The sequence below is a fragment of the Pseudomonas sp. LLC-1 genome (assembly GCF_002992185.1).
Taxonomy (GTDB): Bacteria; Pseudomonadota; Gammaproteobacteria; order Pseudomonadales; family Pseudomonadaceae; genus Aquipseudomonas; species Aquipseudomonas monteilii.
In genome coordinates this window covers 111,913-169,583 of record NZ_LUVY01000018.1, presented here as the reverse complement: position 1 = coordinate 169,583, position 57,671 = coordinate 111,913, and the positions used below count along the sequence as shown (strand labels likewise).

The following is a 57,671-nucleotide window of genomic DNA, read 5'->3' as shown; positions in this document are numbered from 1 at the left end:
CACATAGCTGGCATCGACCACCTTCCGGGACCGTTGCCCATGTACCGAACACACCGTTTCAGCCTGACACCGCTGGCCTTCGCCCTGGCCTTGGGCACACTGCACGCTCCCACTGGCGCTGCGAGCGAGCCTGGTGGCCAACAGCACGTGCTTGCCTTCGACCTGCCGGCCGGCGCGCTGGATGCCACACTGACCGCCATCGCCCGGCAGAGCGGGCGCAGCATTTCCTATGACGCCTCGCTCACTCGCGGCCTGACGGCACCTGCACTACGTGGCCGCTTCAGTACCGAGCACGCCTTGCATCAGGCCCTGCAAGGCACTGCATTGCAGTTGAACGTTACGCCCGGCGGCGCACTGAGCATCGAGCCGCGTGCAAGCGATGCTGTGCACCTTGGCGCCATCAATGTGTCTGGCCAGGTGTACGAGCAGGATGCCTGGGGGCCGGCCTACAGCAAGGTCGCCCGACGCAGCGCGACCATGAGCAAGACCGATACGCCGCTGCTGGAGCTACCCCAGTCGGTGTCGGTGATCACGCGCGAGGAGATGGTGTCGCGTCAGCACGACAGCCTGGCGGATGTACTCGGCTATACCGCCGGCGTGGTGACCCAGCCCAATGGCTACAGCCGCGTGGCTGATGACTACCGGCTGCGCGGTTTTGACATTGGCCCGCGCACCGGAAGCGTGTTGCGCGATGGCATGAAGATGCAAAGCACACAGTTCGAAGGCGGCCAGGAGCCCTATGGCCTGGAACGCGTCGAGGTGCTTAAGGGCGCCTCGTCTGTGCTGTATGGCCAACTGGCGCCCGGTGGCTTGATCAATACCATCAGCAAGCGGCCGACCCTCACCCCGCTGCACGAGCTCAACCTGGAATATGGAAATCACCAGCGCCGGCAGATGTCCACCGACCACAGCGGCGCGCTGGATGAGCAAGGGCGCTTCAGTTACCGGCTGACCGCGCTGGTGCGCGACAGTGGTACGCAGTTCGACGAGATCGATGACGACAAGCAGTACATCGCGCCCGCGCTGGCCTGGCAAATGGACGACGACACCCGCCTGACGCTGCTGGCCAGCCACCAGCGCACGCAAACCACGCTGACCCCGCCAATCCGCTACGACCTGACCACCTTCAGCAACACGCCGGGCTACAAAGTGCCCTATGGCCTGTTCCCCGGCGAGCCAGGCTTCGACGACTACGATGGCACCCTGCAAACGTTCGGTTATCTGCTGGAAAGCCGGCTGAACGATAGCCTGCAATTGCACCATGCCACCCGTTATTTCGAATCGCGCAGCGACTATGACTACATCACCCTGAACAACAGCCGGGTTACCGGCGCGAACCTGAACAACCTGACCCGCAGCTACAACGTCCGTGAGGACATTTCCACGGGCTGGACCAGCGACAGCAACCTGACCCTCCAGCTTGCCCACGGCAACTGGCAGCACACGCTGCTCGGCGGCATCGATTACTACCGCAAGACCTACGACAGCCACCGGCACAGCGGCAGCGCGCCGACCCTGGACCTGGCCAATCCGGTTTATGGCAACCTGCCGACGGTGAACACCGCCGTCGACAGCGGTTCGGATTTGCACAGCACGCAAATGGGTGTCTACCTGCAAGAGCAGGCCAAGTTCGATGAGCGCTGGGTGGTCATGCTGGGGCTGCGCCAGGACTGGGCCGAGAACGACACACGCAACTACCGCGACGGCTCGCGTAGCACCGTCACCGACCGCAAGACCACCGGCCGTGTCGGCCTGGTGTACCTGGCGGACAATGGCTGGGCGCCCTATGTCAGCTACAGCCAGTCATTCTTGCCGTCCGCAGGCACCGACAGCAAGGGTGACACCTTCGAGCCTACCGAAGGCGAGCAGTACGAAGTCGGTGTGCGCTATCAGCCCGCCGACCGTGAGTTGCTGATCAGCGCTGCGGTGTATCAACTGACCCAGCGCAATGTGTTGACCTCGATCGCCGGCTCCGACTTCGACGAGCAAACCGGCAAGGAACGCAGTACGGGCTTCGAACTGGAAGCCAAGGCGCAGCTGACACCCGACCTGGCAATGAACGCCACCTACGCCTATACCGACGCGCACATCATTTCCGACAACGACAAGGCACTCGAAGGCTCGCGCATCGAAGGCACGCCGTACCACAGTGCCGCCTTGTGGCTGGACTACCGGCTGAGCGGGCTAGGGTTGCCCGACGTCAGCGTGGGCGCTGGCGCCCGCTACAACGGCACGACGCACACCGTGCCGAGCGTGAGCGACCGGAAGATCCCGGCCTATACCCTGTTCGATGCCCGCGTCACCTACCGGGTGAACGACCAATGGCAGGTGAGTGCTCGCGCCCAGAACCTGGCCAATGAGCGTTACCTGTATTGCGCCAACTCATGCCGCTATGGCGATGAACGCAGCGTGGTCGGCTCACTGAGTTACAACTGGTAGCGGTGCTGCCGGCCAGACTCGCACGGGGTGGCGCGCCTGGCGCGCAATCAGAAGCCTTCCAGCACAATCTTGCCGCGCGCTTTTCCACTTTCGACCATGGCGTGGGCGCGCTTGAGGTGCTCGGCGTTGATCGTACCGTAGTGTTCGCCAAGGGTGGTTTTGAGCACACCACTGTCGACCAGTTGCGAAACGCGATCGAGCAGTTGGTGCTGCTTGATCATGTCCTCGGTCTTGTACAGGGAACGCGTGAACATGAGTTCCCAGTGCAGCGACAGTGACTTGCGCTTGAGCGGCATGACATCCAGCTGCGCCGGGTCGTCGATCAACGCAAGCTTGCCTTGTGGGCGAAGCACTTCCACCAGTTGCGGCAGGTAGGTGTCGGTATGGGTGAGGCTGATCACGTAATCGACCGGGCCCAGCTTGAGCGCCTCCAACTGAAGCGGAATCGACTCGGCGTGATCGATCACATGATGGGCGCCCAGCGCCTTTACCCACGCCTGGGTTTCGGGCCTTGACGCTGTGCCGATGACGGTCAGCCGAGTGAGTTTGCTGGCAAGCTGGACCAGGATGGAGCCAACCCCGCCACCGGCACCGACCACCAGAAGGCGCTGGCCTTCGCCACCGTTTTCTTCAACGCCCAGGCGGTCGAACAGCAGCTCCCAGGCGGTAATGGACGTAAGGGGCAGGGCGGCGGCACTGGCATTGTCCAGGCTGCGAGGCTTGTGCCCGACGATGCGTTCATCCACCACATGCAGCTCGCTGTAGCTACCCGGGCGGTCAATGGCGCCGGCGTAGAAAACTTCATCGCCCGGTCGGAACAATGTGACCTCAGGCCCGACCTCGCGGACAACGCCGACAGCGTCCCAGCCCAGCACCTGTGGCTGGTCACCGCCGCGGCTTGCACGGATTTTAGTATCAACCGGGTTGACGGCAATGGCCCTGACTTCGACAAGCAGGTCCCGGGCACCGGGTGTGGGGGCGGGCAGTTCCGCGTCGTACAGCGATTGTGGGGCGTGGATCGGCAAACCGGGTTGGGTGTAAACGACGGCCTTCATTGGCGCTACCTCCAGGGTGGTCGAAAAGTGCATTCAGGCTAAGCGTTTCGATTTGCTCGAAAAATAGCCTGAATGCAGTAAGACTTTCTCGTCTTCAATGAAAATGAACGGTGCGGCTTGGGCTCATCTTGGTCACTAGGCCCTGTAGCGGGGCGCGAGCTGGTTGCTGGACAGTTGACCGAACAAGGCCTGGCGGCTGGCTTCGTAGTGCTCGAACGCTTGCAGGTCGTGCACCGAAGGCAGGGAGATCAGCACACCCTTGTCGAAGTCCTGCAGGGCGCCGTCCACCAGGTCCTCGGCCGACATCACGATGGCAGGGTCGAGGTTTTCGAGCGGCAAACCGCCTGTCTGCCAAAGGTCGGTAGCGGTGGCCCCGGGCAGTACTGCCTGGACCTGAACGCCTTTGCCTGCCAGCTCTTTGGCAAGCGCTTGCGTAAACGCGGTGACATAGGCCTTGCTGCCGCCGTAGACGCCGTTGAGCAGCTCCGGCGCCAGGCTGACGATGGACGAGATATTGATGACCGCGCCTTGCTTGCGAGCGACAAAGCCTGGCACCGCCGCGTAGGTGAGGCGGGTGAGGGCGGTGATGTTGAGGCTGATCATTTCGGCCATGCGCTCGACGTCACTTTCCAGCAGGCCGGTATGGGTACCGATACCCGCGTTGTTCACCAGCAGGCTGATACTGGCGTCTTCGCGCAGCTTGCGTTCGACCTTGGCGAGGTCGGCTGCGTTGGCCAGGTCGGCCGGGAACACTTCCACGTTCTGCCGGGTTTCGCTGGTGAGCCGGGCGGCCAATTCGTTAAGGCGTTCGCGGTTGCGTGCTACCAGCACCAGGTCATAGCCACGTCGGGCCAGATGGTCGGCGTAGATCGAGCCGATGCCGGTGGAGGCGCCCGTGATGAGCGCGGTGCCTTTGAATTGCTGCGTCATGGTGATGCTCCGGTGTTTGGGTGTGGCGTCATCATGCAGAATGTATTTTATGGCTTAAATGACGTATATGATACGTTTTCAGGACATCGCAAAGAGGGCTTCAATCATGCACCGGGTCGGCTACCTGATACCCGAAGGCTTCCAGGTCATGTCCCTGGCAACACAAACCGTATTCGAATTCGCCAATATCGTGGCGGGCGAAGCGGTTTACAGGATCGAGAATTTTTCCATCGGGGGTGGCACGGTGCGTTCTTCCCTGGGGATGCATATCGACACGTTGCCATTGAGCGCGCCGGGCCTGGCCGACACCTGGATGGTCGCCGGTACGCTGACCCCGCTCATGCCCCCCAGTGAAGAGGTACTCGCCAGCGTGCGTGGATTCGTCGACGGTGCGCGTCGCACCGCAGGCCTTTGTACCGGCTGCTTCGTGCTGGCGCAGGCCGGTGTGCTGGATGGCCGGCGCGCCACCACCCACTGGGCTTATGCAAACAAGCTGCGTGAGTTGCACCCGAAGATCGACGTCGAGGAAGACCGGATTTTCATTGTCGATGGGCCGGTATGGACGTCCGCCGGCATGACCGCCGCCCTGGACATGGCACTGGGCATGGTCGAAAAAGACCTGGGCACCGAGCTGGCAAGGTCGGTGGCGCACAAGATGGTCATGCACCAACGCCGCTCTGGTGGGCAATCCCAGCATTCCGAACTGTTATCGCTTTCGCCCAAGTCGGACCGTATCCAGAGCGCGCTGGAGTACGCCCGCAAACATCTCAGCCGCCCGTTGAGTGTGGAGGAACTTGCCGAGGTGGTGCACCTGAGCCCGAGGCAATTCACCCGTGTATTCACCGCTGAGACCGGTGAGTCACCCGCCAAGGCCGTTGAGCGCCTGCGGCTGGAGGCAGCCCGTTTGATGATCGAGCAGAGCCGGCACAGCCTGGATGTCGTAGCCAGAGAGACCGGGTTCAGGGACCGCCGGCATCTGCGAGAGGTGTTCATGCGTGGGTTTGGTGTGCCTCCACAGGCTGTGCGCAGGGATGCGCGACGGCGATGATGCAAGCCACTTGACTGCCCGGCCGAATTTCCCGCACTCAACGGATAATTCACGCACCTCCCGGACAGCCCTTTGGTTTCCAGCGCCTGAATATGTCTCCATCCCCCCGCGACTGGAGACATAACAATGAAGGGCCAATACATCACCCTCGCTGCCGATTCCGGCGAGCACTTCCAGGCCTACCTGGCCACGTCGATCGATGGCCGTGGCCCGGGCGTGGTGCTGTGCCAGGAAATCTTCGGTGTTAACGCGGCCATGCGCGAGGTGGCTGACCACCTGGCGCAAGAAGGCTATACGGTGCTGGTGCCAGACCTGTATTGGCGACAGGAGCCAGGCGTGGACCTGGGCTATACCGAAGCGGATTTTCAGCGTGCCTTCGCCCTGTATCAGGCATTCGACGAGGCACTGGGTGTACGCGATATCGCCGCCAGCCTGCGGCATCTGCGCAGCATGGAGGCTTGCAGCGCGGATGGCCTCGGTGTGGTCGGCTATTGCCTCGGCGGCAAGCTGGCCTATCTGGCGGCGTGCCGCTTGCCCGAAGTGGCCTGCGCCGTGGGTTACTACGGTGTGGGTATCGAGAACGCGCTGCATGAACTGGAAGGCCTGACAGGCCGGCTGGTGCTGCATTTTGCCGAACAGGATCAGTTCTGCCAGGCCGATGCCCGCGACGCAATCATCCGCGCACTGCATCAGAAACCCGGCACCGAGGCCTATGTCTATCCTGGTGTCGACCATGCGTTCGCCCGCCCCGCAAGCGACCACTACCACAAACCCTCGGCCTTGCTCGCCCATGAACGCAGCATCGCAGCGCTGCGCCGTACCATCGGGCCGGACTACAACCTGTCGGCGCTGTGGGATGAACATGTCCGCCACGAATTCGATACCCGCGACGTGCCGGCGACCATGGCAACCATGGTTCCGCAGCCTTACGTCAACCATATCCCGACCATGACCGGTGGTGTCGGCTATCGCGAGCTTGCGCGGTTCTACCGTTACCACTTCGTGCATGGCAACCCGAAGGACATGGCACTGACGCCGATCTCGCGCACTGTCGGTGCGTCGCAGATCGTCGACGAGTTCATCATGAGCTTCACCCACGATCAGGAAATCGACTGGATGCTGCCGGGCGTGGCACCCACAGGGCGGTTTGTCGAGATCCCGATGCTAGGTGTAGTCAAGTTCCGCGGGCCGAAGCTCTACCACGAACATATCTACTGGGACCAGGCCAGCGTACTGGTGCAAATCGGCTTGCTCGACCCCAGCGGCCTACCGGTGGCCGGTGTGCAGACTGCGCACAAACTGCTCGACGAGACGCTGCCGTCCAACACCCTGATGCCGGGTTGGGCCAGTAGCGCCAACCTGCCGATCGAGGGTTGAGCCATGAACATGAACCTGGCAGGTAAGGTGGCGGTGATCAGTGGCGGTGCGACCCTGATCGGGGCGGCGGTGGCCGAGGTATTGGTGGCTGCGGGGGCACGGGTGGCACTGTTGGATATCGACCCGAAAGGTGCCGAGGTGGCGTCAAGTCTTGCTGAGGCAGGCCTGTTTGTGCCGCTGGACCTGACAGACGATGCGGCCATCGAGCAGGCGGTCGGCACAGTGAAGCAGTGCTGGGGCCGGGTCGACATGGTGATCAACCTGGCTTGCAGCTACCTCGACCAAGGGTTGGCTTCTGACCGGGCAGAGTGGCTGCGGGCCCTGGACATCAACCTGGTGTCGGCGGTGCAGCTGGTGCGTGCACTGCACGACGAGCTGAGGGCCAACAGCGGGGTGGTGGTCAACTTTGCCTCGATTTCCGCTGGCTGCGCGCAGACCGGGCGCTGGCTGTACCCGGTGTCCAAGGCGGCCATCAAGCAGTTGACCCGCTGCATGGCCATGGACCTGGCCGGCGACGGCATCCGTGTCAATTCGGTGTCGCCGGGCTGGACCTGGTCGCGGGTCATCGCCGAGGTCAGCGGCGGTGATCGCAACAAGGCCGACCAGGTGGCCGCCGACTATCACCTGCTGGGGCGCCTTGGTGACCCCGCCGAGGTGGCCCAGGTGGTGGCCTTCCTTTGCTCGCCAGCGGCCAGTTTCGTCACAGGCGCCGACTATGCGGTGGACGGTGGCTACTCGGTGATGGGGCCGGAGCGCAATGTTCCGGCCATTCCAAGGCTGGCCGAATAAGGCTGGCGAAAGCGTGTTTCCAGCGCGCACCAAGCGCGCTGTTTTCCACAAAAACAATCCTACAACGGGAGTTACTCCATGCGTCGCATCGCTATCGTCGGGGCCGGCCAGGCCGGCCTGCAACTGGGGCTCGGGCTGCTTGCCCAGGGCTACCAGGTAAGCATTACCACCAACCGCACCGCTGAACAGATCCGTACCGGCAAGGTGATGTCCAGCCAGTGCATGTTCAACACCGCCTTGCAGACCGAACGGGACCTGGGCCTCAACTTCTGGGAAGAACAATGCCCCGCCGTGGAAGGCATCGGCCTCAGCGTACCGCACCCTGAACAGCCGGGCAGCAAGGCGATTGACTGGAGTGCGCGCCTCGAACGCTACGCCCAGGCTGTGGACCAGCGCCTGAAGATGCCGGTGTGGATGGATGAGTTCGTCCGCCGTGGCGGCGAGTTGACCATCCAGGACGTCGGCGTCAAAGAGCTGGAAGCGTTGGCTGTCAGCCACGACCTGGTGCTGCTGGCGGCGGGCAAGGGCGAGATCGTCAACCTGTTCCCCAAGGATGCCGAGCGCACCTGCTTCAGCCAGCCGCAGCGGGCGTTGGCGCTGACCTATGTGAAAGGCATGACGCCGATGTCGCCCTATTCGCGGGTGGCCTTCAACCTGATCCCCGGCGTAGGCGAGTACTTCGTGTTCCCGGCGCTGACCTTGAGCGGGCCGTGCGAAATCATGGTGTTCGAAGGCGTGCCTGGCGGCCCGATGGACTGCTGGCAAGACGTGCAGAGCCCCGAGCAGCATTTGCAGCGCAGCCTGGAAATTGTTCGTCGCTATGTGCCTTGGGAGGCCGAGCGTTGCCGCAATGTAGAGCTGACCGATGCGGGTGGTGTGCTGGCCGGACGTTTTACGCCGATGGTGCGCAAGCCGGTGCTGGAGCTGCCGTCAGGCCTGCCGGTGTTCGGCATGGCCGATGCCCTGGTGGTCAACGACCCGATTACCGGCCAGGGCTCCAACAACGCTGCCAAGTGCAGCAAGGTCTACCTCGATGCCATCGTTGCCCACGGCGACCAGGCGTTCACCCCGCAATGGATGGTGCAGACCTTCGAGCGTTACTGGGACTACGCCCAGCATGTAGTCGGCTGGACCAACAGCATGCTGCTGCCGCCCCCCGAGCACCTGCTGAAACTGCTCGGCGCCGCCGGCAAGTCGCAGGCGCTGGCCTCGATCATCGCCAACAACTTCGACGACCCACGGCAATTTGCCCCCTGGTGGTTCGATGCCCAGGCCTGCCAGGCCTTCGTTGACAAGCTGTGCCAGCAGGCAGCCTGAGGAGCCATGAGCATGAATGCAATGCATTTGCCTGACAATCTGATCGCCGCCGACAGCAGCGAGCCACGGGCCCTGCGCAACCTGCTTGGGCAGTTCGCCACGGGGGTTACGGTGGTCACCACCCGGGGTAGCGACGGTCGCAAGGTGGGGATGACCGCCAATTCGTTTTCCTCGGTGTCGCTGGAGCCGCCGCTGGTGCTCTGGAGCCTGGCGCGCACGGCGCCGAGTGTGAGCGACTTCCTGGCCGCCAGCCATTTCGCCATCAATGTGCTGGGCAGCGACCAGCACGGTTTGTCCGGGCACTTTGCGCGGCCCTCGTCAGACAAGTTCGCTGGCATCGAGCATGTCGAGGCCACCGCCGGCGTGCCGCTGCTCGACGGTGCCATCGCCACCCTGGTGTGCCGCAACGTCACCCAGTACGAGGGCGGCGATCACCTGATCTTCCTCGGTGAAATCGAGCACTACCGATACAGCGGCGGAGAACCGCTGGTCTTCCATGCCGGGCAGTACCGGGTCGCCGTCGCGCACCCCGAACTCGGCCGTTGAGTCTCCTGCCACCAAAAACAACATTCGGAGCCTTGCATGAATAACATCCGTTACCTGGCCTGCGCCCTTGCGCTGGGCAGTGGTGCGGCCCAAGCGTATGACCTGCCGGTGGTCAACCTGGGCCTGACCAGCTTTCTCGACGGCGGCCTGCCGGCGGGGCCGGGCTGGTACCTGCAACAGTACTTCCAGAACTACAGCGCGAACCGGCTGGTAGACAAGAACGGCGACAAGCTGGGCTTGCCGAAGACCCAGCTGGACTATCAGGTGGCGGTGACGCAGGTCAGCTACCTGTCTGAGCTGCGCGTTGGCAACGCCAGCCTGGGCCTGAACACGGTGTTGCCTATCGTCACCCGGATGAAAGTCGATGACGGTTTGAACAACGCGGCCCTGAAGGACCAGGGCGGGGTGGGTGACTGGCTGATCGGGCCGTTCATCCAGTTCGACCCGATCATGGGGCCGGACGGCCCACGCTTTGTCCACCGCATCGAATTGCAGGTCAACCTGCCCACCGGCGAGTACAGCGACAAGAAGGACATCAACCCCGGCAACAATGCGGTTTCTTTCAACCCCTATTGGGCGGCGACCTATTGGTTCACCCCCGACTGGACCGCCTCGGTGCGTGCGCATTACCTCTACAACTTCAAGAACCACGACCCCAACTACGGCTTTGGCGATGCCGACGATATTCAGGCTGGCCAGGCGCTGCACGCCAACTTCGCTACCGAGTATGCGGTCACCCCGCAACTGCGCCTGGGCATCAACGGGTACTGGCTCAAGCAGATCAGTGACACCCGGGTAGATGGCCATGAAGTCTCTGGGCGCCGGGAAAAGGTCTGGGCAATCGGGCCGGGTGCGATGTACAGCTTTTCCAAGGACGATCACCTCGTGTTCAACGCCTATTTCGAGCAGGACGTGGAAAACCGCCCGGACGGCTCGCGGTTGCAGGTGCGCTATATCCACCACTTCTGATCGAGGCGGCGTGCGCGCCTTGACGTGATTTTGGCCTGCCCTTGTGGCAGGCTTTTTTGTGGTTTGTTGTGCATTACCTGTGCTTGCAACTGTCTTGCACAAAATCTGAAAGCTGGCGCGATCGGTGTGGGAGCGGGCTTGCCCCAATGCCAGTCAGTTAAGCCAATCGGGGCTGCTGCGCAGCCCATCGCCGGCAAGCCAGCTCCCACACCGACCGCATCGCACTCAAGCCATGCGCTGTACCTGTGGGAGCCTGGCTTGCCGGCGATGGGCCGCAAAGCGGCCCCAATAACCTCAACTGACTGGCATTAGGTCGTACACCCGCGAACACTGGCGGAGCCGGTGCCATCCTCTGCGCTGCTTGCTCCCACAGGGGCCCTGCTAACTCGATGAGTGATGTGTTCTGCCAGCTAGCAGAAGGATGTACAGGACCTGTCACAGAATGTACTGAGCCCGGGCATTCCAAGAAATGCCCAGGCTCATTGTGTCTACCTCTGTTGTGCCGTTATTTCAGGGTTAGCGCCGGCTGGCGCTTTGCAGGAACTTCTCGGCGTAAACCTGCACCCCGGCCGGGGCCTGCTCGGCGACCCAGCTCTTCACGGCTTCGACCATGGGGGGCGGGCCGCACAGGTACATGTCGAACGGCGTGGCAACCAGTCGCTCACGGTCGAAGTGCTCGTGAATGTAACCGCGCCTCCCGCTCCAGCTGGCGCCGGGCTGGCTGACCACGGGGGTGAACTCAAAGCCGGGAATGCGCTCGCGCAGGGCCTCCAGACGCGCGGTTTCGCACAGGTCGGCTTCCTGGTTGACGCCGTAGAACAGTTGGATCGGGTAGCCGCAGTCACCACGCTCGGCAATCTCGTCGAGCATGCCGAGGAACGCCGACAGGCCAGTGCCGCCCGCCACCATCACCAACGGCCGTTCCACCTGACGCAGGTAGAAACTGCCCAGCGGCGCCTCCAGCAGCATTTCCATGCCGGGCGTGCAGTGCTCGCGCAGGAAGTTGCTCATCACACCGTCTGGCAGCAGGCGAATCAGGAACTGCAGCTGGTTGCCAGGGTTTGGCCGGTTGGCGAATGAGTAGGCACGGCATTGATCGGTGCCGGGCACTTGCAAGCGGGCATACTGGCCGGGCAGGAAGTGCAGGGTGTCTGGCTGCTCGCTGGCATCCAGGTGCAGGATGGCGGTGCTGGCCGATACCAGCTCCACATCGGTTACGCGGCTGCGCAGCAGCAGGGGTTCTCCAGCATGGCAATGGCTGGAATCGTGGTCGAAGTAGAAGGTGGCATCGGACTGCACGCGGGTCTGGCAGGCCAGTACCTTGCGTTGGGCCAGGTCGTGGGCACTCAGGGCCTCGTCGTCGACGTAGTCCTGCTCATAGCGACCGGCCTCGCAGCGGCCCTGGCAGGTGCCGCAGACGCCTTCGCGGCAGTCCAGCGGCAGGCTGATGCCTTGGCGCAGTGCAGCGTCGAGCAGCAGTTCGCCGGGCTTGACGGCAATGAAGAAGGTCTTGCCGTCGGCGAAGCTGAGGGCAACGTTATGGGTCATGCTGGCGGCCCTCAGAGGTGGTAGAAGTCGAGCACGGAATCGATGGTGTCGTTGAGCAGCAGTACATGCTTGCGGCGAATGCGGAATGTCTCGCCGGCCTGTCGCAGGCGATAGGTGCAGTGGCCGAAGAAACTGCTCTGCTGGCCCTGACGGGTGTACAGGGTGTGCCAGGCCACGCGTGCTTCGAACTCGTTGTCGCCCAGCGTACGCAGCCGCAGGTTGCTGACCTGATGCAAGGTGCGAGGTAGCGGCGTGGAAGCTGCGGACTTGCCCGTGCGCAGGCGGAATACCCGGTCTTCCAGGCCGGAGCGGTCGGCGTAGTAGATGTAGGACAGGCCCTGGTCCGGGTCTTCTACATAGCGGTGCTCGCTGATCCACTGCGGCAGGTGGAATTCGCTGTCTGCATCGAACAGTTCCAGATAGGCGTCCCAGTCCTGGGCGTCGCAGAGTTCGGCCTTGCGGATCAGGAATTGTTCGATGGCGTAGTGCTGGGAGATGTTCATGCCTGAACCTCCTTGAGTTGCAGCGCACGGCGGGCCAGGCCTTCGAGCAGCAGGCGCTGCCAGGTGCCGTGCTGGTTGACGTAGAGCCCTTCGTGGGTGAATTCGCGGCCGGTCAGCACCGGTTGAATGCCCAGCGCCTCGCTGTTGGGCGTGGGGCCGTCTGCCCAGCGGTGATGGCCTCGTGAGATGTCGCTCCAGCGCTCCAGGCGGGCCTGGAAACCGCGCTGCTGCTCGCGGAACTCCACCAGGTCGTCTGGCGTGCCCATGCCCGAGACGTTGAAGAAGTCCTCGAACTGGCGAATACGGTTGCGCCTGTCGGCAGCGGACTCGCCCTTGACCCCAATGCACTGGCTGATGACCTCGGTCTTGTTCCAGGCCACCGGGCGGACGATGCGCAGCTGCGAGCTGATCTGGTCCATGAAGAACAGGCTCGGGTAGATATTGAGGTTGCGCAGGCGGTGCATCATCCATTCGGCACGAGTCTGCCCGTATTCCTCGACCAGTCGTGGCATGACGCTGGCGTAGCCGGGGCGTACGGCGGGGTTGGGCATGTCGCTGAACAGCAGGCTGTGGCCGTTGTGGAAGGTAAACCAGCCGTCGTCGGTCTCGGCATCACCGGCGCCCAGCTTGCTGTAGTCCAGGGTGCTGCCGCTGCCGCCTTTTTCCGCGTTGACCTGCTGGCGGTGCTGCACGGTAGACACGTAGTTGTAGTGCACGGTGGACACGTGATAACCGTCCAGGCCGTTCTCGTTCTGCAGCTTCCAGTTGCCGTCGTAGGTGTAGGTCGATTTGCCGGGTAGCACTTCGAGTTCGCCGGTGGGCGACTGGGCGACCATCATGTCGAAGAAGATCCGTGCATCACCCAGGAAGTCTTCCAGCGAGTCGTTGGCGTTGCTGTCGAGGCTGATGAAGACAAAGCCCTTGTAGCTCTGGATACGCGCCTTGCGCAGGCCTCGCGTGGCCTTGTCGAAACCTTCCGGGTATTCGCCGGGGGCCTTGACCTTGACCAGCCGGCCATCGCTTTTGTAGCACCAGGCGTGGAACGGGCAGGTGAAGGTGGACTGGTTGCCCGAGCCTTGGCGGGTGAGGGTGGCGCCGCGGTGCTGGCAGGCATTGATCAGCGCATGCAGCTCGCCGTTGCCGTCACGGGTGATGATCATCGGCTGGCGACCGGCGCGCAGGGTGATGAAGTCGTTGGGCTTGGCGATTTCACTTTCGTGGCAGGCGTAGATCCACTGCTTCTCGAAAATCAGCTCCATCTCCAGGTCGAACAGCTCTGGCTCGGTGAAGATATCGCGGGCGACGCGATAGACCCCCTCGACGGGGCGAAAGTCCAGGCAACCCTGGACGTAGGTTTGCCATTGGGTCAGGCTGCGGGCGCTCATCAGGCGTGTCCTCATTGTTGGGGTTGTGTGCACGATTGAAGCGCTGGCAGCACATTCGCTCTAGCCACTTAATGGGCGTTGATCAGCCATTTTTTCCGGCGTTGCAGTGCGTGGATGACACGGTTGCAAATAGCTGCAGAAAATGGATAGTGGCGAGGCCGCACTGCGCCGGACAATCGAGCCAGACCATTGTTTTGACGGGAGATGCCCATGCACAGCGTCGCTGCCACGCTGCACAATCGCTGTGCCGAACTGGGCCTGGCCCAGCAATGGATGAGCGAGATCTGTGGCCCGCACCAGTTGCGCTCCCGGCACCCGGAGCAGCTGTGCTTCAGCCACCTGGGTACGCGCCTGCCGGCGTTGGGCACGGTGCTTGGGCGTATCGCCTACGGCACGGAGGTGAACATCGATATCCGCTCCCTCGACGCCTACAGCATCAGCCTGCCACTGCGCGGCCGGCAGCGCCTGCGCAGCGGGCGGGCCCAGGTGCGATCCGACGCAGCATGCGGCCTGGTGGTGTCACCCCTCGAATCCCATTCGCTGGAGCTGGGAGGGGACTGCGAGAAACTTCAGGTGGTGATCCGCCGGCAGGCGCTTGAGGAAGTGGCCGAAGCCTTGTTGCAGCGGCCGCTGGCCGAGCCAATCCGTTTTCGTGCAGAAATGGATACCGGCTGCACGGCGGTGGCAGCCTGGTGGTTGAGCATCCGCCAAGTGCTGGAGCACTGGCCGCAGATGAGCGCGCTGTATGGGCAGCCGCGGTTGGCGCGTGATATGGAATGCCTGCTGATTCGCGGCCTGCTGCTGGCCCAGCCGAGCAACTATTCGGCGGAGCTGGAGCCGGGCGCAATGGAGCGCGTTCCAGAGTATCTGGTGCGTGCCCGCCAGTTTCTTCACCAGCATGCCCGTGAAACCTTGCGCCTGGATGATCTGGAGCAGGTCGCGGGGGTGTCGCGGGAAAAACTCTACGAGGCTTTTCGCCGCCATCATGGGCTGACACCCATGGCCTACCTGAAGCATCATCGGTTGGCAGCGGCGCGCAGTGCGCTGTTGAATGGCGGAGCCTCGGCCAGTGTCTCCAGTGTGGCGCTGGAGTGGGGCTTCAGTCATCTGGGTCGCTTTGCCAGCGATTATCGCAAGGCGTTCGGTGAGTCGCCATCCGCTACACTGGCGCGATTGCGCTGAGGCAACCGCGCCATCCCTCAGGATGCCCGAAACCGTCGGGTCGCCGAGGGCAGTTCCCCATAGCGACGTTTGTACTCCTGAGCGAACCGCCCCAAGTGGGCGAAACCCCATTTGAACGCCACATCGGTCACTGAAGCTTGCTCGTTGCGGGTCAGTTCCTCATGCACCTGCTCCAGGCGCAGCTCGCGCAGGTAGGCCATCGGGCTGGTATTGCGGAAGGTGCGAAAGCCCGCGAACAAGGTGCGCACACTGACGCCAGCCTGTTCGGCCAGCGACTCGACGCTGAGCGGCTCGTGCAGGTGCTCTCGGATAAAGGCCTCGGTGCGCTTGATGAAGTAGGGCGAGACAGTGCTTTCTGCCGGGCGGTCGAGGTTGTCCAGCGCACTGTGGGGCTGGCCATACAGCAGCGAATTGAGCAGTGCCGATTCAAATTGCTTGAGCACCAGCGGTTGGTGCAGCGGGTGCTCCGGGCTGCCGATGGCGGTGACCAGGGTGTTGAGCAGTTGCAGGAAATAGGCGGCGCCCGGGCGCGAGAAGTCCAGGCGCGGGTCGAAACGCGGCAGGCGCTGGCTGGCCTGGGGGATGTGCTGGCGGCAGTGGTAGGCCATGTCGGCCTGTTCGATGCGCAGTGTCAGTTGCGGCGCACCACCTTGCCAACGCATGCGCGCTGGCAGGCTGGGTGACAGCAGCGAGGCCACCAAGGGAGAGGATTCGAACTCCAGGCCTTCGCAGCGGATGGTTGCGCCGCCGTGGATGGGGATCTGGACCAGGTAGAAATCCTCAAGCCGCCCGGGGTCGATATTGACCTCCGTCGCATACTCCAGGCGCCCCAGCGACAGGCCCCCACGGACCACATGGTGCATGCTTGCCGCTACCGTCTCGCCGGTGCGTACGGCGGACAGTTCATGGGGTTTGAATATCCGCCCGACACTGCTGCGCACGTTGTCCAGGTCGTAATGCAGGAATAACTGGTTCTGTTCGGTGAACAGTTGCAACTCACTGAAGCATTCACCACTCGCAAGGCTTGTATCGTTGATGATCATTGTCACCTCTCGTTACACAGGCAATCATGGCTGCACCGTTCTGGCCCGAGGGGTCTGCAGTTACCGGAGGGTGGTTGCAGTATTCGGATAACGCCAAAGCGGCAGTGTGATTGTGGGTACCGATCACCGTCGGCTTGCCAGTTGTGTAGCAAGGAGCAGACCAACTTGTCGGTTGCTGTAACGAGCCAGAAATGCGGGCCGCTGAGATTCAGCGCGGCCCGCGAACGGTGCCGTGCTAGCTGGCGTTCAGTGGCTTGGCACTGGCGGCTTTTCTAACACTGACTGCGCCCCACAGCAGCCCGACGGTGGCAGCAATGAGCGACCCGGTAAGGATGCCGAGCTTGGCTGCACCCAGTGCGCTTGGGTCGACAAAGGCAAGGTTGGCAATAAAGATCGACATGGTGAAACCGATACCTGCCAGCAAGCCGATCAAGGTAATGCCACTCCAGGTGACACCCTTGGGCAGCTCACACCAACCCAGGCGCACCATTAGCCAGCTGATGCCGACGATGCCCAAGGGCTTGCCCAGGACAAGTGCCAGGGTGACAGCGAGCATGACGTGGTATGGCCCTTGGGAAGACAGGTCTACCCCAGACAGCCCGACCCCGGCATTGGCCAGCGCGAACAGGGGCATTATCACGAAAGCGACCCAGGGGTGCAGTGCACTCTGGACCCGCACCACAGGCGGTACCATTTCACGTTGGGCAAACCGCAGGCGTTTCAGTGGGTCAATCAGGTTGCTGCTGTCCTGCTCTGGCGCTTTTGCGCTGCCGAACAGGTCGTTGGAAAACCGTTTGACGGCATCCACAGGGCGCTCACCCATGGGCGCTGAGCGAACGGGTGTCATGAGCCCAAGCACCACACCCGCCAGTGTGGGGTGGGCGCCGGTCATCAGCACGCCGAGCCAGGTAATTGCGCCCGGAATCACGTAAGCGTAGGCCGAGCCAACGCCGATCTTCTGCAGCCCGACAACCAGCAGGATGCCGATGATGGCAACACCAAAGCCTGCGTAGTCCAGGCCGCCCGAATAGAAGATGGCAATGATCAGCACCGCGATGATGTCGTCGATGATCGCAAGTGCCAGCAAGAAGATACGCACGTTGGACGGGATCGATTTGCCAAGCAAGGCGAGCACGCCAACCGCGAAGGCGATGTCGGTCGCCGTGGGGACTGCCCAGCCGTTCTGTTCTTGTGGTGCATGAGCGAACGCCAGGTAGATCAGGGCAGGTACAACCACGCCGCCAACGGCTGCCGCCATGGGGAGGGTGGCTTGGCGCAGGCTTGCCAGCGCGCCTTCGTGGATTTCCCGGCGGATCTCCATGCCGACCACCAGGAAGAAGATGGTCATCAGGCCATCATTGATCCAGAAGTGCAGGGATTGCGAGAAGACCATCGAACCCACACCGAACGTGAGCGGTGTGTGCCAGAGCGCATCATAGCTATCAGCGAGTGAAGAGTTTGCCCAAGCGAGTGCAGCCAGGGCGGCGATGAGCAGTACGAAACCACTCACGGCCTCGACATGCAGGAAGCGCTCAAGCGTGGCGAACGCACGACAGGCCAGTTGTTGGGCAAGGGGGATTCGAATTTTTTGCATAGGCGCAAGTAACCCCGCAAGGCGGCCCGACCTGCGCTGTTCTTTAACCTGCGTTGCTGCGTTATGCAGCTAGCACCCGGGGTGAAGTCTACCATCCAAACGCGGTTTTGCGGTGATGGGTTGTGACGCTGCATTGCGCAGCTCAGGAGCAGGGTTACCGGCCTGATGTGCGGAGCAGAATCGCCGCGGTGCTGAGGATCACGCAGCACTGTGGGGCACGCTACATGTCTAGCGTACCTTCCTCGCGAGCCGCGGAGAGGGTGAGCAGTTTTTTTGCACGGGTGGGGCAATCGGCCAACTTTTCGCTGAGGTCCCAGATTTCCAGCATTTTGGCGTATTCGAAGGTATGCAGCGGATCTGCCTGTAGCCAACGCTCGAAGGCTGCATGGTCTTCGGCGCTGCACGCCTCATCATGTATGCGCAGGCACCAAGAGGCGGCCTCGGTGATGACAGTGTCATGTGACTGAGCAGGAGAGGGCGATTTCATCTTCAGCTACCTCAGGGACCGGACCGACACCATAAGGAAGCAATTGCCAAAAAAACGTTAAAAAAACATCAATCATTTCAACGCTATGGCGTTTAAACATAGCGGCGGCAGCCTTCACTCGTCCAGATTAGTCCTTGGGCCCTGGCTGGTTCGGATGGTGCTCGATGACCGCGCACTTTCCTTGAAACGTGCAAACAACGCATCGAATCAGGCAATAAGGCGGGGCCCCTTGCTTTCTATACTTGTCTCCAACGAAGGGCGGTTGCAGCAGCCAACCCGCGCAAGCATATCGCCCTGCGCAATCCAGCACCCGCGCCCTTGCCCGGCGCGCTGCCCTCCCGGAGGCAACACCATGCAAGACGTCCAGCTCAACAACCGCAACATCGTGATGGCTGGCCACCTTTACCTGCCGGCTGCGTTCGAAGAAGACAAGCAGTACCCTGCGATCGTCACCGTCCACCCAGGTGGCGGCGTGAAAGAGCAGGCTGCGGGCACTTATGCCCGGCTGCTGGCCGAGCAGGGCTTCGTCACCCTGGCCTTCGATGCGTCCTACCAGGGCGCCAGCGGCGGCGAGCCGCACTTCCTCGATGAGCCGATGAACCGTGTGGTCGATGTGTACAGCGCGGTTGATTACCTGACCACCCTGGGCTTTGTCGACGCCCAGCGTATCGGTGTGTTGGGGATCTGCGCCGGTGGCGGGTTTGCGGCCAAGGCCGCCTCGGTCGACCGCCGCATCAAGGCGCTGGCCACCGCCAGCGCGGTCAATGTAGGCACGGCCACCCGCAAAGGCTGGGAGGGCAAGGGCTCGATCAACGACCTGCTGCCGCTGCTCGATGCCCTGGCCGGGCAACGTACGGCCGAAGCGGCCGGCGCCGAGCCTGTGTACGCCCCCTATGTGCCGCAACTGGGCGACACCAGCGCGCCCCGTGACCTGCAAGAAGCCGCCGACTACTACCTTACGCCTCGCGCCCAGCACCCCAACGCGCAGAACAAGATGCTGATGAACGGCCTGGGCGCCTGGGTCGCCTTCGATGCCTTCGACCTGGTCGAGCAGTTGCTGACCCAGCCAACGCTGGTCATCGCCGGCAGCGAAGCCGGTTCGCTGTGGCACAGCCAGGAATTGCACGCCAAGGCACAGGGTAACAAAGAGTTGGTGGTGCTCGACGGCTTGGCGCACATGGACCTGTACGACGGCCCGGGCGTGCATAAGGCCTTGCAGCATCTGACGCCGTTCTTCCAGGCAAACCTCTGAGCGTATAAAGCGCTGGTGTCGATCGCCGGGGTCAACTTCGGCCGCCTGATTCGCGAAGGCTTCAGCAACTTCCAGCCGGTCAATGCCGAGTCACTGTTTTCGTTTGGCAGGGTTTTCGGGTCAAAAAACGGGCTGGTTCTGACCTGGGCTCATAGGCTTCAGAGCAGGATGTAGTCGCTGAACTGGCGGATACCCGCATGCTCACCCTTGACCAGATGCACATAGCGTCCTGCCACCAGGTCGACCGGCAGGCAATCGTCGACATCCAGCACGGCGTCGGTATGCGGCTTGAGCCAATCTTCTGCCATGCGTTGCTTGCCCAGGCGCTTGGCCTCGGCCTTGTCGACAGCCGCCACCAGCAGGTACCGGTGAGCTTCGCCGAATACCTGCCGTTCATAACCGCCCAGGTTCAGGAAAAACAAGCGCATGGCGCCGGGGCCGGGGGCTACTTGGCTCAGTTCGACCCGGTAGCCATCGACCCCGGCCACTTCCAGCCAGGAGTCGATGTGCAGGCCTTGTGCGCTGCCGAACCAGGCTTCGCGCAACTGGGGATGGAGCTGTTCCAGGGTGTCGGCCTGGGCGAAGACCACATCGTGGACTTCGATACGGGCTCGAGGGTGGCGACCGCCAAGCATGACGATGTAGAGCATGAGTAATCCTTTGGGGCAGCATCAAGCGCTGTAGTGTGAACACCCTGGCGCTGTTCGCCAAGCGCACAATCCATCGTACGGCGCCGTTCAGCACGCGTCACGCCAGCCAAGGAAAGGCAGCACCCAGCAGGCCGGGATCCTTCAGGATCGATGCACTGCTGGCGATGTCCGGGGCCAGCCAACGGTCCTGGGCATAGGCCGGCACCCGTTCGCGCAGTAACCTCCAGGCTACGTGGGTACCTGCGCCAAAGCGCTGCTCCTTGAGGAACTCGAATGCCTGGGCCGCCAACAGGTATTCGATGGCAAGGATCTGCGTACAGTTCTCAAGGGCGCGGTGCAGCTTCAACCCGGCGTTGGTGCCCATGCTCAGGTGATCCTCCTGCAAGCCAGAGGTGACGTAGTTGTCGACGACTGCCGGTTGTGCGAGCTGACGGTTTTCTGCACACAGTGAAGCAGCCACGTACTGGACAATCATCATGCCCGAATTCACACCCGGTTGGCTGACCAGGAAAGCCGGCAAGCCGCTGACCAGCGGGTTGATCAGGCGATCGAGTCGGCGCTCGGCAATCGCCCCGATCTCGGCCACCGCGATGGCCAGCAAGTCGGCCGCCATGGCCACCGACTGGCCGTGCGGATTCGCCTGGGACACCACGCGATACGACTCGGGTGTACCGAGCAACATGGGGTTGTCGGTCGTGGAGTTGAGTTCGGTTTCGATCTGCCGCGCAGCGTGATCCAGCTGATCGCGCGCGGCGCCATGAACCTGCGGAATCGAGCGAATGCTCAAGGCATCCTGGGTGCGAATGCCATGGCTATTGGCGATGATTTCGCTGCCGTCGAGCAGGCGACGCAAGTTACTGCCCACGCGCTGCATGCCGGGGTGCGGTTTCATCGCGATGATTTCGGGGTCGAAGGCATCGAGTTGGCCTCGCAGGGCCTCGAAGCTCATGGCGCCGATGATGTCCGCCCATTGGCTCAGGCGCGTGGCGTCGTCCAAGGACAGGCAGCTCAGGCCCGTCATGCAAGGGGTACCGTTGACCAGGCACAGGCCATCCTTGGCGCCGAGTTTGACCGGCGCCAGGCCGACCTCGTCCAAGGCTTGCCGGGCCGGCACGATCTGGCCGCGATAACTGACCTGGCCGACGCCCAGCAAGCTGATGCTGATATGTGCCATGTGGGTCAGATACCCCACAGACCCCTGTTTCGGAACCTGCGGGGTGATGTGCTGGTTAAGCAAGGTCAGCAGCGCCTCGACCACCTTGCGCTGAAGGCCGGAACGGCCCTGGCAGAAATTGATGATCGCTGCGCACATGATCGCGCGGGTCTGTTCGTCTGACAGCGCTGTGCCCACGCCACAGGCGTGGCTGAGCAAGGTGTTATGCGACAGCTGGCTGAGCTGTTCATCCTGCAGCGAAACATTGCACAAGGCGCCAAGCCCGGTGTTGACGCCATAGGCGCGTTCACCGCTGGACACGATGCGCCGGACAATCGCCTGGGCGTTCTCGATCCGCGCCCAGGCCGATGGGGCCAGCTCAAGCTTTGCCCCGTGTCGGGCCACTGCCACCACGTCCTGCCAGCGAACTGGCGCGTCGGCGATGATGATTTTTTCGGCATGTGACATACACGCGGTTCCTTAGAGCGAAGCTACACGGCGCTGCACGAAACGGTCTACGTATTCGTCTGCAGGCTGGTAGAGGATTTCTTTCGGCGTGCCGACCTGGATCAGGCGACCGTCCTTGAGAATGGCAATCCGGTTGCCGATACGCACCGCTTCGTCCAGGTCGTGGGTGATGAAGACGATGGTCTTGTGCAGGGTCTTTTGCAGTTCCAGCAACTGGTCTTGCATCTCGGCGCGAATGAGCGGGTCGAGGGCACTGAAGGCTTCGTCCATCAGGATGATGTCGGTGTCGGCTGCCAAGGCACGGGCCAGGCCGACGCGCTGACGCATGCCGCCTGATAACTGGTGCGGGTACGACTTTTCGTAACCCTTCAGGCCCACGGTGTTGATCCAGTGCAGGGCGCGCTCGGTGCACAAGGCCTTGCTCTCGCCACGCACTTTCAGGCCGTAAGCGACGTTGTCCAGCACGGTGCGGTGCGGCAACAGGCCGAAGCTCTGGAACACCATGCTGATCTTGTGCCGGCGGAATTCGCGCAGGGCTTGCAGGTCGTATTGCAGGATGTCTTCGCCATCGACCAGGATCTCACCGCTGGTCGGGTCGATCAGGCGGTTGAAGTGACGCACCAGGGTCGACTTGCCCGAGCCCGACAGCCCCATGATCACGAAGATTTCACCGCTGCCGATGGACAACGACAGATCGTTGACCCCGACCACGCAGCCGGTTTCGGCCAGGACCTGATCTTTGGTTTTTTTCTGGCGGATCATTTTCAGGGCATCTTCGGCGCGGGCACCGAACACCTTGAAGACGTTTTTGACTTCGATCTTGTTCATCGCTTGCTTGGCGCTCATTTGCCCACCCCATGCCGTGGTCGGCCATAGGCCTGGGTAATGCGGTCGATCACAACCGCCAGAATCACAATGGCCAGGCCGGCTTCAAGGCCGCGGCCCACGTTCAGGGTCTGGATGCCGACCAGGACGTCTTCACCCAGGCCACGGGCACCGATCATCGACGCGATGACCACCATCGACAGGGCCATCATGGTGGTCTGGTTGATACCGGCCATGATGCTCGGCAACGCCAGTGGCAGCTGCACGCCGAACAGTTGTTGCATGCGATTGGCACCGAATGCATTGATCGCCTCCATGACCTCGCCATCCACCTGGCGAATGCCCAGGTCGGTCAGGCGAATCAGCGGCGGGGCGGCATAGATGACGGTGGCAAAGATCGCCGGCACCTTGCCCAGGCCGAACAGCATCAGCACCGGAATCAGGTACACGAAGCTGGGCATGGTTTGCATGATGTCGAGCAGCGGCATCAACACTGCCCGCAGGCGATCGTTGCGCGCCGACAGGATACCCAGCGGAATGCCGACCAGGACCGATATCAGCGTTGCCACCAGCATCAGCGCCAGGGTCTGCATCAGCTTGTCCCAGAGCCCGACCGCACCGACCAGAAAGAGCAGGCCGACGATCACGGCAGTGGGCACGACCTTGCGGGTGGCGTGCCAGGCAATACCCGCGACGATGGCCAGCGTCAGCCACCAGGGGGTTGCGCGCAGCAGGCCTTCGAGGTTGACGATGGCCCACAGCAGGGTGTCGGAGATGTGCCGGAACACGTCACCGTAGTTGGTTACAAGCGCGTCGACCCAGCCATTGACCCAGTCGGCAATGGAAAACGTGAAGTTTTTGGGAAACATGGAATTCTCTCGAGCAAGTGTATGAAGCGGACTGTCGTGTCTTACCCGGCAGGCGCCGGAGGAGCCCACACGCTCAGAGTGCCGCGTCTACCTTTTTGGCTGCGTCTTCGCTGACCCAGCTGTGCCAGACTTCGGGGTGTTCCTTGAGGAACAACCTGGCCAGTTCCGGCGATTCGATACGTTCCTTGGTCATGCGCCCCAAGTTCTGGTTAAGCAGATCGACCGGCAGGTTGACCTTTTCCAGCACCGCCACCAGTTCCGGCGCTTGCTCGTGGAAGGTCTTCGACACACCCACCTTGATGGTCAGGGATTTATCCACGCCCGGCTTTTCGTCCAGCTTGACCAGGTCCAGCTGGCCCATCAGCGGCGTCGGCGACCAGTAGTAGAACAGTATGGGCTCGCCACGCTTGTAGCTCGACAGTACGGCAGCATCCAGTGCCGGGCCGGTGCCAGGGCGGAAATTGGTATAGGTGCTTTCCAGGCCGTAGCTTTTCAGCATCGCGCTGTTGTCCAGCTCGCAGGTCCAGCCGGCCGGGCAATTGTAGAAGCGCCCCTTGTCCGGCTCTTCCGGGTCCTTGAATACTTCGGCGTATTGCCCCAGGTCGGCGATGTTCTTGAGGTTCGGTGCCTTGGCTTCAAGTTTGCGCTTGGCATCGCCTTCGATCACATAACGCGGCACATACCAACCTTCGACCGCACCAACGACCGGCGCGCCGACGCCAACCACCTTGCCCGCAGCCGCAGCCTTGTTCCACACCTCGCTGCGCCCCACCCACTCTTCGGCAAACACCTGAATATCGTTGCTGCTCAGTGCGTTTTCCATGGAAATGGAGTTACCCGGCAGGCTATCGGTATCGCAGCCATAACCATGCTTCAGCACGAACTGCATCACGTCAGTGAGCAGCATCCCGCTTTCCCAGTTCAAACCTGCGAATTTCACCGGTTTGCCAGACTCGCACCAGCCGGCCGCCTGGCTGGCGTCAGCCGCCGCCAGCAGCCCGAACGATAGTGTCGTGGTCAACAGAGCCTTTGTAATTTTCATTGTGACGCTCCCAAACAAGAATGGAGTGCGGCAGTTGAGGGCATCCGGCCCAAAGAGGGTCGCCAAACGGGCTGATAAGCCTTGTAATCGGCGTTGGCGTGGCACTTCTGATCGGTGGCCACTGCGCAGGAGAAATATTTCACAACCTCAAAAAAGGATAAAATAATATGTGCTGATGTATCACAACGGAAAAAGCTATGAAGTTCACACTGCGCCAGCTTCGCTATGCGCTAGCCGCGGCCAAGCACGGTAACCTGACGACTGCCGCCATGGAGCTTCATGTTTCACAGCCCTCCATTTCGGCGGCCATCACCGAACTGGAAGAGGTGTTGGGCCAATCGATTTTCGTGCGCCAACGGGGCCTCGGGATATCGCTGACCCCGTTCGGTCGCACCGTCATGGTCCAGGCCCGTCGCGTTCTGGCAGAGGCTCGCACCTTCGCCGAGATCAATGCCAATGCAGGGGAGTGCGTCGGCGAACTGGTGGTCGGATGCTTTGAAGACCTGGCGCCCTATTGCCTGCCACAAATTGTGCGGCGGATGCAGGAGTCCTGCCCAAGGGTCACTGTCGATATGCGCGAAGGCAGTTTCGACTATGTTGGCAAGCGGCTGGGTGAAGGGGCGATAGAGTTGGCAATCACCTACGATCTGGGTTTGCCGCCGAATACGCAATGCACCCAGTTGTGTGAACTGACAGCTCAGGTACTGTTGTCGGCCGATCACCCGCTGGCCAAGGAATCGCGTGTCAGTCTCAAGGCGCTATCCGAACACACGCTGGTCGTTACCGATCAGGTCCACAGTTGGCAGCATGTGTTGGACCTGTTCAGCTTTTACGATCTTTCACCCGCCGTTGTGCACCGTGTGCGCACGTTCGAGTTGCAGCGCAGCCTCGTCGCCAACGGGTTTGGCGTGGCGCTGATTTATACCCGGCCGTTTGGTGACCGTAGTTATGATGGTCAAGCGCTGGTCTGCAGGCCGACCCTGGAGAAACTGCCAACGCATAGCATTGTACTGGCGCATGATCAGCGCTATCCGCTGACGCCTTCGGCCGAGGCGTTCAAGGAGCTGGCGGTGGCATGGTTCGCGGAACGACCGTCGTTTGCATCCGAGTGAAAAATGGGTGGCGGGATTACGCGCTCTTTCACAACCCGTTTGTTATTTCCCGGCAGGGTTTGCAGAAGTGTGAACATGACGATTGGGCAAGTAACCCTGGACGTAATGCACGGTCTTTTCCAACGTTCGCGCCATGTCGGGATGTGCCAGCTGATACTTGAGTTCCAGTTGCTGGCTGTCACTCATGTCGAAGCGCTGCGTCTGGACGAAGTTCAGCGACTCGGCGCTGATCGATAATCGGGTGGCCAGTCCGGGAATCGCCAATAGCCACTTCAGCAATCCTATAGGTACATGGCGGCGGGGAGCCCTTGTATTCAGCGTTTGTGCCAATTGTTCGAGCATACCCTGTAGGTTCGGCGTGTGCTCATACAGCGCCAGCACCTGCCGGTTGGCCATTGACGGGTCGAACGCCACGCAGGTCATCATCTTTACCAGGTAATCGACGCTGACCAATGGCAACCAGTGCCTGGCGGAACCCGGGACAGCCTTGAACCGGCCCAGTGCCAGATTTCGAATGAGATCCACCAGAGGTTGTCCTTCAGGGATGTGTCCACTCTCGCTGTGACCACACACCGTAGCAGGATGAACGATCGCGTAATCTGCGCCTACTTCCTGCATGTAACGGATGACGGCGAAATGGGACTCCAGCTTGCTGCCTTCGTAGCCACCCACACGGCCGTAGACTGCAGGCCAATTGGTGTTTTCAGGGCGCTCGTTATCAACCCCGATACTTGCAAGATGGGTAAGGTTCTGCAGCATATAACCGCCCACCATCAGCAAGCGGATACGCAGGCTCGCCGCGAGCCTGGCGACGTTCCGCGCCCCTTGTACATTGACTGCGCGGGCCTGCTCCATTGTCAGGCCCCAGGTAAACTGCGCCGCGAGGTGGAAGACCACAGCGACCGATGCTACGCATTGCCTGCCTGTTTCGCTGAGTCCGAGCCCATCCCTGCTGATATCTCCCCCAACTGCATGAATATACGCAGGGTTACCTCCCAGTTGCCCGACTTGCTCTTTGAGGCGTCCGATATTTTCAGGGTTGCGCATGAGCACCCAGGTCTTATGCCCTGTCGCGGTAAGATGGGCCAGCAGATGTTGACCCACAAACCCACTGCCGCCTGTGACGAAGCACTCCACGCTCATACCTGAATCCTTGTTTGAATGATCGGCGCAGGCTAAGGTGTAGAGCGTACTCTACAGTCAAGGAGTTTTTACTGTGAATGTTGGAGAGTTGGAGCGCCGGAGTGGAGTCGGCCGCCATACATTGCGCTATTACGAGCAACTCGGGCTTATCGTGGCCCATCGCCAAGCCAACAACTACCGCAGCTACAGCGACCAGACCGTTGTTGATCTGGCCTTTATTCAAAGTGCCCAGAGCGGCGGTTTTTCGCTCGCCGAGATCGGCGACATCCTTGCGGCCAAGCGGGGCAATACGATCGATTGTGCGCAAGGCGCGATGTTGGTGGCCAGCAAGATGGCCGACATTCAAGCGAAGATCACCACGCTGCAAGCCGCGTATAACCTTCTGGGCGCGGAGCGCGCAAAGCTTGAAGCCAGTGCCGTTGCCAACGGGCTGACCATTGCTCACCTTCCTGCGATTTAGCATACCGCAACGCGGTAGTTGGTTTATTCGCAATTATTTCTCATTTACACTTGTGTCTTGTTTCGGAGCCTACCTCTTATCCAGGATGCATCGTGTCGTTCGATCCCGCCAAACCGACGCTGCTGTCTACATTGGTACGTCACTATGACGATCTGGTGGACCACATTCGCCGACGCTTCGGCGACAGAAGCATGGCGCGTGATGTGGTGCATGACGTGTGCGTGCAGTTGCTTGAGCGCGGTGAGAAAGAAGACGTTCGAACCCCATTGGCCTTGCTACGAAAAATCTCCCACGACACCGCTATTAGTCGCTATCGTAGCGATCGCCGCCGGGGCGCCTGGGTAGAGGCGGTCTCCGAGCTGCCTGAGGTGGCCTGCCCGGCAGCCACCCCGATGACCAGGTATGACAGCGAGCGCGAGTTTCAACTGCTCGTCGACGCGATCACAGACCTCCCTCCTCGCTGCCAAGCTGTTTTCGTCATGCACAAGATTCACCAAATCCCCCAGGCAGAAGTAGCCACTCGCCTCGGTATTTCCATCAAGACTGTGGAAAAGCACCTGCGCCTGGGGCTGGCGGCATGCAGGCAACGGCTTGGGCGTGATGAGGTGCGCCCATGACGAAGCAACCCGAACAGGTGCCACTGGACGAGGCGCTTGGGCGACATCGTGAAGAGCTCAAGCAGCTGTTCCCTATGCCGCCGTCCAGGCCTGCGCCCTCGAAGGCAGCAAAGTCGGCAGGTATCACGCTGGCGGTTGCGATCGCCTTTGCAGGCCTGGCCTGGCTGAACCCTGCCTACAAGAGCGAGCGTTTCGCTACCGGCGTTGGTGGTGAGCGGCGTGCTGTGCTGCTGAATGATGGAAGCAAACTGCTGCTCGACAGTGGCACGCATGTCGATATCAGCTGGCGTCTGCTCAGCCGCGAAGTCGACCTGCGCGCAGGGCAGGCGCTTTTCGATGTCTCCTCGGCCGTGTACCGCCCCTTCGTAGTGTCCGCTGGCCTGGCGAAGGTCGAGGTGCTCGGTACGCTGTTCAATGTCCGCCGGCTGGATAACGACGCGGTGCGTGTGACCCTGGCCCGTGGACGCGTGGACGTCACCGCTGCAGCTGCAGAACACGCGCCTGTCACCCTCAGGCCAGGGCAACAGGTCGACTCGATTGGCGGGCAACTGATGCCGGTTGCGAAGGTCGACGCCTTGAAGGCGATGGCCTGGAAAGATGATCGCATCGTGTTCGAGCAGACGCCGCTGGATGAAGCGGTGTCGTTGCTGCGTCACTATCGCAAGGCATCCATTGAGCTGAGCGACCCAAGCTTGGCTGCACTCAAGGTGACAGGGGTCTTCGAAGCGCACAATGTCGACCGACTGCTGGATCTGCTACCGAGCATCCTGCCCGTCGCCGTGTTGAAAACAGAGGATGGCAGCGTCCGGATTCAACGTAAATCGGCAAAAAAATAAAGCTCAAGCGCAGGTAGGGTTTCTCGATTCCCATGGCGGCTATTGAAAAAAGCCCAACCAGAAAAAGGAACTCGAGACGTGCATTTTCCCCTCCGCAGTCGCCAACTACGCCTGTCATTGCTCGCCAGTAGCCTGCTCATCGCAATGTCGGCCCAGGGCCGGGAAAAGGTGAACGTGGATCTCCCCGCCGCGCCGCTGGGGGAGGCCATCAACGCCCTTGCACAGCAGTCTTCGGTACAGGTCATCTTTGCCAGCGATCTCGGTGCAGGGCGAAACGCGCCTGCGGTGAAAGGGCGGTTCACACCTGAGCAAGCACTTCAAACGCTGCTCAAGGACAGTGGCTTGCAGGTACAGGCCAAGGATGAGCGTACGTTCGTCATCGTCGCGCAGGGTGCCCCTGCATCCAGCCCCGTGACCCAGAGCGTGCCCGTGGAAATGGCGCAGATGGAAATCACCGCCTCGCGCACCAGCAGCAGCCTGGTTTCCGCAACGCGGCAATCCACCGTTCTTGAGCATGAACAACTGCAGGAGCTGCGCCAGGGTTCAGAGAGCCTGGCCACGGTACTGGCCAAGGCGATTCCGGGCATGTCCGACTCCAGCCGCACCATCACCGAGTATGGCCAGACCCTGCGCGGGCGCAGCATGCTGGTCATGGTTGACGGGGTGCCGCTCAACACCAACCGCGACTCTTCGCGCAACCTGGCCAACATCGACCCGGCGCTGATCGAACGGGTCGAAGTCATCCGTGGCAGTAGCGCCATCTACGGCAGCGGCGCCACGGGGGGCATCATCTCCATCACTACACGACCTGCCGGTGGTGAAAACCGTGCCGAAACCAGCCTCAGCGCCACCTCGCCACTTACCCGCCTGGGCAGCGATGGCCTGGGGGGCCAGTTCCAGCAGTATTTCGCAGGCTCTCAGGGGGCAGTGGACTATGCGTTCGACTTCGGCACCCGCCACATCGGTGCCTCGTACGATGCGCATGGCGACCGGATCGCCCCGGAGCCCAGTCAAGGCGACCTGTTCGATTCGAACATCTACAACATCGGCGGCAAGCTGGGGCTGCACATCGACGAGAACCAGCGAATCCAGCTTGCAGTCAGCCACTACGATGCACGCCAGGACACCGATTACGCTACAGACCCAAGCGTCGCGAAACTCCCCGCAGGCTCTGTGCCGGCCAATGCGATCAAAGGCCTGGATCTTGACGAACAGAACCGCATTCGCAACACGCTGGTGAACCTGGAGTACGAGAATCTCGACATTCTCGGCAGCCGGCTTTCTGCCCAGATGTACTACCGGGACTACTTCACCCGCTTCACGCCGTTCGACGCCCGTGCCGTTGCTACCCGCGGCGGCAACGTGGACCAGATCATGCAGAACAGCGAAGTGTTCGGCAGCCGCCTGACCCTGCGCACGCCACTTGGCGACAGCGGCAGTACCGAGCTGGTGTGGGGTGGCGACTATAACCAGGAGCGCAGCGACATGCCGCTCGATATCTTCGATCCTGCGGTTTATGACGCCAGTGGCGGCCTGGTCTTCGACAAGACCGGCAAGCTCACCTACATGCCCCCGCTGAGGACGCGAAGCGCCGGTGCGTTCGCCCAGCTACAGCATCGCTTTGATGAGCATTGGTCTGTCGACGGCGGCCTGCGCTACGAATACTCCACTGCCGAATTCGATGACTTCGTTCCGTTGTCCGAATCCACCGCTGCCTCCCCGGTGGCGGTGAAGGGGGGCGAAGTTCATTACGATGCGGTGCTGTCGAACCTGGGCATCGTCTACTCACCGGTACTCGGCCAGGAGATCTACGCCTCCTTCAGCCAGGGCTTCCAATTGCCCGACGTGGGCATTCAATTGCGCAATGCGCGCCGTGGTTTCGACATCGGCGCATCGAACCTGGAACCGGTCAAAACCAACAACTATGAGCTTGGCTGGCGAGGAGAGCTGGGCAGCAACACCCTCGGCACCTTGGCGCTGTTCTACACCACCTCCAAATTGGGGGATGTGCAGAGTTTCAACAATGGCCTGATTCTGACCCGCACCAAGGAGCGCATCTACGGAGCCGAAGCCAGTGCAGATTGGCTGTCGGACGATGCGGTGTGGGGCGCAGGGGGGAGTGCGACCTGGATGCGCGGACGAGAAAAACCGGATGGCAAAGGCTGGCAAGACATGACCGGCTATCGCGTTCCGCCCCTGAAGCTGACCGCCTACGTCCAGTACAAGCCGACACTGGAGTGGAGCAACCGCTTGCAAGCTACGTTCTTCGACGCCAAGGACTATAGGCTCGATGGCGTGGACAGCTTTGGTCGGCATCAAGTGAGTAGCTATACGACAGTGGACCTGGTCAGCCAGTACCAGATATCCGCTGACGACAAGGTAAGCGTCGGCATCCAGAACCTGTTCAATCGCGACTACTACCCGCTCTACAGTCAATTGCTGCGCAATAACAACAACACCAGCCACTTGCCAGCACCCGGCACTGTGTTGACTGCCAGTTATACGCACAATTGGTAAGGTGGCGAGCATCACCGGGCCGGTATCGAGCCCGGTGGTTGTTTACAGCTTTCGCGCTACCTGCGATGAGCGCTTCCGACGCCAGAACTGCCATTCAGCCCTCACATCGAGTAGCTGTGCTGCCTCCGGTATTCGCCCGGTGTCATGCCAGTCCAGGCTTTGAAAGCGCGCAGGAAAGAATTGGCATCCATGAACCCGATCAGGAACGCAATTTCCCCGGGTGACAGGTTTGAGCGAGACAGGTAGTGGCGAGCCAGGCCCTGACGTGTGTCGTTGAGTATCTCCTGATAGTTCAGCGCCTCGTCTGCAAGATGGCGCTGGAGGGAGCGCTTGCTCATCGCCAGGCGACTGGAAACATCCTGGATGCTGCTCCGCCCGCTCGGCAGCATGTCGAGCAGCGCGCTGTGTACTCGTTCTTGAGTGGTGGCGCCGGCTTCGAGTTTTGAAAGCCGGGTCCGGAGTTCCGGTTCAAAGAACTGCCACATGGAAACGTTCTCGGTAAGGAAAGGGCGCGAAGCATCTTCTTTGGAGAAGCGAATACGATTGCAGTCGCCTTGCCGCAAGCTACATCCCAGGAACGCCTCGCAAGGCTTTGCCGGTTCGGGCAACGCCACCAGCTCTGCCTCCAGCGGGGTGATCGTTTGCCTTGTGGCGAGGCGCGCCAAGTGGGTAAGGAAGACCAGTTCCATCGCAAGGAGGCTGCGCGGGAGCGGACGGTCGTATCCATAGCACTCGATAAAAACCTCGGTGCACGCGTCGTGGAAGACCACATCCAGCGCCAAGGGACCACACAGACGCTTGTATTCGGCAAGCCGGGTGAGCGCTACGTTGAAGTCGGGGCTGCACAGGCAAGCAAAAAGAGCTGGATCGAAGGCTTCTACTGAAATGGCACCACCGAGTCGGAGTGGCAGATGCGACTCTCCGACCAACTGCTCAAGGCTCTCGAAAAGTCGAAAATACTCAGGTGGCGAGAGCACGGCGTCCTTGCGGCTGAACAGATCAGCCGGTAGTTCGGCCAACGCCAGCAAGTCCCCGGGCGCTACGCCCAAATCAGCAATGATCACTTTCCACCCAGCATGCACGGCGAAATTCTTGGCTTGTTTCATTATCGAGGCATCTCTTCGCAGCGCATTGCCGTAGCACGCACGTCAACAAGGGGAACGGGTAGGGCTTCTCTGGCCTTCTCAGGATGCCTTTTCCATTGCCTTGCGGGACATCCTGAGCACCAGTTTGCGAGGCAACAGCGGAACAATCCAGTCGAGCATCACGCGCAACTTGCCTTCATTGAACGTAACCAGTTCACCGCGCTCCATGGCCTGGTAACCGCATTGCGCCACGGATTGTGCCGTCTTGGCATTTTTCCAGACATCCACCCCCTGCAGATCCCCTGCGGCGACGAAACCTGTTGCGACCGCTCCTGGGCACAGCGCAGTGGCGGTTACACCGTATTCCCTGACTTCCTCGGCGATAGCCTGGGTGAAGGAGGTCACGAATGCCTTGGTGGCGTAGTAAACCGCCTGGAGGGGGCCTGGTATGAACGAGGCGGTCGACGAGACGTTGAGAATACGCCCGCGTCGACGCGAGACCATTGCCTTCAGGTAATGATGGGTCAGAGCGGTAAGCGCGCCCATGTTCACTTGCATCATGGCGAGGTCGGCAGCGATGTTGCGCTCGACAAATTTCCCGTGGCCACCGAACCCGGCGTTGTTGATCAGAACGTCGATGGACAATCCCAATGTTTCGGTGGCAGCGAATACCCGATCTGCTGCGCCAGGATCGGCCAGGTCTTCCACGATTACATACACTTTCACGCCGTATCGTGTCTGAAGTTCCTGCTTGACGGACTCCAGCTTGTCACGCGAGCGCGCTACCAGGACGACATCGCCACCCTTGGCTGCATGGAGGCGTGCCAGTTCCAGTCCGATGCCACCCGAGGCGCCAGTAATCAATGCGGTTTCAGTAACCATGTTATCTCCTTGCTTGGTGCAATGCGTTTGGGCAAGGAGATGCTACGGTGCGCGTTCGGGTATGGCACTAGCACAAAATGCCATGGTTAATTCCGATTGCGCCAAGCTGCAGTTTTCGCGACGCGAGCCAATGTATCTAGGGCTTTAAGACGGTTTGTGGAACTTGATTAGAGACTATCGGGATCGCCGAAGAACATTTTGACTAGGCTCTAGGACGGTAGTTTCAGGATGGGATTTAAAGCTATGCCCCCAATTTTGCCCCCAGTCTCAGCGGGTGCATAGGCGATCGCGACTGGCGATTTCTGACACGGACCAGGGTAATCTTCAGCGGCCTTCAGTGTACGCCAGTCTCGGCTTGTTCGGAGCATGCCTGATGATTGGTTGCCTAGTGCACGGCGCCAAGCGCGTGGTAGGACTGCACCGCGTCCGTGCGGATCTATCACTTCAACTAGATCGCCCGCTCAACCCGCGCGGCTGGTGTGCGTAAGCCGTAACTGGGCGCGCTGCACGTAGCGTTTGGGAGCAGTGATGGCGCCGGCTACGGCTGCCACGATAGTAATGACGGCTGAACAGCAATGAATTAGGCCAGGTTCGCACTACTGCTCGTCAAGCGGCTGACTAATCGCCAGATGTCCGCATCCAACTGCTTTGCGAATTGTGGATCCTGGATGGCCGCTATCGACCCGTAGCAGCTGTTCGTGGAGGGCACCAATCGGCCAGTAGCAGACAGAAATTCACTGCTACACTCCGTGGGGTGGCTAGAGCCATATCGTCCTTCCTCTTCGTATACGCCTTGTTTCTGGAGTAGCAATTAAATAAGCCAGAAAGTGGCGTAGGGGTAAGAAGATCGATCATAGACAAGTGGTGAAAAGTACAGCGCTACTTTTCTTGTTTGCCTATGGTTAGTTGTCACGATTATTTGCCTAGAACTACAACCGCGACATTGGTGTTGCGGCGGATCACGGAGAGCGTGCAATGCAACCATTTGACAAGAATAGCGTTGTTCTAAATACGGATGTTACCTTCGATCAATTTATTGGTCCGATGGAGGAAAAGAGCACGATTGATTCACGCAGTTTCCCACTTGAAAGTTGGCGGGACGTATGTAAATTTCATCGGTCAGTTGAGGGGGTCTAAGTTAGTTGTGCCAATTAATATCAAAGAATACTGCATGTTAGTTGTCAGCGAGGCAGATCCTGGAACAAAGGTTAAAAAGCATTCTCACGACGAAGGCCTCATCCGCTATGTTATGAAGGGAAGCCTTGTCCAGAATGGTGTTCGATACGAGGCAGGCGACTGGGTATTTCTTCCTCAAGGTCAACCGTATGAGCTTTACACCGAAGAAGGCTACACGGCAATGTGTGTTTATAGAACATGGTGCAAAGATCCAGATTAACGCTAATATTGTGCATGCGGCTTGGTTTTGGCAGGTCGTTACGTTAAACGTTAGTGTCTGAGGCATATAGCGGACGTGATCGGCTGCTTATGGCGGTAGCGGCCCTTCACGAAGGACTGCTTTGGGTCGAAAGCAGCCTGCCAGCTTGGTGATGTCCTCACTTGAGCAGCAGGGCGCCGTCGCCCTTGCTGACAGCAATCGCTAAAGAACAGAGCGCCTTGGAACGGTCGGTAGTCGGTTAAAGCAGCGACAATCCAAGTAATGGATATAATGAACGTCTGATCAATCAATCGTGAGCCGAGCAGCGGTTAGCTCTTTGATCTTCAATACTCTCCCATCTTCAGTGAGCCAACAATGACTGCCGCCTTTGCTCAGCTCGGAATTGTAATAAAAAACATGAGAGCGAGCTGAGGAGTCTAGCGCATTCGTGACGATGTAGACTACGTAAGACCTGCGATGCTCGGCGGCGAGCATTTGCTTGTATTCGTTAGGAGTTAGTTCAGCGCATAGATCGCTTCCTGACAGTCCTTTGACCTCAACTTTTAGATCTACGTCATTACTAGAGACCGTAAGGTCCCAGCCCATATTGTCTTTTTCTACCGATTTTACAACCCGACTCCCACCCTGCACAGACTCGTAATATTTGATGGCATGACGTACTGCCGCCAGCTCCACGAGTTTCCTCATCTCGGGATCTTGTTGCTTAGGAGAATTCACCTGCTTCTTCGACGCCTTCTGGGAGAGGCTCCCACCTGCGTCCAAATACGACCTCACCTTAGCCACATACTCTGGATTTCCATACCAGACTGGGCTTTGCCCGAGGTTACCCTTAACCTTCGCTGTAGGTACTTTAAGAACACGCTGGTCTGGTGCCAATAAGATCGCGCCAGCAGTAGGCGCTTCAATCTGATACCCAACGACGTCGCCACTTGACCGCTTGATCTCGAAATGGCCTGACTCAGGGTAAACCACAGCACTTCTGTACCAGCCAACCACGTACGTGACTTGATCCCTTGGACTCCTGGCAACCCAGATCACGGTCACGCCTTCGACTTTGTCATCGTTTCTGGCAGCACCAAGCCTCCTCAAATCTATTCGAGCTGACCGGGGGATATAGCCATACAACCTTTTGCGCGTAGGCTGGAAATTCCACGCTTCATGGCCGTAAGCATGTGTCTTTAACCATCCATGTCCACCAATGGTTGGATCGTTATCTGGGCCTTGGTAAGACACCATCCAGCCAATATTTACAAAGACAATCGGAGCATCCATTTTAGAATCCCTTCTTAGCGTCAGTGGCAGACCCCCTTTCGAGTGAGCTGCGACAGTGGTGCGGCCAGATACTCCAGTGAAACGAAACTCCTAGCCGCTTTCAGTGCGTTGATTTCTAAAGTTTTTTAATGGAACTGGTCGATTTTTACCAATAATTTGATACGCGCCAGTCAAGGAGTCAGTTTACACAAACTATCGCGCTGCTGAACTCAGATCTGAAGAATGGCGCCCGCTTTCGCAGATGATCGTTTGACCCCTTGGCGAGACCAAGTATGCGTCAACCACACCGCTTGAATCGCATCTCTTCTGATGCGTTCAAAACAGTTTGACGGAAGCTATTCCTGGCTCCGGTTGAGGCATTGATCTCATATGTTTTGGACGCTCGGGAGGACCAGCTCTCGGGAGGAGGGAGATCCCCGTGAACTACAGTGTCAATCTGATGCTAACAACGTCTCGATCACCCGATATACCGCGGCCTCCATTTTTTCATCCGCCAGCAGCGCCTGCGCCACTTTTCCCGCCACCTGCTCGAATTGCGTATGAGCCACAACGTTCTCGCCGAATTCCCAGCGCAGGATCTCCTGCACGGTGACCAAGGGCGCCGCCTCCAAGAAGTCCCCGGCACTTTCCCGCAGGATGGTCAGTCGGCTACGCAACCGCGCCCGGAGTATCTGCGGGTTTCGGGCCCCAGGCTTTGCCGGGGCAGGGTGGTGCTGGCGTCCCGTCGAGGCGACTTGTTTACTGCTTCTGCCCTGAGCCGCAGGCTTGCCGAGAGTGGCGAGCAGCCGCGACAGGCTTGTGCGATCGATGCCGGACATCAGGACGTCTCACCCATATCCCGGTAGGCACCGAGAAATACCGCGGCATTGCTTTCGGTGGGCGTAAGGTCGGCAGCCTGTAGGTCGGGCTCAGGCTTGAGCTTTGCCAAGACCCGGATCATGTCCCCCTTGAGCGGTAGGTTTTCGCAGGTCGCCACGCCGCGCTCGAGCTTGACGACAGCGGCCTGCAGGTCTTCGTCGATCAACGAGACATAGGCGTCGGCGAACGTGCGCAGGCTTTCGTCGGTGCCGTTGGCATACAGCTCCTCGAACGCAGCGCGTGCCTGTTCCGGGGACTCTTGCTGGAGGTGCAGCAGGCCCAGCTGAAAGCGTGCCAGGTCCATGTCGGGGCTCAGCGCCAGCACCTCGTTCATGCACAATATCGCCCGAGGGAACAGGCCGAGTTCCGCATATTCGGCAGCCTGGAAATAACGCACACCCGGGTTGTCCGGCTCCAGCTTCAGGGCCCGCTCCAGATAGTCGAGGGCGGCGTGGTGGTTGTTTTCCTGGCTGGCGTGAATGGCCAGGTGCAGGTATTCGTTCGCTTCCAGCATCAATAGGCTCCGGGTGACGCGGTTCAATGATGATCGGGACGGGCGGTGGCACGCTTGTCCTGATGCTCATGCAGCCACCGCTCGAGCAGTACCTGGCCGCTGTTGTGACCGTCGGGCGAGGTATTTGCAAGTACCTGGTGAAGCAACTCCTTCGCTTGCTCGACTTTGCCGGCGCGCTGCAGGAGCAGCATCTCGGCATAGCGTGCGCTAAGGCCGTCGGGGTTGAGCTTGAGCGCGCGGCGGATGCCGAAGCGCGCTTCCTGCTCCAGACCGTCCATGACATCGACCACCGCCAGGCCGCCATGGGTCTCGCCGAAGTTGCGGTCCAGTTCATAGGACTTGAGCAAGGCGTCGCGGGCAGCAGCGCTGTCGTTGTGCAGGATATGGATCCAGGCCAGCAGGTGCCAGGTGCCGATATGGTCCGGCATCAATTCGACTGCCTTGCGCAGGTGCTCCAGTGCCTGATCAAACTGCAGTTCGTTGAATTCCAGTTGGCCCAGGCCGGACCAGGCGCGACCGCATCCGGGGTGGGCCTGGACGGTGTGCAGCCAGGCGTTGCGCGAGGCGCTGATAGCGCGTTGCTCGAAATGCGCGGAGGCGCAGGCGATGAGTGCGTCAAGCTGGTCGGGGTCGTGGACCAGGACTTCCCGGGACAGGCTCAAGGCGCTGTCGAGGTCGTCGTTTTCATAGCGCAGCAGCGCCAGCAGACCACGGGCTTCGGTGCTCTGCGGCTCCTGCTCAAGCGCTTGGACCACCAGTGGTTCGGCTTCTTCGGTCAGTTCCTGGTGGTGCAGGGCACGGGCGTGCAGGAGCAGGGCAGTGCTGCTGTCCTGAGCGCTTGCGTGACGGGCGAAGAGGTCGGCTGTTGTCGCGTAGTCGCCACTGTAGAAGTGCGCGAATGCGGCGTTGTAGACCACGGCAGGATGTTCGATACCGGCCTTCAGCGCCTTGTCGCCATAGGCTGCTGCCGTGATGAAGTCATGGGCCTGCAGCGCCAGGTGCAGGGCCAGGGCGCAGAGCTGCGGATCGTCGCTGGGGTACTGCTCAAGGTGCTCGAGCAAACGCTTGCCGTTTGCTGCGTCGCCCGTCTCGATCGCCAGGTTCAGGGCGTCTGCCAACAGCATTGTGTTGGTCCGGTCGTGGCTCAGAAAGCCAAGCAGCCGGACCAGGCGGTCCTGCTTCGAGGAAAGGGTATCGGAGGTCATGATCCTGGCTTTGTATGTAGGTATGAGGGCGATTATTGCCGCGCCGCAGGCTGTCTGTCATGTGGCAAACGGCAAATTGGCCCTGGCAGAAAAATATTTTGCTGTGCCCCTAAACCTTTTGCCGAATCCACGCATAAGGCGATCAGTGAGGCCGTTTTATACAAGCGGCCAAGGATTTCCGGGTCGCGCATGACCCACTGGAAGAAGGGACGGAAACTATGGTTGCAGTGGTCGCCGGCAATGGACTGGGGCTGTTCAATACCTCGCTGAATATCCTCGGCGCGGCCGCAGGGGCGTTCGGCCAAGGCAACCTGGGCCAGGCAGGGGGCAAGGCCTGGGTCAATGCCAGCACCGGAAACCTGATCCTGCGTTTTACCGACGAGCAGCTCTCCGGCCTGGGCCAGGACCTGTTGCAGACCCGTACCTACAACGCCCTTGGTGTACTCAATGATGCCGATGGCGACGGCTGGCGCTGGGATGGCGAGCGCCGTCTCGCGCTCTCTGGCACGGCACTTGCCGCCGGCAGCAGTCTGACCCGTACCACCGGTGATGGCCATGTAACGGTCTACGCCTGGGACGGCGCGCGCTACCAGTCCAGTGAGGGCGATGGTGCCCACGACTTCATCCAGTGGGACGCCCAGAACAGCCAGTGGTACTGGACTGACGGCAGCACGCGCAGCGTCGAGCGCTACGACAGCGAGGGCAGGTTGGCCTCGGTGCGCGACAGCCAGGGTACCTTGGTCAGCTATGGTTACCAGAACGGCAGGCTTGCCAGCGTCAGCGACAGTTCGGGCCAGGCTCTGGTCATGGTCTACAACGCTGCTGGCAAGTTGGAGCGGGTGGATACCCGTGTCCTGGCCAACGGCCCGTTGACCCGCCAGGTCTATTACAGCTATGACAGCTACGGTCGTCTGGCCCGGGTCCAGACCGACCTGACACCCGACGACAACAGCATCGCCGATGGCAATGTCTACAGCACCAGCTACACCTATGATGGCAATAGCTTCCGCGTCGCCAGCGTCAGCCAGAGCGATGGCAGCGTGGTCAGCTTCACCTATGAGTTGGTGGGTAGCGAGTATAGGGTGAAGACGGTCACCGACTCATCCGGTACCAGCACCTTCAGCTACGACCTGGCCAACCGCCGCACGGCGGTACGCAATGCACTCGAGCAGGAATGGGGTTATGTCTACGACCCCAAGGGGCAATTGACGGCCGTCCAGTCGCCCGCCGAAAACGGCCAGGTCTTCCAGACCACCTATGCGTACGATGCTGCAGGCAATGTCATCCGGGTCAATAGCAACGGCAGCGTGCTGACCTACATCTATGACGAGCGCGGCAACCGCATTCTCGAGCGCGACCCGACAGGCGTGACCGTGACGCGAGTGTTCAGTGGCAGCAACCAGCTGCTCAACGAGATCCGCTACAGCCTGCCGTCGACCTGGAACACCACCAGCGGCAGCTGGGACGAGCCACCTGCCACCTCGGCTCAGGTCACGCGGCATGTCTACGACAGCGCCGAGCGCCTGCGTTTCGTGGTCAGCGCAGCCGGCAATGTGGTCGAGTACCGTTACGATGCCAGGGGACTGCGCACCCGGGAAATTGCCTATGGCGACCTGGCCTATCCGCTCGCCAGCCTGGCACCTGCGGCCACCCTCAGCGAAGCCGGGCTGGTCACATGGGCAGCAGCGCGGGACAAGACCCAGTCGCGTATCACCGAAATGACCTGGGACTACCGTGGCAATCTCAGCCGCCGCGTGCTCTACGCCACAGTGGATGCCACGGGTAACGGGGTGGTTGACGCCGCAGCACAGATCACCGAGTACGTGCACAGCGCTCACGGCCAGTTGCTGCAAACCCTGGCCGTGCGTGGCAGTGCACGGACCAGCAAGGTTTTGCTCGGCTCGACCAGCTACGACGGCATGGGCCGGGTGCTCACGCAGATGGACGCGGATGGCTCCCGGACCACGCTCTACGACAACGGCAAGCGCAGCATCGCCGTCACCACGGCCAGCGGCCTGACCCTGACCCAGCTCTACGACACCCGCGGGCGCCTGATTGCCATCCAGGAAACTGCCACTGCTACCCCGTCGCGCACGACCCGGTACTACTACGACGCCGCCGGCCGCCTGAGCATGAAGCAGGATGCCACCGGTGTGCGCAGCTATCTGTTCTACGACCAGCGCGGCCGCCTCGCCGCCGAGGTCGATGGCGCAGGCAGCGTCACCCGGCATACCTACAACGCCAACGACCAGCTTCTTGTGGCGCTGCACTATGCCACCCAGGTCGACACCAGCAACTGGTTCAACGGCACTACGGTCACGGTGACCCTGTCGCAGATACTCCCTGCCACCAGCGCTGCAGACCGTCAGGAGCGTTTCACCTACGACAGGGCCGGACGCCTCGCCAGTACTATTGACGCTGCTGGTACGGTCACGAGCTACGCCTACGACGGTCGTGGCCGACTGGTACGCCAGCAGACCGGCGAGCGGGTGACCCGCACCTTTTACGACGCGGACGGGCGCGAGGCCGGGCAACTGGATGGCGAAGGATATCTGCGGGAAAACCGCTATAACGCCGCCGGTCAGTTGCAGCAGGTGATCCGCTACGCGGCCGTGACCAACGCCACCTTACGCGCCAGCGCCGGCCTGGCTGAGCTGCGCCCGAGCAGCGCAGCCCTGAGCACCTGGTACTTCTATGATGGCGCTGGGCGTCAGGTGGGCAGTGTCGATGAGCGTCAGTTCGTCAGCGAGACTGTCTACGACGAGGCCGGTAATGTCCAGCAAAGCATCCGCTATACCAACGTCCATACTGCTGCACTGACCGCCGCCAGCAGCTTCGCCACGGTCCGCAACGCCGTGGCGGACGGCGGCAGCCAGGTAGTGACCACGGCCCATGATGCCCTGGGCCGGGTGACACGGCGTACCGCTGCGGACGGCAGCGTCACCCTTTTCGAGTACGACGCCGCAGGGCGGCTGACCCGGGAGACCACCGCTGCCGGTACCAGCGAGGCCCGCAGTGTGCGTACCCGCTACGACGTTTTCGGCCAGACCATCGGCAAACTGCTGGGCGAAGCCTCGACGCGGATCACTGCTGGCATGAGCGAGGAACAGATCGCTGCGGTCTACAGCCAGTACGGCATGACCTGGAGTTACGATGCGTCGGGACGGGTGGCCAGCGCCAGAGATGCCATGGGCAATCGCACCCTCTCGTACTATGATTCCGCCGGCCACCTGACCCGAGTGGTCAACGCCCTCGGTGAAGTCAGCGAGACCCGGTACAACGCCTTCGGCGACGCCATCGAGCGCACGCAATTGGCCAATCGCCTGGCACTTGCCAGCCTGGCCGGGTTGACCGGCGGTCCCCAGCACCTTGCCCTGGATAACCTGGTGGCGGCCATCCGCGACGCCATCAGCGATCGGCGCAGCATATACACTTATGACAAGCGCGGCCTGCTGCTGACCAGTAAAGACGCCGAAGGCTTCGTCACCAGCCAGCAGTACGACCAGTACGGTCAACTGCTGCGGCACATCCGCGGTATCGGCTCTGGGCGGACGCTGACCACGGCTTACGCCTACAGCCTGCGCGGCGAGCGGGTCAGCCAGACCCGCGATGTCGGTGGCCTGAACCTGACCGAGAGCAGCAGCTACGACGCCTATGGCCGGTTGATCCGCAGCGTCGATGCGGGGGGGGCTGTCAGCAGGACCGAGTACCTGGACAATGGCCGAACCCTGGTGGTCCGCGACCCGTTGAACCGGGTTCGACGCAGTGAGTTCGATGCCTTCGGCCGGGTGCTCAGGGAGGTCAATGCCCTGGGCCAGGCCACGCTCTACGGGTATGACGATGCCAATCGCAGCGTCACCGTGACCTTGCCGGACGGCGCAAGCATCAGTACCTGGAAGAACCGTCACGGCGATGCCATCAAGGTGGTCAACGGCAATGGCGAGGCCACCCAGTACGAATACAACCGCGACGGTCAGCTGACCCGGACCCTCGATGCCCTCGGCCAGGTGGCCACAATCAAGCGCTATGACCAGGCCGGGCGCCTCAGCGAAAGCGTGGACGCCCGAGGCGTCGTCACGCGCCTGAGCTACGACGCGGCCAGCCGGGTGGTGCAGCAGAGCGTCGACCCGAATGGCCTCAACCTGCGCACCACCTACCAGCTTGATAGCGCCGGGCGTAAGGTGCAGGTGGTGGAAAACGCCGGCACTGCCTTGACGCGTACCACCGAGTACCGCTACGACCGCAAGGGCCAGCTCAAGCAGAGCATCGTCGACCCTGCAGGGCAGAAACTCAGCACCACTTACGCCTACGACGGCGCCGGCAATGTCGTCAGCGTCAGCCTGGGTACGCTCGCCAGCCCGGCCCAGCGGGTCACCCAGTACGTGTTCGACAACCTTGGCCGGCGTATCGAAGAGCGCGTCGACCCCCAAGGCCTGAATTTGCTGACCCAGTATCAGTACGACCATGCTGATCGGGTCACGCGCCGGATCGATGCCGGTGGCGGCACCACCGACTATGTGCATGACCAGGCCGGGCAACTGCGCTTTACCGTGGATGCGTTGGGCTACGTCAGCGAGCGTCTCTATGACGTTGCGGGCAATCTCGTCCAGGAGGTGCGTTACAGCAACCCGTTGCAGGGTGCACGGGATGTCGAGAGATTGCGGACGCTTCTGGCACCGGCGGCCAGCAACACCCTCAAGCCGACCTTGGTCGGTGCCGCAGACCGCCGCAACCGGTACACCTATGACGCCGTCGGGCGGCTGAAAAGTGTGATCGACCCAGCCGGCTACAGCGAGTCCTACAGCTACGACGCCGCTGGCAACCGGATCAGCCTGACCAACAAGAATGGCCAGGTGTGGAACTATCGATACGACAAGCTCGGTCGCCTGTTCGAGGAAATCACCCCGGCCATCTGGGTCACCAAGGTTGACAGCACCGGAGTGGTCAGCGGGCAGGCGGTGTCCCTGGTTACCCGCTACAGCTACGATGGCCTCGGCAACATCCTCAGCCGCAGCGAAGGCCGCCTGCGTGCCAATGCCGACAGCGATCCGGCGCTGGATGACCTGAGCCAGGCGCGCACCAGCAGCTATGTCTACGATGCCCTCGGTCGACAGGTCCGGGTCACCAGTCCGGGTTGGTATAACAAGGCCACCGGGCAGTACCAGCAGGCGAGCGACGGTACGGCCAATACATTCCAGGTCACCACCGAAGTGACCTACGACGGCCTTGGCAATGCTGTGCGCAACCGGGTACGGGTCAACAACAGCGGTGTTGCGGCCAGTGACTACGTCGACAGCTACAAGGCCTACGACGTGCTTGGCCGGGTGCGCTACGAGGTCGATGCGCTCAAGGGCGTGACAGCCTTCGAGTACAACGCCTTCGGCCAGGTGACGCTGACCCGGCGCTATGCTAAGGCGCTTGCCGCCGCGGTTCCGGCAGTCGGTCACTACCAGCCAGCCGATTTCACTGCCACGGCGCTGCCGGCCAGTCCCGGCAACGACCGCACCTTGATCACTCGCTACGACCGCATTGGTCGCAAGAGCGAGGTGCAACAGGATTTCGTAAGCCTGTATGGCTTCACGGGCAATGTCGCTACCTCGTCCGTGAAGACCGTTGCGCCGACCCGGGTCTACAGCTACAACGCCTTTGGCCAGGTGATCCGCGAGACCCTGGTGGCGCGGGACAACACCGGCGCTTCGGTGATGGAGCAAATCAGCACGGTCAATTACTACGACCTGGCCGGGCACCGGATCGGTACCGTCGATGCCTTGGGCTATTACACCCGCATGGAGTACGACGGCAACGGCAATCTCAGCCGCCAGGTCGAGTACGTCACGGCGCTGGCCAGCTGGAGCGAGACGACCCTACCGGTGGCCAGGACCAGTGGCAACGACCGCAGCCAGCGGTTTGTCTACAACGCTGCCGATCGCCTGATACAGACCGTGCAAGAGAACGTCGTCTACTGGCGGCAGAGCTTCGCCGCCGGTGCTACCCGGGCGACCATGACCCGCGTCACGGGCGATGTGATCGTCAGCCGCAGTACTTACGACGGGGTCGGCAATCTGCGTACCCTGACCGACGCAGGGGGGTACGTCACCACTACCGAGTACAATGCTGCGGGCCAGGTGGTGCGGGTTACCGAACCGGCACGGTCCACGGCCAAGGCCGGCGCAGTCAGCCCGTTCGAGACCCCGGTGCTCGCAGCACCGACCACCCAGTACGGGGTCAACGCTTTCGGCCAGGTGGTATACGAGCTGCGCAGCGCCGGAGCGGGGCAGCAGGGCCTTGCCCAAATCACCCGCAGCCTGTATGACGCCGCCGGGTATCTGGTCCAGGAGTACGATGCCGCCGGTTCCGCGCAGCAATTCAAGGTGGATGTCGCCGGGCGCCGCCTGGAGGAAACCCGGGTGATCAGCACTGTTCTCAGCGGCTGGCGCAGCAACGACCAGACCTTGCGTCGCAGCTACGGCTATGACCGCCTGGGCCAGCAGTTGAGTACCACGGACTGGTACACCGACAACGGCGTGCAGAAAAGCACCAGCAACACCGTAACCTACAACCTGTTCGGCGAGATCACGGCTGAGTTGCTGAACGGCAACTACAAGGTACGCTACGAATACGACCGGATCGGTAACGCCTTCAGGCAGACCAATGCCCAGGGTGTGACCCAGGTCGACTACGACCTCACTGGCAAGGCCAGCCGTAGTGCACAGTTGGGCATCGTGGCCAGCGCGACGGACGACCGCGTCACCTATATCCGCAACGACCTGTTGGGCCGAGCCCTGGAGCAGCATCTGCCGGCCTTTGAGGCCAACGTCAATGGCGATACCCTGAACAACCTCATCCTGACCCGGGTCACGCCGATCATTCTGCTGAGCAATGATCGTTGGGGGAATGTGCTGAGTCGCGCCGATACCCGTGCCCAGGTCACCACTTATACCTACGACCACAACAATCAGGTGCTCAGTGAGACCTTGCCGGTCACCGATATCCTGCGGGAAAACGGCACCAACTATCGCGCTAGCCTGATCCACGAAAAGCGCTACGATGCCTTGGGCCGGCTAGTGGAGGAAGCCGACCTGGTCGGGCCCTACAGCGGGGTCACCGGCAGCAGTCTGTTGCGCAGCCGCCAGCACGTGTACAACCAGGCCGGCGACCTGATACGGGATATCGATGCCCTGGGTGCCGTGCGCCACTACGCGGTGGATGCCCATGGCAACCGGGTCGGTACCCGCGATGCCGCGGGCGTGGTCACCTTCGATGAATACGACGCCATGGACCGGCATACCCGCCACGGTGTGGTGCGCAGCGGGCAGAAGGTCGTGCAGCTGACCAACCAGTATGACCAGGCAGGCCGCCTGTATGCTGAAATCAAGGGTGCCGCTACGGTTACGGAAACCCTGACTGCCAAGCCCAAAGCCGACTTCACCAGTGCGGTCGCCGGGGTGGCGGGCAATACCCGTTTCAGTCTGTTCGACGAGCGCGGCAATGTCGTTGCGACCCGTAATGAATCGAATATCACCAAGTCCTTCGTGTACAACGAGGCCAACCGTAAGGTGGCGGAAGTCGATGGGCTGGGCAACAGCCTTACGTGGGCCTACAACGAGTTGGACTACGGGCGCATGGTGTCCCGGACGAACATGGCGAAGCAGGCGTTCAGCTACGCCTATAACGCCTTCGGTCAGGTGGTGCTGGAAAGTCTTCCTGAAAATTTCGAGGGTATTTATCTGGACACCAGTCAGAGGGCCTACGATTACTACAGCAATGGCTTGCTCAAAAGCGTCCGCGATTCATATAAAGAGGAGACCTACGCTGTCGATTGGTCGGTCGAGAATTACCAATACGACCAGGCTGGCCAACGCGTGCGGGAGTACTCCCAGTCCTATTACATGGGCAAAATCCTGTTTTTCCCCGCAGTCAGTGGTTATGCGGACACCCGCTACAAGCTCGATGAGCTTGGCCGACTGAAAGATGTCATGAGCCCGGCAGGCAGGACAACTGTAGCGGATATGTGGCATGTCGAGACTGCGCGCGTAGATGCATTGCGCTATTTCTACGACGAGCTTGGGAATCGCCGTCTTAGCTATATGGATACGACGAACCAGTCCGGCGCCAGGACGATTATCGACAATTGGTACAAGTACGATCTGGAGGGAAGGGTACTCGTTGGCAGCGGCTACCTGAGCAATGGCAAGGTGGTGGCTGGCAAGCAGGCGGGCGTGGCCAAGGGCTATGCGGTAGCGTACGACGGCGCTGGCAGAAGGTTGTCGTCCGAGTCCTGGAGTGCTTCGATCAGTGGTGGCGAGCGCTATGTCCGAAATACCTACAGCTATAACGATATGGGCCAGGTACTCGACTCGCGCAGCGGGCTGGTGACCCGGGCGGCTGGTGCAGATACCGGCGGGGCAGTGCAGGCGACGGATGTCAGTAAACTGCTGTTCAGAAACACCTACGATGCCCTAGGCAATCGTACCAGCCAGATGTCCTATAGCAACGACGTCGCGGTAGAGCGCAGCACCTACAGCTATCGCGGCGACGGGCAAATGGTCGCCCAACTGGTCTACAAGATTGCTGGCGGTGTGGAGCGCAAGTCACAGGCCAACTACTTCGGTGAAGCCGGGATGATTGATGCCGCCGGCAACCAGACGTCCTACCGTTACCTGGTCTATGCAGCTGATGGTACTTCGATCAGTTACCGTGGCGCCTACGCGCGCAAGTTCTTGGCCACGGATACCTACAAGGAATGGCATATTGAGGTCACTACCAACATTTCCAACACTTCGGGTTGGACCTCGACCAGCTTCGATTCGCGAGGAAATGCAGTAGAGGTCAGGACCTACAACGGCTCGATCTTCAACCAGTCTTTCGAGTCGAACAAGGACGGACTGCTGACCACCCGCGTCGGTACGGACAGCCACAGCACTCAAAGCTATCTCTACTACCAAGGCGCCGCCCTGGCCAACTACGGCAACCTAAGTGCAGCACAGATCACCGATACCCTGACCCCCATCTCCGAGGAATACCCAAGCCGCACGCCGGGCAACTACGTGGTCAACCAGGGCGATACCCTGGCCAGCATCGCCCAGGCAGTCTGGGGTGACTCGAAGATGTGGTACCTGATCGCCGATGCCAATGGCATCGACCCGGCCAAGGCGCTGGTGGTCGGCGACAGCATCCGTATTCCCAACGTGGTCAGCAGTACCCACAACGACGCGACCACCTTCAAACCGTACAACGCCAGTGATGTGATTGGCGATACCACGCCGAAACCGGTATTCCCGCCGCCACCCAAGCCAAAGAAAAAGAAATGTGGCGGCCTTGCCAGTGTAGTGATGGTGGTGGTCGCGGTGGTGGTCGCGGTCTACACCGCAGGGGCCGGTGCGGCGGCAATCGCCTCGGCGTCCTCCGCCACGGTCGGCGCGGCAGGTGGCTACGCGGCGGTCGGCACGGCGGCGCTGACCGGTGGCGCTATCACCGGGATTAGCACGGGGGCCATGATCGGCGGCGCGATCGTGGGCGCCGCCGCCGGCAGTGCCGCCGCGCAGTTGAGTGGCATGGCCATGGGTACGGTCGACAGCTTCTCCTGGCGACAGGTTGCAGCCAGCGGCCTGACCGGAGGCATCAGCGCCGGCGCGGGGGCCCTGGCCCGCAGCGCTCAGGCCGGTTCCTGGGCGCGGGCCGCCGCTGACGTGGTGAAAGGCAAGGATGCGCTGGGTTACACCGCGCTGGGTGTCTTCAACTACGCCAGTAGCCAGGTCGCCAATCGCATCGTAGGCCTGGACAATGCCTTCAGCTGGGGTGGCCTGGCGGCCTCGGCGCTGGCGGCCAATGTCAGCGGGCAGATCGTGCAACCGGGTGTAGGGGGCTTGGTCCTTAGAGGCCAGGTGGCTGCTCACGCCAATGCGTTTCTGAAGGACAAGTGGTTTGGTGGCGACAAGCCGAATTACTCCAGCGTCGCTGCGGATGCCTTCGGCAACGTCCTGGCCAACGTCGCTTTCGGCGCCGCTGACAGCTTCAGGACGCTGGCGGCACGCTCCGGCTCGCTGGCTGCGTCGCTGGTGGCGGTCGGGCCGGGGCTTGAACTGCCGGCTAGCCTGGTCACACCGGACCCACAGGAGCCGCTGTTCGACTTTGACGCCGGCAATTATCCCTGGTTCGCGGCTGGCGCGGACGACATCGTCGAGGGTTCAATACCGGAGACGTCCGACATCAGCTACGAGAGCCTGCTGAACTGGTCCAGCGAAGCCCGCACGACGTTGGGCGCTGCCCTTGGTCCGCGAATAGAAGGCGCCGACAGCCAGGTGCAGATGCTGGCGTTGCGCGCTGTGCGTGGGGTCTCCAATGCGGCGCTGGACATGCTCGACAGCACGGCGATAATGGCCGGGTTGGTGACCGATGCACAGCTCCGCGACCAGGCACTGGAAGGCTTGTCCCGCCTGGGCAGCGAGGTGTTGAATGACCCACAGGGTGTCTTCGACAGGACAGCCAGCGCGGCGGATCGCTACCTGACGCAAACCGAGGGTGCGCAGATTGCCGAGGATGGCCTGCGCATGCTCACCAGCACCCTGGCCGGTGGCCTGGCCTTGCGGGCGACCACTGATGCAGCGCGCTCGACGGTGCGGGCGGGGGCCAACTACTATCGTAATTCGGTGTACGTGCCACCTCCAATGTCACGCGGTACCGTATACGGCGGGATCTTTATCCCGAGCCTTGGCAAGCGGATTACCACGGTCACCAAGGCGATGAGCGACAGGTTTCAGGGCAATGGCTACCTAGATCCGATGGAAAAACACAAGTTCATTGCGCCATCTGCTGGTCAAGTGCTGGCGGTTGATCATATTTTCCCGGTTAGCAGGATTATTGAAATGGATGGATTCGATAGACTCACCCGATCACAGATGACTGACATTATTCAGGACCGTGTCGGGCTTGGAAATCTGCAGCCGTTGCCGCAGTCGCTCAATGCTTCGAAAAGCGCCAACCTAAAATGGGAGACTCACCGTGGTCAAGGGCTGAATACAACATATATCCGCAATTTACAGGATACGCAGATGCTGTTGGCGGAGAAAATCGAGAAGCAGATACAGGCTTTCCTAAAACTGAACGCTGGAGGCATTTGATGCTTGATAAGACTATGTATGATCTGGTCTGCACGCGGACAGTCGATGTTGGTGATGCCCAGCGTCAGCGGCTGAGCAGCGTGATGATCGATAAACTAGGCGCCTCCGTAGATGAAATGTTTCCTGGCTTTGCTGCCGCCTTTCCTCGTACAGTGGCGGCGATCAAGAGTGAGTACGCGGTACCGATAGTGCTGTGCAGGCGTTTTCAGGGTACTTGGATAGCATCGCTAGCGGCTGAAGGGCGCGCACTGAACCTGTTCTTCTATTTGATTCCGGAAACACTTGTAGCAGAGGGGGCAGAGTTCGAAAGAAAATGTGCGATGCTGCCGCCCCGTTGGAAGGAACTGTATCGCTATTTCAATTCTCTCATGCTGACCGAGGATTCCTATCTGTCCATTGATTGGACCAACACCCCGTTTTCCTACAGTGGACGTCTGTCAATCGAACGCTATCGAGTGCTACGTGGGGTGAAGAAGGCCGTGATCAGGGATTTCGTCAAAAGCATCCAGGCGAATTCCGAGCACTATTTGCGTTGCTGGCTGTTGACTGATGCGGGCGATGCCCTGTTTCTTGACGAAGAAAAGCGCGACGGGAAGGTCTATCACGTCAAGGACGATAACTTTGCCGATTACCGCCTGCTCGATGATCCGGAAACCGTGCTGGACAATTACCTGGCACACTACGTGACGACGCAATCTCCGGCGGGATTCGACTTCAGGGGATAGGACTCGATTCCCCAAGCACACAACAGCTGACAAGGTACATAAGTACGTTGAGCAGATTGCCTGGATGAAAGTCGGTTACCAGTGGCTGGTTTGTTGGCAGATGCATCAGTAGAAGCGCGCTTTTTACGTCACTTCCCTGCCACAAACCTCACCACTCCCACTCCATACCCCCAACCTCCTCATATAGCTTCCTGATCCGCCGCAACGCCTGCCCATGCAACTGCGACACCCGCGCCTTGCCCACCCCGAGCAATCCCGCCAGCTCCACAAAGCTCATCTGCTGATAGTAATGCCCGACGATGATCTGCCGTTCCCGCTCCGGCAGGCGCTCTACCAGCAGGCCGAGGCTCTGGTCCTTGTCTTGCTGGACGTAGGCGCTGAGGGGGTTGTTGTCTGGCGGTGTCTCATCGATCACGCCCAGTTCCAGGAAGTAGCCAAAGGCAAGGTCAACGGCGCTGTTGACTACCAGCTCGAAGTCACTGTCGGCAACCCCGAAGCGTTGCTCGCTGCCGATGCCTTCCAGGCGCTCGCGGACGATCGGCCGCTGGTCCTTGATGTAGGCGGAAAGCCCCTTGAGCACCGCGCCCTTGAGAAACGGCTCGGCGTAGGTGCGAAAGCGTACGTGGCGCAGCAGGTCGAAGCCGTCGATGGCCTGCAGCAGACCTTGGGAGGTGAGGCTGAGGTAGTCGTGCCATTCCGCCAGCGGGTGCGGGTAGCGGTTGTAGTAATAGCCCGCGACAGTGCGCGACCAGGCACTGTGGTGGAAGAACAGGCGCGTGCGGGTGTCTGCGTCGCGCAGGCTCAACCACTGTTGCCAAAGCAGACGCTCCTCGTCGTTGGCCATGTCCAGGCTGCCCATGGACGGCTCAGGCCACACTGCGCACGAGGGTCTGGGTGATTAGCCCCCAGCCGTCAATCAGCAGGAACAGCATGATCTTCAGCGGCAGCGAGAGGGTGATGGGCGGAACCATGATCATGCCCAGCGACATGAGGATCGAGGAAACGATCAGGTCGATGATCAGGAACGGCAGGAAGATCATGAAGCCGATCTGGAAGGCGATCTTCAGTTCGCTGAGCATGAACGCCGGCACCAGGTGCACCGGGGTGAGCTCATCCACCGTGGCCGGCAGCGGTGCCTTGGCCAGTTCGTGAATCAGGCGCAGGTCGGATTCGTGGGTCTGGCGCACCATGAAGTCGCGCACCGGCACCCAGCCCTGCTGCGCGGCCTGTTCGAGGCTGAGCTGCTGGGCGAGAAACGGCTTTACCCCGGCCTGGTAGGTGCTTTCCAGTGTCGGCGCCATGACGAACAGGGTAAGGAACAGTGCCAGCACAATCAGCACGATGTTCGGCGGTGTCTGCTGTAGCCCGAGGGCGTGGCGCACCAGCGACAGCACCACGATGTTGCGGGTGAAGGTGGTCAGGGCGATCATGCCGAAGGGCAGCAGCGAGAGCAGCGTGAGCATGGCGAACATGCTGACCGGCGAGCCCAGGGACGACGCGGCGAAGCTGTCCCACGGGGCATTGGCGCTGGCGGCCATGCACGGGCTGGAAACGAGGCAGAGCAGGGTAATCGGAAAGAGGCGGCTAAACATGACGAATCGCTGGTCGGAAGGTGATCGGGAAGTGGCGTGACAGGCGCTCAGTCCGCTGGCGCGGGGCCGGGCAGCCGGGTCACCGTCGTGCCGGTCGGCGTCTCGGTGATCAGCACTTGCTCGTCGGCGGCCTTGACCAGGAACACCCGGGTTCGTGGCGACAGGCGCAGGCTGGCAGCGCAGTGCAGCTCGGCGCGCTCGGTGTGCGCGGCGGTACCCAGGCTGGCGCGTCGGCTGTACCAGCGCAGTGCCAGGTACACCACAGCCAGCAGCAGGGCGGTGATGGCCAAGGTCTTGATGATCAGCATCAGCGAGATGGGATCGTCATAACGCAGCGGCAAAGGCGGCGCGGCTGCGCTTTCGGGCGTCACCATGTTCACAGGATTTCCGTCAGTTGCAGGCCGAAGTTGTCGTCGACGGCTACCAGGTTGCCGCGAGCCACGGCCTTGCCATCGAGGCACAGGCGCGCCGGCTCGTTGACCTGCTGCAGCAGCTTGACGATATCGCCGGATTTCAGCGCGAACAGCTCGTCAACGGTCATTTCCGCGGTGCCCAACTCGACACTGAGTTCTACTCGGACATGCTTGATCAGCCCCAGGTCACGTTTGATCAAGGGGGCCAGCGCGCTGTTGTCGATGGGCTGGCGTTCTTCCAGTTCGATGGCATCGATAAGGGTGGTCATGGTGTTTTCTCCGCAAGTTCAGGGAATCAGTTGCAGCGCCAGGCATTCCTGGCGGCGGGCCAGGTAGCCTTTAGCTAGGGGCGCACCTTGGCTGCTGCTCAAAGTCAGGGGTTGGTCGAGGCGGGCAGCGGCCAGCAGGACATCACCGGGGTTGAGGCCGTTGATATCGCCCAAGGCCAGCTCTGCCAGGGGCAGCGCCAGGCTCAGGCGGATCTTGGCGCCGCCGATAGCGTCCTTGCGCTGGGTCAGTGCGGTCGGCTTCCCCAGGGCGGGCAGGGATGGCTCCAGCAGCGTGGCGTCCACCAGGCAGAACAGTGCCGTATCGGCCAGCTTGATCTGCATCAGTGCACGGGAGCCGAGGGCAGCGCCGGGCGCTTGCGGGGCTTCATTGTCCAGGCTGGCGACTGGCTCCTGGCCAAGCCCCTGGAGCAACGCGTTGACCAAGGCCAGGCGCGCTTGCTCCAGCACATGGCGGGCACTGGCGTCGTCCGGCACCTTCGCGGCCTGGGCGGCGAATACCGCGCGGGTCCAGCTATCGGCTTGCAGGCCAGCTACATACATCGCGCCGCGGGGACATTGCGCTCGCTGCCAGGCCAGGCCAAGTGCCTGTTCATGGCTGGCCAGCACCTGTTCGCCATCGCAGTGGATCGTCCAGTGCTCGCCGTCGCCGAGGCACCATTGCTTGCGCCATTCATCAACCTGCGCCGGTAGCAGCTGGCGCGCCATGTTCAGGCGACTTGCGCCGAGAAACCCCAGAAATCTCATGCTTCAGCCTCCGCGGGTGCCGTTGTAGAGTTGTTCGATCATTTCGTTGGAGACGGTCATCACTCGCGAACTGGCCTGGTAGCCGCGCTGGATGATCAGGATGTCGCCGAATTCCTGGGCCAGGTCGACGTTGGACAGCTCCAGGTAACCGCCCTGGATGCGCCCGAAGTGGCCTTCGGTGGCGCGGCCGAATTGCGGGCGCATGTATTCAGGGCTGCGGTACAGGGATTTTTCCCCGACGATCAGCGCCGCGCTGTCGTCGAAGTTGGCCAGCACCAGCTGGCTGCCGTCCCGCTTTTCGCCGCTGGCGTAGGTCAGTTTCATCACGCCTTTTTCATCGAAGGCATAGGTGCTCAGGCCGGACACGGCACTGCCGTCCACCACCTTGGCGGTGAGGGTGTGGCTCGGCCCGCTAGCGACCTGGGAGGCCAGGTTGTAGCTGCCCGGCGTACCGAAGTCGAGTACGATGGCCTGGCTGCTGCCGTTGGTGGCCAGCGGCACGCTAAGGGTGTTATGGCCGACCTGCGGGCTGCCATCGATGCCGAAGGCGATGCTGCCGCTGGTCAGCAGTGTGCCCTGAGCATTGCTGACATCCACCTGCCAGCTGTTGCTGGAGACCGAGGTGGTTTGCGGGGTGAACTTCAGGGTTAGCTTCTGGCTCGAGCCGGAGGCATCGTAAACCACGATATCCTTGATCTGGTGGGTCGCTTCGGAGGTACCGCTGCGTGCCAGGGTGCCAATCATCTCGACCTTGGTGGTGGCGGTTGGCGGCAGGGAGCGGCGCTCGTTGATGTTGATATCGCCTCGGTTGCCCGAGGCATCGACGCCCTGTACGCGGAATTGGCTGACGGAGTCCACCAGGTAGCCGTCCTTGTCGATCTCGAACTGCCCGGCACGGGTATAGAACAGCTGCTGGTGGCTATCGTGCAGCACGAAGTAGCCAGCGCCGGTGATCGCCGCATTGGTGTCGTTGCCGGTCTGCCGGGTGTCGCCGGCTTTGGTCCGCACCTGGGTACCGGTGATGCCGGCGCCCAGGCCCTGGCCGTCCTGGCCGTTGACGCTGCGAAAGAAGGTATCGCTGCCGCGATAGGCCGGGGTGTTCATGTTCGACACGTTGTTGGAGACGTTGTCCAGGCCTTTGGAGAACGCCAGCAGGCCGCTCAGGCCATTGAAGAATGCTTGCAGCATCACGCCTCCTTAGATTCGCACCAGTTTGACCTGGGCCATGCGCACATCCGGCAGCACGTTGCCGTTGCTGTCCTTGATGCTGAGCACCGGTCCGGATAGCGAGAAGGAAATCGCCGAGACCGAGCCGATCACCGATTCGCCGGATTCCGTGCTGATCTCGACCTGGCGGCCGAGCAGGCCAAGCGACTGCGCGGTGGCGTTCATGGCCACCAGGTTCTCAGTGTTCTCGTTGGTTACCCGGGTCTGCTCGAGGTTGGCGAACTGCGCCATCTGCGCCAGGAATTCGCGGTTGTTGATCGGTTCCAGCGGGTCCTGGAAGGTCAGTTCGGTGAGGAACAGCTTGATGAAGTCCTCCTGCCCCAGGCGGCTCTGGCTCAGTTCGGAGGTGGTGGAGTTCAGGGCATTGCCGATTGCATCGATGGCCATTTCAGGCATTTCCTTGCAGGCGTGAGAGGTTTTTCCGCTGCCAGACGGGGTGTCCGTTGATCCAGATCCGTTGCGCGTCGACGCCACTACCGGGCAGGCGCCGCAGCAGTTCGCCGAGTAGTGTGGCCTGCTCCTGTGCATCCAGGTGATGGTCGCGGATCAACAGTTCCACGCCATCGCTGCGAGGCAGCAGCAGGTAGTTGCGTTGTGGCCAGTGGAGGCTGTGCCAAGCACGTAGTCCTTCGTTCAGGCGGGTCACGGGTTCATCGCCAGCGGCCGAAACCTGGGGGGGCGGTGTCATTGCGGCCTGGTTGCGGCCAGGTGTGCAGATAATGGGGGCGGATGCCGCGGTCTTGGGCACCTGCAGTTGCGGCTCGGCAGCGTCCGCCGCCGCATCGAAGCCATTGGCGCGGTACGCCGCCTCGGCGCTGGCCAGTAACCCGGCAGGCATATGGGACAGTCGTGTGCCCGCCTGCAGGCCAAGTGCATAAAGCTCCAGGCCGACAGCGGGGTCGACCCTAACCGGTGTGATCGGGTGCCCAGGCATGCTTGCATCCCGTAGCGGTGTCTGAACAAACGACTGATCCGCCAGCGGCGTTGCGTCCTGGCCGTCTGGCGCTTGGCCCGCATCGTCCTGCCGAGGCGTGGACTGCTGGTCGAGGCCCAGGCGTTGTCTGAAGTCGCTGTCGCCCGAGGCCGGCGTTGTGGCTGGCATGCTCGGGTTCTGAGGTTGGTTCCAGAGCGAAACCGAGACCTTAAAGTCCATGAAACGGCTCCCGTGGTTGCCAGCTGTCGAAGATGTCCAGCCTTTCGCGTTGCTCGGTTTCCTGGCGCACCACGCCAGCCATGCGCTCGCAGGCCTTCACCGCGACATCCTCGGCGACCTTGGCTGCCAACAGGTCGGTCAGCGCCTGTTCCTGTGTGGCGATGGCCTTCGTCACGGCATCGCGACGCTCATCGATGAGTAATTGCCCGGCCTGCTGCGCCAGCAGGCGCTGTTCATGCTGCGCTGGGTCCAGCACGGTCCCGGCACTGTGGCACTGACCAAGGTGAACGAGGGCGGCGCGCTGCAGTTGCAGTGCCTGCTCCAGCAAGCGACTCATCTGGCCCAAGGCCTCGCGGCTGCGTTGATGAATACCTTCAGCCTGTTCTCGGCGCATTGTCCGCAGACGCAGGATGCCGCGCAGTTGGCGCAGATCGTGTGTGTCAGCTGGCATGGGGGGCGCCCCGGTTCAGCTGTTGGGCCAGGCGCTGCAAGGTCTGCCAGGTCTTCTCCGGCTCGCAACATTCACCCGGGGCCTGGGCCAGCAGTGCGTCGAGCTCGGGCTTGAGCTCGATCATCAGATCGATCAGGCGCTGGGCGCCTTTCTCATAGGCGCCCAGCTCGATCAGGGTCTCGCTGTTGCGATAGACGCCCATGGCGCTGCGTACGCACTCGACCGCCTGTTTCTGTTGCTGGCTGCGCAGGGCGCCCGCCAGGCGGCTGATGCTGTTCAGCACATCGATTGCCGGCCATTGCCCGCGAGCGGCGATGCTGCGATCGAGAACGATATGGCCGTCGAGAATGGCGCGCATATGGTCCGCTACCGGCTCGTTCATATCGTCGCCTTCCACCAGCACCGTGTACACCCCGGTGATCGAGCCCTGACCATGCAGGTTGCCGGCGCGCTCCATCAGGGGCGGCAGCAGGGCGAGTACCGACGGCGGGTAGCCACGGCTGCCCATGGGTTCGCCAGTGGCCAGGCCGATTTCCCGCTGGGCCAGGGCGAAGCGGGTGACCGAGTCCATGATCAGCAGCACCTGCTTGCCTTGGGCGCGGAACCATTCGGCGATGGTGGTGGCAGTGTAGGCCGCCTGGCGCCGCAGCACTGCCGGCTGCTCGGCAGCGGCAGCGATGACCACGGCTTTCTTCAAACCTTCGGGGCCAAGGCTGTCACGAATGAAGTCGCCGACTTCGCGGCCGCGCTCGCCGATCAGGGCGATCACGATCACTTCGGCCTCGGTGTGCTGGCTCATCATGCCCAGCAGGGTGCTTTTACCCACGCCGCTACCGGCGAAGATGCCCATGCGCTGACCGCGGCCAAGAGGGGTGAACAGGTCCACTGCCTTGACGCCGGTAACCAGGGGTTGGTCGATGGGCGCGCGGTGCAGCGGATTGATCGGGGCGACAAGACGCGGCATGCGCTGCAGATCGTCCGGTAGTGGCCGGTCATCAAGGGGCTGGCAGGTGGCATCCAGCACCCGGCCGAGCAGGCCCGCGCCGACCGGTACGCTCCAGGCTTCGCCAAGAGGCAAGACCTCGCTGGCCAGGCTCAGGCCATCCACCGGTCCATAGGGCATCAGCAAGGCATGTTCGCCATGCAGGCCGACCACTTCCGCAGGCAGGACATTGCTGCCCTGGACAGGATGGATATCGACCAGTTCGCCCAGGCGCACATCCAGCCCCGAAGCTTCCAGGACCATGCCACGAACCGCAGTCAGGCGACCGCTGCGCTGGCACGGTCGAGCGGCGGCCAGACGTGCTGTCAGGCGGCGCTCAACCTGTTGCCACACGGTCGTCTCCTAGCAGGGCCTGGCGCAATGCGGCCATTTGTGTGTCGAGCCCGGCATCCAGGCGGCCCAGGCCATGTTCGATCAGGCAGGCGCCGACCTTGGCCGCAGGATCGAGCTGGTAAGCCGCCAGGGCCTGTTCGTCTTCGAACAGGCTGCGCAGTCGGGCGTGATCGGCACTGCTGACGCGAATGCGAAGCGGCTCCTTCAAGCGGTATTCGTCGATGGCCTGGGCAGCCAGGGCGGCTACCAGCG

At 61.4% G+C, this 57,671-nt stretch carries 48 protein-coding genes (1 of these 48 running past the window's edge); 17 read left to right on the top strand and 31 right to left on the bottom strand.

The window, feature by feature from the left end; translation table 11 throughout:
- Positions 1–39: 39 nt before the first annotated feature.
- On the top strand, positions 40–2,439 hold the full coding sequence (locus A0O30_RS20700; protein ID WP_105947802.1) for a TonB-dependent siderophore receptor: 2,400 nt from the start codon (positions 40–42) through the stop codon (positions 2,437–2,439).
- Between the two features lie 47 nt (positions 2,440–2,486).
- Here the strand turns inward: A0O30_RS20700 and A0O30_RS20695 are convergent, their stop codons facing one another.
- Positions 2,487–3,494, bottom strand: coding sequence for a zinc-binding alcohol dehydrogenase family protein (locus tag A0O30_RS20695; protein ID WP_105947801.1), 1,008 nt, complete (start codon positions 3,492–3,494; stop codon positions 2,487–2,489).
- A gap of 135 nt (positions 3,495–3,629) precedes the next feature.
- Positions 3,630–4,424, bottom strand: a complete 795-nt coding sequence (locus A0O30_RS20690; protein ID WP_105947800.1) for an SDR family oxidoreductase — start codon at positions 4,422–4,424, stop codon at positions 3,630–3,632.
- Between the two features lie 106 nt (positions 4,425–4,530).
- Here A0O30_RS20690 and A0O30_RS20685 point away from each other — a divergent pair, with 106 nt between their 5' ends.
- The 6 genes from A0O30_RS20685 (at position 4,531) to A0O30_RS20660 (ending at position 10,470) form a co-directional block, all read left to right on the top strand.
- On the top strand, positions 4,531–5,472 hold the full coding sequence (locus A0O30_RS20685) for a GlxA family transcriptional regulator (RefSeq protein ID WP_105947799.1): 942 nt from the start codon (positions 4,531–4,533) through the stop codon (positions 5,470–5,472).
- A 126-nt stretch (positions 5,473–5,598) separates the two neighbouring features.
- On the top strand, positions 5,599–6,849 hold the full coding sequence (locus A0O30_RS20680; protein ID WP_105947798.1) for a dienelactone hydrolase family protein: 1,251 nt from the start codon (positions 5,599–5,601) through the stop codon (positions 6,847–6,849).
- Positions 6,850–6,852: 3 nt separating this feature from the next.
- Positions 6,853–7,638 (top strand): SDR family oxidoreductase, encoded by a 786-nt coding sequence (locus A0O30_RS20675; RefSeq protein WP_105947797.1) that lies wholly within the window; start codon positions 6,853–6,855, stop codon positions 7,636–7,638.
- 78 nt (positions 7,639–7,716) lie between these two features.
- Entirely contained in the window at positions 7,717–8,955 is a 1,239-nt protein-coding gene (locus A0O30_RS20670; RefSeq protein ID WP_105947796.1) for a styrene monooxygenase/indole monooxygenase family protein, read from the top strand.
- Positions 8,956–8,967: 12 nt separating this feature from the next.
- Entirely contained in the window at positions 8,968–9,501 is a 534-nt protein-coding gene (locus A0O30_RS20665; protein WP_105947795.1) for a flavin reductase family protein, read from the top strand.
- Positions 9,502–9,537: 36 nt separating this feature from the next.
- Positions 9,538–10,470 carry a transporter gene (locus A0O30_RS20660; protein WP_060500041.1) on the top strand — a complete coding sequence of 311 codons (933 nt, stop codon included), beginning with the start codon at positions 9,538–9,540 and terminating at the stop codon, positions 10,468–10,470.
- Between the two features lie 516 nt (positions 10,471–10,986).
- Here A0O30_RS20660 and antC read toward each other — a convergent pair.
- Genes antC through antA form a run of 3 tightly spaced genes read right to left on the bottom strand, consistent with a single transcriptional unit; the run spans position 10,987 to position 13,906 of the window.
- A complete protein-coding gene (gene antC, locus A0O30_RS20655) occupies positions 10,987–12,018 on the bottom strand; it encodes an anthranilate 1,2-dioxygenase electron transfer component AntC (RefSeq protein ID WP_105947794.1) in 1,032 nt (343 codons plus the stop codon).
- 11 nt (positions 12,019–12,029) lie between these two features.
- Positions 12,030–12,521: an anthranilate 1,2-dioxygenase small subunit gene (antB, locus tag A0O30_RS20650; protein ID WP_105947793.1), complete on the bottom strand. Its 492-nt coding sequence runs from the start codon at positions 12,519–12,521 to the stop codon at positions 12,030–12,032.
- A complete protein-coding gene (antA, locus tag A0O30_RS20645) occupies positions 12,518–13,906 on the bottom strand; it encodes an anthranilate 1,2-dioxygenase large subunit (RefSeq protein WP_177410300.1) in 1,389 nt (462 codons plus the stop codon). Before antA ends, antB begins: the two co-directional genes overlap by 4 nt.
- A gap of 210 nt (positions 13,907–14,116) precedes the next feature.
- Between antA and A0O30_RS20640 the strand changes: the two genes are divergently transcribed.
- The gene (locus A0O30_RS20640; protein ID WP_105947792.1) at positions 14,117–15,088 is read left to right on the top strand and encodes an AraC family transcriptional regulator; all 972 of its coding nucleotides are present in this window, start codon (positions 14,117–14,119) and stop codon (positions 15,086–15,088) included.
- Between the two features lie 17 nt (positions 15,089–15,105).
- Here A0O30_RS20640 and A0O30_RS20635 read toward each other — a convergent pair whose 3' ends face one another.
- The 3 genes from A0O30_RS20635 to A0O30_RS20625 form a co-directional block, all read right to left on the bottom strand.
- Positions 15,106–16,131 carry an AraC family transcriptional regulator gene (locus A0O30_RS20635; RefSeq protein ID WP_105947791.1) on the bottom strand — a complete coding sequence of 342 codons (1,026 nt, stop codon included), beginning with the start codon at positions 16,129–16,131 and terminating at the stop codon, positions 15,106–15,108.
- Between the two features lie 235 nt (positions 16,132–16,366).
- The gene (gene nhaA / locus A0O30_RS20630) at positions 16,367–17,725 is read right to left on the bottom strand and encodes a Na+/H+ antiporter NhaA (RefSeq protein ID WP_105947790.1); all 1,359 of its coding nucleotides are present in this window, start codon (positions 17,723–17,725) and stop codon (positions 16,367–16,369) included.
- A 220-nt stretch (positions 17,726–17,945) separates the two neighbouring features.
- Positions 17,946–18,212, bottom strand: coding sequence for a DUF4880 domain-containing protein (locus tag A0O30_RS20625; protein WP_105947789.1), 267 nt, complete (start codon positions 18,210–18,212; stop codon positions 17,946–17,948).
- Between the two features lie 352 nt (positions 18,213–18,564).
- Between A0O30_RS20625 and A0O30_RS20620 the strand changes: the two genes are divergently transcribed.
- A complete protein-coding gene (locus A0O30_RS20620; protein ID WP_105947788.1) occupies positions 18,565–19,464 on the top strand; it encodes an alpha/beta hydrolase in 900 nt (299 codons plus the stop codon).
- 158 nt (positions 19,465–19,622) lie between these two features.
- Here A0O30_RS20620 and A0O30_RS20615 read toward each other — a convergent pair whose 3' ends face one another.
- From A0O30_RS20615 to A0O30_RS20595, 5 genes are all read right to left on the bottom strand, one after another.
- Positions 19,623–20,114: a DUF1543 domain-containing protein gene (locus tag A0O30_RS20615; protein ID WP_105947787.1), complete on the bottom strand. Its 492-nt coding sequence runs from the start codon at positions 20,112–20,114 to the stop codon at positions 19,623–19,625.
- 97 nt (positions 20,115–20,211) lie between these two features.
- Positions 20,212–21,735 (bottom strand): histidine ammonia-lyase, encoded by a 1,524-nt coding sequence (gene hutH, locus A0O30_RS20610; protein ID WP_105947786.1) that lies wholly within the window; start codon positions 21,733–21,735, stop codon positions 20,212–20,214.
- 12 nt (positions 21,736–21,747) lie between these two features.
- Positions 21,748–22,581 carry a glycine betaine/L-proline ABC transporter ATP-binding protein gene (locus A0O30_RS20605; protein ID WP_105947785.1) on the bottom strand — a complete coding sequence of 278 codons (834 nt, stop codon included), beginning with the start codon at positions 22,579–22,581 and terminating at the stop codon, positions 21,748–21,750.
- Positions 22,578–23,429, bottom strand: coding sequence for a proline/glycine betaine ABC transporter permease (locus tag A0O30_RS20600; RefSeq protein ID WP_105947784.1), 852 nt, complete (start codon positions 23,427–23,429; stop codon positions 22,578–22,580). Before A0O30_RS20600 ends, A0O30_RS20605 begins: the two co-directional genes overlap by 4 nt.
- Positions 23,430–23,502: 73 nt before the next feature.
- Positions 23,503–24,471 (bottom strand): ABC transporter substrate-binding protein, encoded by a 969-nt coding sequence (locus A0O30_RS20595; RefSeq protein ID WP_105947783.1) that lies wholly within the window; start codon positions 24,469–24,471, stop codon positions 23,503–23,505.
- A 197-nt stretch (positions 24,472–24,668) separates the two neighbouring features.
- On the opposite strand from A0O30_RS20595, the gene A0O30_RS20590 reads away from it, so the two are divergent.
- Positions 24,669–25,583: a LysR family transcriptional regulator gene (locus tag A0O30_RS20590; RefSeq protein ID WP_105947782.1), complete on the top strand. Its 915-nt coding sequence runs from the start codon at positions 24,669–24,671 to the stop codon at positions 25,581–25,583.
- 42 nt (positions 25,584–25,625) lie between these two features.
- Here the strand turns inward: A0O30_RS20590 and A0O30_RS20585 are convergent, their stop codons facing one another.
- Positions 25,626–26,726 (bottom strand): SDR family oxidoreductase, encoded by a 1,101-nt coding sequence (locus A0O30_RS20585; protein ID WP_105947781.1) that lies wholly within the window; start codon positions 26,724–26,726, stop codon positions 25,626–25,628.
- A gap of 73 nt (positions 26,727–26,799) precedes the next feature.
- Here A0O30_RS20585 and A0O30_RS20580 point away from each other — a divergent pair, with 73 nt between their 5' ends.
- From A0O30_RS20580 to A0O30_RS20565, 4 genes are all read left to right on the top strand, one after another.
- Positions 26,800–27,186, top strand: coding sequence for a MerR family transcriptional regulator (locus tag A0O30_RS20580; RefSeq protein ID WP_105947780.1), 387 nt, complete (start codon positions 26,800–26,802; stop codon positions 27,184–27,186).
- Positions 27,187–27,278: 92 nt separating this feature from the next.
- Positions 27,279–27,803, top strand: coding sequence for an RNA polymerase sigma factor (locus tag A0O30_RS20575; RefSeq protein WP_104834928.1), 525 nt, complete (start codon positions 27,279–27,281; stop codon positions 27,801–27,803).
- On the top strand, positions 27,800–28,639 hold the full coding sequence (locus tag A0O30_RS20570; protein WP_105947779.1) for a FecR family protein: 840 nt from the start codon (positions 27,800–27,802) through the stop codon (positions 28,637–28,639). The genes A0O30_RS20575 and A0O30_RS20570 overlap by 4 nt, the downstream gene beginning before the upstream one ends.
- A gap of 78 nt (positions 28,640–28,717) precedes the next feature.
- Positions 28,718–31,156 (top strand): TonB-dependent receptor, encoded by a 2,439-nt coding sequence (locus A0O30_RS20565; protein WP_105947778.1) that lies wholly within the window; start codon positions 28,718–28,720, stop codon positions 31,154–31,156.
- Between the two features lie 101 nt (positions 31,157–31,257).
- Here the strand turns inward: A0O30_RS20565 and A0O30_RS20560 are convergent, their stop codons facing one another.
- Positions 31,258–32,262 (bottom strand): AraC family transcriptional regulator, encoded by a 1,005-nt coding sequence (locus A0O30_RS20560; protein WP_105947777.1) that lies wholly within the window; start codon positions 32,260–32,262, stop codon positions 31,258–31,260.
- A 78-nt stretch (positions 32,263–32,340) separates the two neighbouring features.
- Entirely contained in the window at positions 32,341–33,123 is a 783-nt protein-coding gene (locus A0O30_RS20555; protein ID WP_105947776.1) for an SDR family oxidoreductase, read from the bottom strand.
- Positions 33,124–34,294: 1,171 nt separating this feature from the next.
- On the opposite strand from A0O30_RS20555, the gene A0O30_RS27780 reads away from it, so the two are divergent.
- Complete coding sequence (locus A0O30_RS27780; RefSeq protein WP_158261459.1) at positions 34,295–34,519, top strand: cupin domain-containing protein; 225 nt, start codon at positions 34,295–34,297, stop codon at positions 34,517–34,519.
- Between the two features lie 282 nt (positions 34,520–34,801).
- Here A0O30_RS27780 and A0O30_RS20545 read toward each other — a convergent pair whose 3' ends face one another.
- The 4 genes from A0O30_RS20545 to A0O30_RS20530 all read right to left on the bottom strand — a co-directional run bounded on the left by A0O30_RS20545 (position 34,802) and on the right by A0O30_RS20530 (position 38,368).
- Positions 34,802–35,791, bottom strand: coding sequence for a protein NO VEIN domain-containing protein (locus tag A0O30_RS20545; RefSeq protein ID WP_105947774.1), 990 nt, complete (start codon positions 35,789–35,791; stop codon positions 34,802–34,804).
- A 431-nt stretch (positions 35,792–36,222) separates the two neighbouring features.
- A complete protein-coding gene (locus A0O30_RS20540; RefSeq protein WP_105947773.1) occupies positions 36,223–36,609 on the bottom strand; it encodes a hypothetical protein in 387 nt (128 codons plus the stop codon).
- Positions 36,609–37,163, bottom strand: a complete 555-nt coding sequence (locus tag A0O30_RS20535) for a tetratricopeptide repeat protein (RefSeq protein WP_105947772.1) — start codon at positions 37,161–37,163, stop codon at positions 36,609–36,611. The genes A0O30_RS20540 and A0O30_RS20535 overlap by 1 nt, the downstream gene beginning before the upstream one ends.
- A gap of 23 nt (positions 37,164–37,186) precedes the next feature.
- A complete protein-coding gene (locus tag A0O30_RS20530) occupies positions 37,187–38,368 on the bottom strand; it encodes a lipopolysaccharide assembly protein LapB (RefSeq protein WP_105947771.1) in 1,182 nt (393 codons plus the stop codon).
- A gap of 218 nt (positions 38,369–38,586) precedes the next feature.
- Between A0O30_RS20530 and A0O30_RS20525 the strand changes: the two genes are divergently transcribed.
- Positions 38,587–49,488, top strand: coding sequence for a LysM peptidoglycan-binding domain-containing protein (locus A0O30_RS20525; RefSeq protein WP_105947770.1), 10,902 nt, complete (start codon positions 38,587–38,589; stop codon positions 49,486–49,488).
- A complete protein-coding gene (locus A0O30_RS20520; RefSeq protein ID WP_105947769.1) occupies positions 49,488–50,213 on the top strand; it encodes a hypothetical protein in 726 nt (241 codons plus the stop codon). The genes A0O30_RS20525 and A0O30_RS20520 overlap by 1 nt, the downstream gene beginning before the upstream one ends.
- Positions 50,214–50,361: 148 nt before the next feature.
- On the opposite strand, the gene A0O30_RS20515 is transcribed toward A0O30_RS20520, so the two are convergent.
- The 11 genes in view from A0O30_RS20515 to A0O30_RS20465 are tightly spaced (at most 47 nt apart) and all read right to left on the bottom strand, a layout consistent with a single transcriptional unit that may run on beyond the window.
- Positions 50,362–51,072 (bottom strand): sigma-70 family RNA polymerase sigma factor, encoded by a 711-nt coding sequence (locus A0O30_RS20515; protein ID WP_105947768.1) that lies wholly within the window; start codon positions 51,070–51,072, stop codon positions 50,362–50,364.
- 7 nt (positions 51,073–51,079) lie between these two features.
- Positions 51,080–51,805 (bottom strand): flagellar type III secretion system pore protein FliP, encoded by a 726-nt coding sequence (gene fliP / locus A0O30_RS20510; RefSeq protein WP_105947767.1) that lies wholly within the window; start codon positions 51,803–51,805, stop codon positions 51,080–51,082.
- 47 nt (positions 51,806–51,852) lie between these two features.
- Complete coding sequence (locus A0O30_RS20505; RefSeq protein ID WP_256589737.1) at positions 51,853–52,179, bottom strand: flagellar biosynthetic protein FliO; 327 nt, start codon at positions 52,177–52,179, stop codon at positions 51,853–51,855.
- A 2-nt stretch (positions 52,180–52,181) separates the two neighbouring features.
- On the bottom strand, positions 52,182–52,487 hold the full coding sequence (locus A0O30_RS20500; RefSeq protein WP_105947766.1) for a FliM/FliN family flagellar motor switch protein: 306 nt from the start codon (positions 52,485–52,487) through the stop codon (positions 52,182–52,184).
- A gap of 18 nt (positions 52,488–52,505) precedes the next feature.
- Positions 52,506–53,252, bottom strand: a complete 747-nt coding sequence (locus A0O30_RS20495; protein WP_146256322.1) for a FliM/FliN family flagellar motor switch protein — start codon at positions 53,250–53,252, stop codon at positions 52,506–52,508.
- A 3-nt stretch (positions 53,253–53,255) separates the two neighbouring features.
- The gene (flgF, locus tag A0O30_RS20490) at positions 53,256–54,440 is read right to left on the bottom strand and encodes a flagellar basal-body rod protein FlgF (protein WP_105947764.1); all 1,185 of its coding nucleotides are present in this window, start codon (positions 54,438–54,440) and stop codon (positions 53,256–53,258) included.
- Between the two features lie 9 nt (positions 54,441–54,449).
- A complete protein-coding gene (locus tag A0O30_RS20485) occupies positions 54,450–54,866 on the bottom strand; it encodes a flagellar hook assembly protein FlgD (RefSeq protein ID WP_105947763.1) in 417 nt (138 codons plus the stop codon).
- Between the two features lies 1 nt (position 54,867).
- Entirely contained in the window at positions 54,868–55,632 is a 765-nt protein-coding gene (locus A0O30_RS27730) for a hypothetical protein (protein ID WP_146256321.1), read from the bottom strand.
- On the bottom strand, positions 55,622–56,083 hold the full coding sequence (locus A0O30_RS20475; RefSeq protein WP_105947761.1) for a hypothetical protein: 462 nt from the start codon (positions 56,081–56,083) through the stop codon (positions 55,622–55,624). The genes A0O30_RS27730 and A0O30_RS20475 overlap by 11 nt, the downstream gene beginning before the upstream one ends.
- Positions 56,073–57,419, bottom strand: coding sequence for a FliI/YscN family ATPase (locus A0O30_RS20470; RefSeq protein ID WP_105947760.1), 1,347 nt, complete (start codon positions 57,417–57,419; stop codon positions 56,073–56,075). The genes A0O30_RS20475 and A0O30_RS20470 overlap by 11 nt, the downstream gene beginning before the upstream one ends.
- Positions 57,403–57,671: the end of a FliH/SctL family protein gene (locus tag A0O30_RS20465; RefSeq protein ID WP_105947759.1), read on the bottom strand. 448 nt of this gene lie beyond the right edge of the window; 269 of the gene's 717 nt are visible here — the last part of the coding sequence; the start codon falls outside the window, past its right edge; it ends in the stop codon at positions 57,403–57,405. Before A0O30_RS20465 ends, A0O30_RS20470 begins: the two co-directional genes overlap by 17 nt.

Excerpts from the sequence above, each read along its gene's own strand:
- A0O30_RS20545 (WP_105947774.1), bottom strand. The coding sequence starts at position 35,791 with ATGGATGCTCCGATTGTCTTTGTAAATATTGGCTGGATGGTGTCTTAC.
- A0O30_RS20495 (WP_146256322.1), bottom strand. The coding sequence starts at position 53,252 with ATGAGATTTCTGGGGTTTCTCGGCGCAAGTCGCCTGAACATGGCGCGC.
- A0O30_RS20700 (WP_105947802.1), top strand. The coding sequence starts at position 40 with ATGTACCGAACACACCGTTTCAGCCTGACACCGCTGGCCTTCGCCCTG.
- flgF (WP_105947764.1), bottom strand. The coding sequence starts at position 54,440 with ATGCTGCAAGCATTCTTCAATGGCCTGAGCGGCCTGCTGGCGTTCTCC.
- A0O30_RS20620 (WP_105947788.1), top strand. The coding sequence starts at position 18,565 with ATGCAAGACGTCCAGCTCAACAACCGCAACATCGTGATGGCTGGCCAC.
- A0O30_RS20520 (WP_105947769.1), top strand. The coding sequence starts at position 49,488 with ATGCTTGATAAGACTATGTATGATCTGGTCTGCACGCGGACAGTCGAT.
- hutH (WP_105947786.1), bottom strand. The coding sequence starts at position 21,735 with ATGTCACATGCCGAAAAAATCATCATCGCCGACGCGCCAGTTCGCTGG.
- A0O30_RS20585 (WP_105947781.1), bottom strand. The coding sequence starts at position 26,726 with ATGAGCGTGGAGTGCTTCGTCACAGGCGGCAGTGGGTTTGTGGGTCAA.
- A0O30_RS20625 (WP_105947789.1), bottom strand. The coding sequence starts at position 18,212 with ATGAAATCGCCCTCTCCTGCTCAGTCACATGACACTGTCATCACCGAG.
- A0O30_RS20675 (WP_105947797.1), top strand. The coding sequence starts at position 6,853 with ATGAACATGAACCTGGCAGGTAAGGTGGCGGTGATCAGTGGCGGTGCG.
- A0O30_RS20665 (WP_105947795.1), top strand. The coding sequence starts at position 8,968 with ATGAATGCAATGCATTTGCCTGACAATCTGATCGCCGCCGACAGCAGC.
- A0O30_RS27780 (WP_158261459.1), top strand. The coding sequence starts at position 34,295 with ATGTTAGTTGTCAGCGAGGCAGATCCTGGAACAAAGGTTAAAAAGCAT.
- A0O30_RS20680 (WP_105947798.1), top strand. The coding sequence starts at position 5,599 with ATGAAGGGCCAATACATCACCCTCGCTGCCGATTCCGGCGAGCACTTC.
- A0O30_RS20600 (WP_105947784.1), bottom strand. The coding sequence starts at position 23,429 with ATGTTTCCCAAAAACTTCACGTTTTCCATTGCCGACTGGGTCAATGGC.
- A0O30_RS20690 (WP_105947800.1), bottom strand. The coding sequence starts at position 4,424 with ATGACGCAGCAATTCAAAGGCACCGCGCTCATCACGGGCGCCTCCACC.
- A0O30_RS20685 (WP_105947799.1), top strand. The coding sequence starts at position 4,531 with ATGCACCGGGTCGGCTACCTGATACCCGAAGGCTTCCAGGTCATGTCC.
- fliP (WP_105947767.1), bottom strand. The coding sequence starts at position 51,805 with ATGTTTAGCCGCCTCTTTCCGATTACCCTGCTCTGCCTCGTTTCCAGC.
- A0O30_RS20695 (WP_105947801.1), bottom strand. The coding sequence starts at position 3,494 with ATGAAGGCCGTCGTTTACACCCAACCCGGTTTGCCGATCCACGCCCCA.
- A0O30_RS20540 (WP_105947773.1), bottom strand. The coding sequence starts at position 36,609 with ATGTCCGGCATCGATCGCACAAGCCTGTCGCGGCTGCTCGCCACTCTC.
- A0O30_RS20590 (WP_105947782.1), top strand. The coding sequence starts at position 24,669 with ATGAAGTTCACACTGCGCCAGCTTCGCTATGCGCTAGCCGCGGCCAAG.
- A0O30_RS20640 (WP_105947792.1), top strand. The coding sequence starts at position 14,117 with ATGCACAGCGTCGCTGCCACGCTGCACAATCGCTGTGCCGAACTGGGC.
- antA (WP_177410300.1), bottom strand. The coding sequence starts at position 13,906 with ATGAGCGCCCGCAGCCTGACCCAATGGCAAACCTACGTCCAGGGTTGC.
- A0O30_RS20505 (WP_256589737.1), bottom strand. The coding sequence starts at position 52,179 with ATGGTGACGCCCGAAAGCGCAGCCGCGCCGCCTTTGCCGCTGCGTTAT.
- A0O30_RS20595 (WP_105947783.1), bottom strand. The coding sequence starts at position 24,471 with ATGAAAATTACAAAGGCTCTGTTGACCACGACACTATCGTTCGGGCTG.
- A0O30_RS20500 (WP_105947766.1), bottom strand. The coding sequence starts at position 52,487 with ATGACCACCCTTATCGATGCCATCGAACTGGAAGAACGCCAGCCCATC.
- A0O30_RS27730 (WP_146256321.1), bottom strand. The coding sequence starts at position 55,632 with ATGGACTTTAAGGTCTCGGTTTCGCTCTGGAACCAACCTCAGAACCCG.
- A0O30_RS20660 (WP_060500041.1), top strand. The coding sequence starts at position 9,538 with ATGAATAACATCCGTTACCTGGCCTGCGCCCTTGCGCTGGGCAGTGGT.
- A0O30_RS20670 (WP_105947796.1), top strand. The coding sequence starts at position 7,717 with ATGCGTCGCATCGCTATCGTCGGGGCCGGCCAGGCCGGCCTGCAACTG.
- A0O30_RS20515 (WP_105947768.1), bottom strand. The coding sequence starts at position 51,072 with ATGGGCAGCCTGGACATGGCCAACGACGAGGAGCGTCTGCTTTGGCAA.
- A0O30_RS20525 (WP_105947770.1), top strand. The coding sequence starts at position 38,587 with ATGGTTGCAGTGGTCGCCGGCAATGGACTGGGGCTGTTCAATACCTCG.
- A0O30_RS20530 (WP_105947771.1), bottom strand. The coding sequence starts at position 38,368 with ATGACCTCCGATACCCTTTCCTCGAAGCAGGACCGCCTGGTCCGGCTG.
- A0O30_RS20605 (WP_105947785.1), bottom strand. The coding sequence starts at position 22,581 with ATGAGCGCCAAGCAAGCGATGAACAAGATCGAAGTCAAAAACGTCTTC.
- A0O30_RS20570 (WP_105947779.1), top strand. The coding sequence starts at position 27,800 with ATGACGAAGCAACCCGAACAGGTGCCACTGGACGAGGCGCTTGGGCGA.
- antB (WP_105947793.1), bottom strand. The coding sequence starts at position 12,521 with ATGAACATCTCCCAGCACTACGCCATCGAACAATTCCTGATCCGCAAG.
- A0O30_RS20475 (WP_105947761.1), bottom strand. The coding sequence starts at position 56,083 with ATGCCAGCTGACACACACGATCTGCGCCAACTGCGCGGCATCCTGCGT.
- antC (WP_105947794.1), bottom strand. The coding sequence starts at position 12,018 with ATGACCCATAACGTTGCCCTCAGCTTCGCCGACGGCAAGACCTTCTTC.
- A0O30_RS20555 (WP_105947776.1), bottom strand. The coding sequence starts at position 33,123 with ATGGTTACTGAAACCGCATTGATTACTGGCGCCTCGGGTGGCATCGGA.
- A0O30_RS20615 (WP_105947787.1), bottom strand. The coding sequence starts at position 20,114 with ATGCTCTACATCGTCATGCTTGGCGGTCGCCACCCTCGAGCCCGTATC.
- A0O30_RS20535 (WP_105947772.1), bottom strand. The coding sequence starts at position 37,163 with ATGCTGGAAGCGAACGAATACCTGCACCTGGCCATTCACGCCAGCCAG.
- A0O30_RS20485 (WP_105947763.1), bottom strand. The coding sequence starts at position 54,866 with ATGGCCATCGATGCAATCGGCAATGCCCTGAACTCCACCACCTCCGAA.
- A0O30_RS20635 (WP_105947791.1), bottom strand. The coding sequence starts at position 16,131 with ATGATCATCAACGATACAAGCCTTGCGAGTGGTGAATGCTTCAGTGAG.
- A0O30_RS20560 (WP_105947777.1), bottom strand. The coding sequence starts at position 32,262 with ATGAAACAAGCCAAGAATTTCGCCGTGCATGCTGGGTGGAAAGTGATC.
- nhaA (WP_105947790.1), bottom strand. The coding sequence starts at position 17,725 with ATGCAAAAAATTCGAATCCCCCTTGCCCAACAACTGGCCTGTCGTGCG.